General features: G+C 71.7%; 47 protein-coding genes (1 of these 47 only partly in view). 36 read left to right on the top strand and 11 right to left on the bottom strand.

The genetic code is table 11. From position 1 onward, the window contains the following. From BUB75_RS11370 to BUB75_RS11300, 15 genes are all read left to right on the top strand, one after another. A protein-coding gene (locus tag BUB75_RS11370) for a hypothetical protein (protein WP_073255593.1) crosses the window boundary here: on the top strand, nucleotides 1–52 show its final stretch. The gene continues 128 nt to the left of window position 1, outside the view; only the last 52 of its 180 coding nucleotides appear in the window; its start codon lies beyond the left edge, outside the window; the stop codon is at nucleotides 50–52. Between the two features lie 651 nt (nucleotides 53–703). Next, the gene (locus BUB75_RS46200) at nucleotides 704–1783 is read left to right on the top strand and encodes a hypothetical protein (RefSeq protein WP_178379831.1); all 1080 of its coding nucleotides are present in this window, start codon (nucleotides 704–706) and stop codon (nucleotides 1781–1783) included. 2 nt (nucleotides 1784–1785) lie between these two features. Then, nucleotides 1786–2955: a Pvc16 family protein gene (locus tag BUB75_RS11360; protein WP_178379830.1), complete on the top strand. Its 1170-nt coding sequence runs from the start codon at nucleotides 1786–1788 to the stop codon at nucleotides 2953–2955. Continuing rightward, nucleotides 2952–4991, top strand: a complete 2040-nt coding sequence (locus BUB75_RS47020; protein ID WP_073255584.1) for an ATP-binding protein — start codon at nucleotides 2952–2954, stop codon at nucleotides 4989–4991. The genes BUB75_RS11360 and BUB75_RS47020 overlap by 4 nt, the downstream gene beginning before the upstream one ends. Then, nucleotides 4988–5260: a hypothetical protein gene (locus BUB75_RS11350; RefSeq protein WP_073255581.1), complete on the top strand. Its 273-nt coding sequence runs from the start codon at nucleotides 4988–4990 to the stop codon at nucleotides 5258–5260. The genes BUB75_RS47020 and BUB75_RS11350 overlap by 4 nt, the downstream gene beginning before the upstream one ends. Next, nucleotides 5257–5931: a hypothetical protein gene (locus BUB75_RS11345; protein WP_073255578.1), complete on the top strand. Its 675-nt coding sequence runs from the start codon at nucleotides 5257–5259 to the stop codon at nucleotides 5929–5931. The genes BUB75_RS11350 and BUB75_RS11345 overlap by 4 nt, the downstream gene beginning before the upstream one ends. 23 nt (nucleotides 5932–5954) lie before the next feature. Beyond that, on the top strand, nucleotides 5955–6230 hold the full coding sequence (locus BUB75_RS11340; protein WP_073255575.1) for a hypothetical protein: 276 nt from the start codon (nucleotides 5955–5957) through the stop codon (nucleotides 6228–6230). Nucleotides 6231–6236: 6 nt separating this feature from the next. Continuing rightward, on the top strand, nucleotides 6237–7382 hold the full coding sequence (locus BUB75_RS11335) for a phage late control D family protein (RefSeq protein WP_073255572.1): 1146 nt from the start codon (nucleotides 6237–6239) through the stop codon (nucleotides 7380–7382). Then, nucleotides 7379–8056: a phage baseplate assembly protein V gene (locus BUB75_RS11330; protein ID WP_073255569.1), complete on the top strand. Its 678-nt coding sequence runs from the start codon at nucleotides 7379–7381 to the stop codon at nucleotides 8054–8056. The genes BUB75_RS11335 and BUB75_RS11330 overlap by 4 nt, the downstream gene beginning before the upstream one ends. A 2-nt stretch (nucleotides 8057–8058) precedes the next feature. Continuing rightward, on the top strand, nucleotides 8059–8535 hold the full coding sequence (locus tag BUB75_RS11325) for a hypothetical protein (protein ID WP_073255566.1): 477 nt from the start codon (nucleotides 8059–8061) through the stop codon (nucleotides 8533–8535). Further along, on the top strand, nucleotides 8535–8906 hold the full coding sequence (locus tag BUB75_RS11320) for a GPW/gp25 family protein (protein ID WP_073255563.1): 372 nt from the start codon (nucleotides 8535–8537) through the stop codon (nucleotides 8904–8906). Before BUB75_RS11325 ends, BUB75_RS11320 begins: the two co-directional genes overlap by 1 nt. Beyond that, entirely contained in the window at nucleotides 8903–11269 is a 2367-nt protein-coding gene (locus tag BUB75_RS11315) for a baseplate J/gp47 family protein (RefSeq protein ID WP_073255560.1), read from the top strand. The genes BUB75_RS11320 and BUB75_RS11315 overlap by 4 nt, the downstream gene beginning before the upstream one ends. Next, nucleotides 11266–13749 (top strand): baseplate J/gp47 family protein, encoded by a 2484-nt coding sequence (locus BUB75_RS11310; RefSeq protein ID WP_073255557.1) that lies wholly within the window; start codon nucleotides 11266–11268, stop codon nucleotides 13747–13749. Before BUB75_RS11315 ends, BUB75_RS11310 begins: the two co-directional genes overlap by 4 nt. Beyond that, entirely contained in the window at nucleotides 13746–17027 is a 3282-nt protein-coding gene (locus tag BUB75_RS11305) for a hypothetical protein (protein WP_143175146.1), read from the top strand. The genes BUB75_RS11310 and BUB75_RS11305 overlap by 4 nt, the downstream gene beginning before the upstream one ends. A 16-nt stretch (nucleotides 17028–17043) precedes the next feature. Then, a complete protein-coding gene (locus tag BUB75_RS11300) occupies nucleotides 17044–20415 on the top strand; it encodes a DUF6519 domain-containing protein (protein ID WP_073255550.1) in 3372 nt (1123 codons plus the stop codon). A 110-nt stretch (nucleotides 20416–20525) separates the two neighbouring features. Here BUB75_RS11300 and BUB75_RS11295 read toward each other — a convergent pair whose 3' ends face one another. After that, nucleotides 20526–24839, bottom strand: a complete 4314-nt coding sequence (locus tag BUB75_RS11295) for an eCIS core domain-containing protein (protein WP_178379829.1) — start codon at nucleotides 24837–24839, stop codon at nucleotides 20526–20528. A gap of 61 nt (nucleotides 24840–24900) precedes the next feature. After that, on the bottom strand, nucleotides 24901–25632 hold the full coding sequence (locus tag BUB75_RS11290; RefSeq protein ID WP_073255544.1) for an AfsR/SARP family transcriptional regulator: 732 nt from the start codon (nucleotides 25630–25632) through the stop codon (nucleotides 24901–24903). A gap of 131 nt (nucleotides 25633–25763) precedes the next feature. Here BUB75_RS11290 and BUB75_RS11285 point away from each other — a divergent pair, with 131 nt between their 5' ends. The 7 genes from BUB75_RS11285 (at nucleotide 25764) to BUB75_RS11255 (ending at nucleotide 33061) form a co-directional block, all read left to right on the top strand. Further along, entirely contained in the window at nucleotides 25764–25967 is a 204-nt protein-coding gene (locus tag BUB75_RS11285) for a hypothetical protein (RefSeq protein WP_073255541.1), read from the top strand. A gap of 65 nt (nucleotides 25968–26032) precedes the next feature. Next, nucleotides 26033–28192: a hypothetical protein gene (locus tag BUB75_RS11280; RefSeq protein WP_073255538.1), complete on the top strand. Its 2160-nt coding sequence runs from the start codon at nucleotides 26033–26035 to the stop codon at nucleotides 28190–28192. Continuing rightward, nucleotides 28185–29438 (top strand): hypothetical protein, encoded by a 1254-nt coding sequence (locus BUB75_RS11275; RefSeq protein ID WP_073255534.1) that lies wholly within the window; start codon nucleotides 28185–28187, stop codon nucleotides 29436–29438. Before BUB75_RS11280 ends, BUB75_RS11275 begins: the two co-directional genes overlap by 8 nt. A gap of 21 nt (nucleotides 29439–29459) precedes the next feature. After that, a complete protein-coding gene (locus tag BUB75_RS11270) occupies nucleotides 29460–29978 on the top strand; it encodes a hypothetical protein (RefSeq protein ID WP_073255531.1) in 519 nt (172 codons plus the stop codon). Between the two features lie 26 nt (nucleotides 29979–30004). Beyond that, a complete protein-coding gene (locus BUB75_RS11265) occupies nucleotides 30005–31270 on the top strand; it encodes a hypothetical protein (protein ID WP_073255528.1) in 1266 nt (421 codons plus the stop codon). Then, nucleotides 31267–32085 (top strand): trypsin-like serine peptidase, encoded by an 819-nt coding sequence (locus BUB75_RS11260; RefSeq protein WP_073255525.1) that lies wholly within the window; start codon nucleotides 31267–31269, stop codon nucleotides 32083–32085. Before BUB75_RS11265 ends, BUB75_RS11260 begins: the two co-directional genes overlap by 4 nt. Nucleotides 32086–32164: 79 nt before the next feature. Next, nucleotides 32165–33061 carry a hypothetical protein gene (locus tag BUB75_RS11255; RefSeq protein WP_143175145.1) on the top strand — a complete coding sequence of 299 codons (897 nt, stop codon included), beginning with the start codon at nucleotides 32165–32167 and terminating at the stop codon, nucleotides 33059–33061. Nucleotides 33062–33097: 36 nt separating this feature from the next. Here BUB75_RS11255 and BUB75_RS11250 read toward each other — a convergent pair whose 3' ends face one another. From BUB75_RS11250 to pdxR, 3 genes are all read right to left on the bottom strand, one after another. Then, nucleotides 33098–34009, bottom strand: coding sequence for an intradiol ring-cleavage dioxygenase (locus tag BUB75_RS11250; protein ID WP_218617434.1), 912 nt, complete (start codon nucleotides 34007–34009; stop codon nucleotides 33098–33100). Between the two features lie 40 nt (nucleotides 34010–34049). Continuing rightward, nucleotides 34050–36578 carry an Hsp70 family protein gene (locus tag BUB75_RS11245; protein ID WP_143175144.1) on the bottom strand — a complete coding sequence of 843 codons (2529 nt, stop codon included), beginning with the start codon at nucleotides 36576–36578 and terminating at the stop codon, nucleotides 34050–34052. An 85-nt stretch (nucleotides 36579–36663) separates the two neighbouring features. Continuing rightward, nucleotides 36664–38148, bottom strand: a complete 1485-nt coding sequence (gene pdxR / locus BUB75_RS11240; protein ID WP_073255513.1) for a MocR-like pyridoxine biosynthesis transcription factor PdxR — start codon at nucleotides 38146–38148, stop codon at nucleotides 36664–36666. A 281-nt stretch (nucleotides 38149–38429) separates the two neighbouring features. Between pdxR and BUB75_RS11235 the strand changes: the two genes are divergently transcribed. The 10 genes from BUB75_RS11235 to BUB75_RS11190 all read left to right on the top strand — a co-directional run bounded on the left by BUB75_RS11235 (nucleotide 38430) and on the right by BUB75_RS11190 (nucleotide 47886). Next, nucleotides 38430–39929, top strand: a complete 1500-nt coding sequence (locus BUB75_RS11235) for an anthranilate synthase component I family protein (protein ID WP_073255510.1) — start codon at nucleotides 38430–38432, stop codon at nucleotides 39927–39929. Beyond that, nucleotides 39926–40522 (top strand): anthranilate synthase component II, encoded by a 597-nt coding sequence (locus BUB75_RS11230; protein ID WP_073255507.1) that lies wholly within the window; start codon nucleotides 39926–39928, stop codon nucleotides 40520–40522. The genes BUB75_RS11235 and BUB75_RS11230 overlap by 4 nt, the downstream gene beginning before the upstream one ends. A 63-nt stretch (nucleotides 40523–40585) precedes the next feature. Further along, a complete protein-coding gene (locus BUB75_RS11225) occupies nucleotides 40586–41353 on the top strand; it encodes a B3/B4 domain-containing protein (RefSeq protein WP_073255504.1) in 768 nt (255 codons plus the stop codon). Further along, nucleotides 41350–42570, top strand: coding sequence for an ATP-grasp domain-containing protein (locus tag BUB75_RS11220; protein WP_073255502.1), 1221 nt, complete (start codon nucleotides 41350–41352; stop codon nucleotides 42568–42570). The genes BUB75_RS11225 and BUB75_RS11220 overlap by 4 nt, the downstream gene beginning before the upstream one ends. Continuing rightward, a complete protein-coding gene (locus tag BUB75_RS11215) occupies nucleotides 42570–43784 on the top strand; it encodes an MFS transporter (protein ID WP_073255500.1) in 1215 nt (404 codons plus the stop codon). The genes BUB75_RS11220 and BUB75_RS11215 overlap by 1 nt, the downstream gene beginning before the upstream one ends. Before the next feature lie 28 nt (nucleotides 43785–43812). Further along, nucleotides 43813–45117 (top strand): TrpB-like pyridoxal phosphate-dependent enzyme, encoded by a 1305-nt coding sequence (locus BUB75_RS11210; RefSeq protein ID WP_073255497.1) that lies wholly within the window; start codon nucleotides 43813–43815, stop codon nucleotides 45115–45117. Nucleotide 45118: 1 nt separating this feature from the next. Further along, nucleotides 45119–45805, top strand: coding sequence for a flavodoxin family protein (locus BUB75_RS11205; RefSeq protein WP_073255495.1), 687 nt, complete (start codon nucleotides 45119–45121; stop codon nucleotides 45803–45805). Next, nucleotides 45795–46142 carry a cupin domain-containing protein gene (locus tag BUB75_RS11200; protein WP_073255492.1) on the top strand — a complete coding sequence of 116 codons (348 nt, stop codon included), beginning with the start codon at nucleotides 45795–45797 and terminating at the stop codon, nucleotides 46140–46142. Before BUB75_RS11205 ends, BUB75_RS11200 begins: the two co-directional genes overlap by 11 nt. After that, nucleotides 46139–46483 (top strand): chorismate mutase, encoded by a 345-nt coding sequence (locus tag BUB75_RS11195; protein ID WP_218617432.1) that lies wholly within the window; start codon nucleotides 46139–46141, stop codon nucleotides 46481–46483. Before BUB75_RS11200 ends, BUB75_RS11195 begins: the two co-directional genes overlap by 4 nt. Further along, nucleotides 46480–47886, top strand: coding sequence for a UbiD family decarboxylase (locus tag BUB75_RS11190; protein WP_073255489.1), 1407 nt, complete (start codon nucleotides 46480–46482; stop codon nucleotides 47884–47886). The genes BUB75_RS11195 and BUB75_RS11190 overlap by 4 nt, the downstream gene beginning before the upstream one ends. Nucleotides 47887–48142: 256 nt before the next feature. Here the strand turns inward: BUB75_RS11190 and BUB75_RS11180 are convergent, their stop codons facing one another. After that, nucleotides 48143–48919, bottom strand: a complete 777-nt coding sequence (locus BUB75_RS11180; RefSeq protein ID WP_084740830.1) for a VanZ family protein — start codon at nucleotides 48917–48919, stop codon at nucleotides 48143–48145. Between the two features lie 218 nt (nucleotides 48920–49137). On the opposite strand from BUB75_RS11180, the gene BUB75_RS11175 reads away from it, so the two are divergent. Both BUB75_RS11175 and BUB75_RS11170 read left to right on the top strand, forming a co-directional pair. Next, complete coding sequence (locus tag BUB75_RS11175) at nucleotides 49138–49833, top strand: response regulator transcription factor (RefSeq protein WP_073255486.1); 696 nt, start codon at nucleotides 49138–49140, stop codon at nucleotides 49831–49833. Next, the gene (locus tag BUB75_RS11170) at nucleotides 49826–50914 is read left to right on the top strand and encodes a sensor histidine kinase (protein ID WP_073257079.1); all 1089 of its coding nucleotides are present in this window, start codon (nucleotides 49826–49828) and stop codon (nucleotides 50912–50914) included. Before BUB75_RS11175 ends, BUB75_RS11170 begins: the two co-directional genes overlap by 8 nt. Before the next feature lie 37 nt (nucleotides 50915–50951). Here the strand turns inward: BUB75_RS11170 and vanX are convergent, their stop codons facing one another. From vanX to BUB75_RS11150, 4 genes are all read right to left on the bottom strand, one after another. Next, entirely contained in the window at nucleotides 50952–51560 is a 609-nt protein-coding gene (vanX, locus tag BUB75_RS11165) for a D-Ala-D-Ala dipeptidase VanX (RefSeq protein WP_073255483.1), read from the bottom strand. Then, nucleotides 51557–52597: a D-alanine--(R)-lactate ligase gene (gene vanA / locus BUB75_RS11160; RefSeq protein WP_073255480.1), complete on the bottom strand. Its 1041-nt coding sequence runs from the start codon at nucleotides 52595–52597 to the stop codon at nucleotides 51557–51559. The genes vanX and vanA overlap by 4 nt, the downstream gene beginning before the upstream one ends. Then, on the bottom strand, nucleotides 52590–53624 hold the full coding sequence (locus tag BUB75_RS11155) for an NAD(P)-dependent oxidoreductase (protein ID WP_084740826.1): 1035 nt from the start codon (nucleotides 53622–53624) through the stop codon (nucleotides 52590–52592). Before BUB75_RS11155 ends, vanA begins: the two co-directional genes overlap by 8 nt. 111 nt (nucleotides 53625–53735) lie before the next feature. After that, nucleotides 53736–54431 carry an SDR family NAD(P)-dependent oxidoreductase gene (locus tag BUB75_RS11150; RefSeq protein ID WP_073255475.1) on the bottom strand — a complete coding sequence of 232 codons (696 nt, stop codon included), beginning with the start codon at nucleotides 54429–54431 and terminating at the stop codon, nucleotides 53736–53738. 101 nt (nucleotides 54432–54532) lie between these two features. On the opposite strand from BUB75_RS11150, the gene BUB75_RS11145 reads away from it, so the two are divergent. Then, entirely contained in the window at nucleotides 54533–55384 is an 852-nt protein-coding gene (locus tag BUB75_RS11145) for a helix-turn-helix domain-containing protein (RefSeq protein ID WP_073255473.1), read from the top strand. Nucleotides 55385–55483: 99 nt separating this feature from the next. Beyond that, nucleotides 55484–56434 carry an alpha/beta hydrolase gene (locus BUB75_RS11140; protein ID WP_073255471.1) on the top strand — a complete coding sequence of 317 codons (951 nt, stop codon included), beginning with the start codon at nucleotides 55484–55486 and terminating at the stop codon, nucleotides 56432–56434. On the opposite strand, the gene BUB75_RS11135 is transcribed toward BUB75_RS11140, so the two are convergent. Continuing rightward, entirely contained in the window at nucleotides 56431–57660 is a 1230-nt protein-coding gene (locus BUB75_RS11135) for a lipase family protein (protein WP_073255469.1), read from the bottom strand. The two genes, BUB75_RS11140 and BUB75_RS11135, sit on opposite strands and share 4 nt — an antisense overlap. Nucleotides 57661–57671: the final 11 nt, after the last annotated feature.

Below are 57671 nucleotides of genomic sequence, written 5' to 3'. Positions count from 1 at the left end.
CGACGCCGACGCCGCCCTGCTGGCCGGTCTGTCCGACGCGGGGCCGTCGTGACGGGCCCGGCTGAGGGGCGCTGCTGAGATGCCGAGCCTCGGACGCCTGCTGGCCGGTCCGCTGCGGGCCGGGCCGCCGGGTGCGCCTGGCCGGAGTGCGGTGTTGGGACCTCCGGCGGGTGGGCTGCCGGGGCCGTTGCGTGCCCTGTCGGCGGCCCGCGCCGGACCGGTGACCGGGCAGCACCTGCCCCTGCAGCCGACGCGCGGCGTCCGGGGAGGCCCGGGCGGGCCTTCGACGGTCGGAGGGGCGGCGAGCCGGGGCACGGCGGCGGGCCGGGATACGGCGGGGAACTGGGACGCGGCGGCGGGCCGGGGCGCGGCGGGGAACTGGGACGCGGCGGGGAGCCCAGACGCGGCGGGCCTGGGTGCGGCCGCGAGCCGGGGCGCGGCGGGGAGCCGGGGCGAGGGAACGAGCCGCGGTGCGGGAGTGGGCCTGTCCGCGGGGGGCGGCTCGTACGCGGCGGAGCGGAACGCCCCAGGGACCTGGGGAAGTGTGGGGGATCCGGCCGCCCCGGGCCGGTCGGATTCCATACGGTTCCGCGGGCAGGCAGGCGCCGGGGAGCCGTGGGCGACCGGCGGTGCCTCCTCGGGGAGACTTGCGGGCTGGGCGGACCCGGTCCCTCCGATGGGGACGGCTTACGAGCCGCTTCCGATGTCCGCGGGACGGGGCACCCCGGCAACGAGGGCACCGGTCCCACTCTCGCCACACGCCACCCCGCTGCCGCCCGCCACCGGCACGTCGACCGGTGGCGCGGGCACGTGGGCCTCCGACCCCGCCGCAGCGGCTGGTGGCGCGGCTACGTGGGCCTCCGGCGCCGCCGAATCGGCCAGTGGCGCGGTCGCATGGGCCCCCGGCGCCGCCATGTCGGCCGGTGGCGCGGCCGCGTGGGCCTCCGGCGCCGCCGCAGCGGCTGGTGGCGCGGCCACGTCGGCCCGCGGCGCCGCAGTGTCGGCCTCCGACTCCGCCGCCGGGGCCCGTGGCGCCGCCGCGCTGGCCGGTGGCGCGGCCGGGTCGGCCTCCAGTATCGCCACGTCGGCCCACGGCGCCGCCACATCGGCCCACGGCGCGGCCGCGGTGGCCGGTGGCGCAGCGGCGTCGGCTCGTGGCGCGGCCGTGTCGGCCGGTGGTGCGGCTGTGTCGGCCGGTGGTGCAACTGCGTCGGCTCGTGGCGCGGTTGTGTCGGCCGGTGGTGCGGCCGCGGCGGCCGGTGGCGCAACCGCGTCGGCTCGTGGCGCGGCGGTGATGGCTCGTGGTGCGGCTGTGTCGGCCCATGGCGCTGCCGTGGCGGCCGGTGGCGCGGCCGGGTCGGCCCGCGGTGCCGCAGCGGCGGCCTCCGACCTCGCCGCCTCGGCTCGTAGCGCGGCCGCGGCGGCCCATGGCGCCGCCGTGTCGGCCTCCGACACCGCTGCGGCCGTTTCCGGCGCGGCAATGCAAGGGTTCGGCGGCGGGGCATCGTCCGGTCGGAGCTTTCTCGCCCGCCCGTGGGGCGACACCCACCGGGCATCGTCGCTGCTGCCGGTACCGCCGGAAGACCGACGGCCCGGTCAGCCGCACCGGGGGGCACCCGGCGGAGTCACGATCGAGATCGGCCGCATCGAGATCCGCAGCGCCGCCCCGCCGCTGAAGCCGTCGGCCCGCTCGCAGAGCCCCATCACGCGGCAACCGACCCCGCCACGCAGCCACGGCATCGATCCCGGACTCCGGTTCGGCGGACGCCGCGGGGGGTGGTGACCGTGTGCGCCGCGTTCGCAAGCCTCTACGACGTCGCCCAGGTCCTCGCCGAGCACATCAAGGACGAGACCGGCGTCGTCGACGTCCAGCCCGGCCCACCGCGGAAAGCCGAGGCGAACACCGAGCCGGGCGTCCGGATCACGCTGCTCTACGCCACCCGGCAGCCCCAGCACGTCAACGACCTGCCCGAGATCCGCCCGGACGGCACCCGTCGCCCGCCGCCGCTCTCGCTCTCCTGCGCCTACCTCGTCACGGCGTCCGGCGCCGACGACGGGGATCCGGTCGCGGCGCACCACGTCCTCGGCCGGGTGATGACGCTCTACCACGACGTGCCGATGCTGAAGCTGCCACTCACGACCGGATCCGGAGCGTTCACCCAGCTGGGCGACGGTCCGCTCGCGGTCGTCCAGCGCGCGGTGACGCTCGAGCAGGTGGAGAAGGTGTGGTCGTCGCAGGAGCTCGCGCTGCAGCCCTGGGCGCTCTTCGACGTCGCTCCGGTCCAGCTCGTCTCGCAGCTCGGTGACGAGGAACCGGCGCTGGTCGTCCGCCCGGGCGGCCTGGCGCTGGAGATCCGCGCGGGTACGCGCCCGGTGCTGGTGCGCCTCGTGCCGGACATCGTCCGGCAGGGCGGACGCGTGCGCATCGAAGCGGATCCCGCCGTCCGCCCCGACCGGCTCACGATCGGCGGCGTCGCCGCCGAACTCCCGGAGAGCGGTGTGACGGCGGCCCGCCCGGAGGGCGGTGTGACGGCGGAACCCAGCGAGAACTTGCCGTTCCTGCTCGATCTGGACGCCGGCGGGCTCGAGACGCTGGGCCCGGGCACCTACCCGCTCACGCTCACCGGGCGCGGCATGGCCTCGCGTCCGGGCAGCCTGCGGATCGCCTCTCCGGAGGCGCCCAGCGTCGACGCTCCCGCCGGTCCGCACGATTCCTCCACCGACGTCGTTCTGACCGGCGCGAACCTCGACGGCGCGGAGGAAGCGGTGTTCTGGCCGGACGGCGGCGTCGCGGCGCCGTCGGAGGTGCGCACCGTCCCGGTGACCGCGGTCGCTGCGGGCACGGTCACCGTCCGGGCGGCCGGCCTGCCGGAGCGCTCCGGGCCATGGCGGCTGGCGCTGCGCGTGGGCATCCAGACCTACACGCCCTACGTCGTGCTGGACCTGGTCGCATGAACGGGGCTGCGCTGATGCGCGAGGCCGTCCTGCTGGGCGCGGCCTGCCATCTCGCCGGCCCGGCCGACCAGGTACCGGCCGCCGATGCCGGGTGGACCGCGCGTCCGGGCGACCGAGCCGAACTGCGTGACCGGATGCGCGACCACGAGCGCTCGGACGACCCGGCCCGGGTGCGCCTCTGCGACGAGCTCGGGTTGCCGCCGCAGAACTACTGGCTGGTGATGCTCTGCGCGGCCGTCGAGCGGTACCCGGAGGCCGCGGCTGCCGTGAGCCTGCTCGCCGAGGACTCGCGCCAGCAGCTCCCGACGCCGGTCGTCGTCGCTCGTCTGCTGCGTGGCCTGCTCGAAGTCCCGTTCGGGGAGGCGCTGGCAGGTGCGCTGAACGGTGGCCAGGCGCACTGGCTCGGGCTCGTCGAGGTCATCGAGAGCGCGCCGGGGACGCCTCACAGCCAGCACGCGCTCCGGCTGGTGCACACCGAACTCGTCGTCGCGCAGGACGACCCGTCGGCGCTGGGCGGGCACCCCGACCTGCTGGTCAGCACCGTGCGTCCGGCCGCGGCGACCGCGTTCGACGTCGTCCGTGTGCGCCACGGCGCCTACCTGCTCGAGCACCGCGGCCTGCTGGTGCTGCGCGGAGCCTCCCGGCGGGGTGGCCGCCAGTTCGGCTGTGACCTCGCCACCCACCTCGGTCTGCCGGCGAACCTCGTGACGGCCGACGAGCAGCTTCCCCCGATCGCCGGACTCGCCAGGCTCCGCGGTGGCCTGCTCGTGCTGGACCTGCATCGGCTGCCCACGGTTACCCAGTCGGCGCTGGCGCGGCTGGGCGCCGTCCGCGGCCGCCTGGTCGTCCTCGTCGACGAGGCCACCGACACCGGCGACCTGGCGACCTACGACGTCGGGTCGATCGGGTACCCGGAGGCGAGTCGCGTCTGGGCAGAACACTTCGGAGTGGACACCGCCCGGGCGCTCGCCGCGCGGTTCCGCGTCAACACCGAGGAAGCGCGGATAGCCGTCCGCGACGCGGACGACATGCGCCGTGCCACCGACCCCGACCCGGCAGACCCAGCCGCGGAAGGCTCGGCCGGTCCCGGCAACCCGACCGGTCCCGGCAACCCGACCGGTGCCGGCAACCCCGCCGCCGCGGACGACGTGTTGGCCGACCGGATTCGCGCACTCGGCGCCCGCCGGATGAGCCGGTACGTCAGCACGCTCCCGACCAGCGCCCGCCTGTCCGACCTGGTGGTTCCCGACGAGCTCCGCCGTCAGCTCGACGAGATCGTCTCCTGGCACCGCAGCAGTCATCGTGTCGCCTGGGCGATGGACCACGAGCGGACCGACCCGCTCGGGACGGGCCTGACGTGCCTGTTCGCCGGAAAATCCGGTACCGGCAAGACGTTCGCGGCGCGCTGTCTGGCGTCCGAACTCGGGTTGAACCTGTACCGGATCGACCTGAGCCAGGTCGTGTCGAAGTACATCGGCGAGACCGAGAAGGCCCTGGGCCAGGTCTTCGACGAGGTCGAGGCCGGTCACGGGCTGTTGCTGTTCGACGAGGCGGACGCGTTGTTCGGGCGCCGTTCGGAGGTGAAGGACGCGCACGACCGATACGCCAACATCGAAGCCGGGTACCTCCTCCAGCGCCTCGAGTCCTACGACGGCGTCGCGATCCTCACCACGAACCTGCAAGGCAACATCGACGGGGCGTTCGTCCGCCGGCTGCGGTTCGTCCTGCAGTTCCCGGCTCCCGACCGCGACCTGCGCCGCGCGCTCTGGGAACGCTCGCTGCCCGGCCCGCAGTGGCGGGACGACGACCTCGCGATCGAGGTGCTCGCCGACCGGTTCCAGCTCAGCGGCGGCGCGATCCACAACATCGGGCTGGCCGCCGTCCACCTCGCGGCCGCGACCGAATCCGGCCGCGTCACCGCCGCGCACGTCGTCCGTGCCACCGCGCGTGAGCTGCAGAAGGCCGGCCGACCGGCCGACGCGGCGGCGTTCGGCCCGCTGGCCGGGCTGGTCAACGGACACCGGAGGCCACGATGACCGATGTCCGGGTGCGGATCGACCGGATCGCGGTCGAGATCGGCCGGGAGGCCGCGGTCGGCGAGGCCGAGCAGACGCTCCGGCGGGCGCTCGCACTGCTGGCCGCCCGTCTGGCCACTGCGCCGATGGCGGCCGACCGGGAGGCGCCGCTCCGCGCGCTGGAGCTGGTCGAGGTGGAGCCGGTGGCTCCGGACTGGTTCGCCGGGCCCGGAGCAGCGGCGCGCCTCGCCGACGAGCTGTACCGCCGGATCACGGGGGAGGCACCATGACCCGAGAGGCCCGCTACCTGCGCGGCGCGTTCATCGCCTACGAGCCCGGCGGATATCCCGATCGCCGGCGGGTGATCCCGTTCCGCTTCAACCCGGAGTCGTTGAGCCGGACGGTGGCCGTGGAAGCCGGCCAGCAGGCGACCGGGGTGGAGGGTGCCGCGCCCGGGGCCTCGGCGCCGCCCGCGTCGGAGGCCGCCGCCGATACGGCGGGTGCGGTGAAGGAGAGCTTCAGCGTGCAGATCCGCCTCGATTTCGACGACCGTGACGCCGAGGTCAGCCGGTTCGATCCGGAGTTCGGCATCGCACCGGAGATCGCCGCGATCGAGGACCTGATGTATCCCGCCGAGTCGGACGCGGCGGCCACCTCGGACGGGACCGAGCCGGTGCGGGCGGCGAGCCCGCGCCCGACCGTGCTGCTGGTCTGGGGGCGCAAGCGAGTCCTTCCGGTGCGGATCAGCAGCTTGAAGATCGACGAGTCGGTCTACAACAGCCACCTCAACCCGGTGCGGGCCGAGATCGAGGCGTCGCTCGAGGTGCTCGGTGAGGCCGCGGCCCGCGACGACCCGGCAGTCCGGTCGGCGCTGGACCACACCGGGGCCGGGCGGCGCGAACTGGCCCGCCTCTACTACGACACCACGGCCGCCCAGGGATCCACGATCCTGCCGCTCTAGCACCGCGCAGAGGAGGTTCGTCCATGATCGACCGGCGAAGCCGGTACGCCACGACTCCGGTCGTTCCCGTCGACGACGAGTGGGCGGGCAGCCAGCCGCTGCTCGCGTTGCGTGCCACCCCGGCATCGAACGCCGTCCTGTCGATCCAGCCGACCGACACCGACCGGCTGGACCTGCTGGCCTGGCGGTTCTACCGCGACCCGACCCGCTTCTGGCGGATCTGTGACGCCGCCACCGAGCCGGATCCGTTCGACGTCGTCGTGCCGTCCGAGCCGATCAGCATTCCTCCGGACCGGTAGCCGCCGATGCCGTCCGCCCGGATCGGGGTTCTCGTCGCGGGACAGCCGCTGGACGCGGTCGTGCTCGCGCAGCTGACCCGTGCCGAGGTGCGCGAGAGCGACTGCGACCCGTCGGTGCTGGCGTTGCGCTTCAGCCTGGTGCAGCGCGCCGACGGTGAGTTCGGCCCGCTCGACGACGACCTCTTCGTGCCGGGCACCGCGTTGAGCTTCGAGGTCGCACCGCCCGGCGGGCTGACCCAGCGGCTGTTCGAAGGGGTGCTCACGCACGTGCGTCCGCACTTCGAGTCGGTCGCCGCCAACGCGTACCTCGAGGTGCTGGCGATGGACGCCGCGGTGCTCCTGGACGCCGAGGAACGCGTCGCCGCCTGGCGCAACGTCAAGGACAGCGACGTCGTCACGCAGGTACTCGCGGGCTACCAGCTCGGCGCCGAGGTCGCGGACACCGCGGTCTTCTACGACGAGGACCGGCAGCGGCTGACGCAGCGCGCCACCGACTGGCGCTTCCTGCAGCACCTCGCACGCCGGAACGGCGCGCGCTTCTACTTCGAGTACGACGACGCCCGCGGCCAGGTGGTCGGGCACTTCGGCCCACCGGACGTCACCGGCCCACCGCAGCCCGACCTCGTCATCCTGCAGGAGGGCGAGTGCCTCAACTGGGCCGACCTGCAGTTGCTGGCGACCGGCCCGATCACCGCGACCGCGTCGGCACTCGACCCGATCGCCAAACGCATCGTGCGGGGCGCCGGCACCCCGACGCTGGAGGCGATCGGCGGGGACGACGCCGCGGCCGCCGTCGAGGCGGGCCTGACCGGCGCGGGCGCGACGGCCGCACGGGCACTGGTCCGCGATCCGTTCCCGCTCGACGAGGCGATCGGGGCCGAGACGTCCGCCGCGACCGACGCGGCGCGGTTCGTCGTCGAGCTGCGCGCGGAACTGGACCCCGCGCTCTACCGGGGCATTCTCCGGGCCCGCAGGCCGGTGCTCGTCCGGGGGACGGGCCGGCGGTTCTCCGGGATCTACTACGTCCAGTCCGTGCGCACGACGCTGCAGGACGGGGCGTTGCTGCAGACGTTCACCGCCCTCCGCAACGCCACCGGCCAGTCCGGCAGCGAGGCCTACGGCCAGTCCGCCGAGGAGGTGCCGGCGACATGATCCGCGCTGACGACGAACCCGGCTGGCACGTCGACCGCTTCTACGGCAAGTACGAGGGCGTCGTCACCGACGTCACCGATCCGGAGAAGATCGGGCGCATCCGCGCCCGGGTGCCCGCGCTGCTGGGCGAGGACGTCGACACCGGCTGGGCGCTGCCCTGCGTGCCCGTCGGTGGCACCGCGAAGGTCGGCATGCTGTTCCTCCCGGCGATCGGCGCGACCGTCTGGATCGAGTTCGCGGGCGGCGACGTGAGCCGTCCGATCTGGTCGGGGACGTTCTGGAGCGCGCCGGAGAGCACCGGGGGAGCCGACGACCTCGGTACCGAGGCCGGGCCGGAAGCGCCGACCGCCGACGACGGCAAGGACGCCACCGCGACGCTCGCCGTGCTGCGGACCAGCAGCGGCCACGAGCTGACGTTCGACGACGACGGCCAGGTGGTGCTGCTGGCCAACGGCAACGGCACGTGCTCGGTCCGGTTCGAGAAGGACGGGTCGGTCGTCGTCACCGCCGAGAAGGTGAAGCTCGGCGCGGAGGCGTCCGAGAGCGTCGTCCTCGGCAACACGTTCCAGCAGTTCTTCAACGCGCACACGCACCCCACCGGAGTCGGCCCCTCCGGCCCGCCCACCCAGCCGATGAGCACGAGCCAGCTCTCGGCGAAAGTGACGACGGAGTAGCCGTGGTTCTCGTCCCCAGCGCCCTCGCCGCGTCGCTGCAGACCGGCTGGCTGCCGTCCGACGGCGGTTCGTTCCCGGCCAGCGCGGCGGAGTCCGGCGACACGTTCGCGGGCACGGTCGCGGACTGGTTCGCGGCCGCCACCGCCGGGGCGTTCCCGTGCACGACCGCGGCGGCACGGCGTCCGCAGCTGGCGGCGGCGGCCGGCGGGGCGCTCGCGGCAGGAAACCCGTCCGTGGCCGGCACCCAGCTCGCCCTGGCGCTGACCGGATACCTCACCGGCCAGGTCTTCGGCCCCGGCACCGCCTCACCCCCGGCCGCCACCAGCGCGGCGCAGACGGCGTTCGGCGCGGTGTTCGCCGACGTCGACTCCGGCGTCGTCCAGCGCGCGGACCGGATCGCGAGCGGGATCCACCTGCTCGCGCTCTCGACGATCGTCGTGTTCCCACCCGTCGTCGGACCCCCGGTACCGGTGACGTGATGGCCGGCCTGTTCCTCTACCAGCCGTTCGCGCTCCGCGACGAGCGTGGGGCGATCGCGGTCACCGACGACGCCGATCGCCACCTGCGGGACAAGATCCTCGCGGTGCTGTTCACCGCGCCGGGGGAACGCGTCAACCAGCCGCGCTTCGGGGTCGGGCTCACCCGCAGTGTGTTCGAGCAGCTCGACGACCTGACCGTGGCGGCGGTCGAGTTCCGGATCGCCGAGGGCATGCGCCGCGAACTCGGCGGCGAGGCCGTGATCGACGCGGTCACGGTGGACGCCGACCCGGCGGGCGGCCAGCTCCTGGTGACGATCAGCTACCGCCGCCGCGTCGATCGGTCGGCTCGCATCCTGGAGATCGAGCTGTGACCGGGGCGCCGCTGGTCTGGGACGGTGGCCGCCTCGACGGTACGGCCTGGCAGGGCATCCGGTTCCTGTCGATCGCGTTCCTGCCCGACGGGGCCGGTGCGACCGTGACCGCGCACCTCAACCAGCCGGCCGCCGGGCTGAGCGCGGACGACGTCGTGGTCGAGGGCGGTAGGCGCCTGCCTCCGCCGCCCCACACGGTGACCGTCGGCAGCCGCACCGTGGACGTCGAGTTCGACGGTCTGGGTGACCACTCGCCGTACACGATCGCGCTCACCGACGGTGGTGGAGCCCGGCTCCACCCGTTCTTCGCCGCCGCGCAGTTCCGGTTCACGATCGACTGCCCCTGCGGTGACTGCCGGGAGTCCCCGATCACCGCGACGTCCGCTCCGATGCGGCCGCCCGCGGTCGACCTGCTCTCCAAGGACTACCACCAGTTCGTCGCCCTGCTGTCGGACTGGGTCACGGTCACCAACCCGTCGATGACCGACCTCTCGTCGGCCGCGTTCGAACGCGTCCTGCTCGAACTCCTCGCCTGGGCCGGCGACATGACCAGCTACTACCAGGACCGCGTCGCCGGTGAGGCGTTCGTCGACACCGCCCGGCAGCGGTTCTCGCTCCGGCAGCACGCGGCACTGCTCGGGACCCGCCTCGACGACGGCCGGGCGCCGGTCACGGTGCTGTCGTTCAGCCCGGCGCAGACCGGGTTTGTGCCCGCCGGCCTGCCGGTGCGGATGCGGACGGCGCCCGACGAGGTCCCGGTGACGTTCACGGTGACGGCACGCACCCGGGTCGTCGCCGAGAACGCCACCGACCGGCTGCGCGTCGCCGCGTTCCCCGGCGCCCAGGACGCGCTGGTGCCGCGCGGCGCGCGCGAAGTGCTGCTCTGGGGTCACGACGCCCAGCTTCGGGACGGGGACCGGCTCGCGTTCGTGCAGGGGACGTTCGCCCAGGTCGTCACGGTCTCCGAGGCGCCGCAGCGGATCCTCGAACCGGGCTGGGTGGCGCGGCCGGAGGACTCGTTCGATCCGGACACGGATGCTCCGGCGGCGGTCACCCGGCTGCGGTGGGCCGAGCCTCTCGTCCAGGCCCTGCGCCCGTGGGGCCCCGAGCGGCTCGCGCTGCACGCGAACTGCGCCGACGCCCGCTTCGGGACGCCGCGGCGCGCGACGTTCTCGCCAGGGGTGGGGCGGCTGCCACCGGGGGAGATCGGGATCCCGATCAGCGGACACACGAGCATCGCGGCGCGCGGCCCCGCGGGGAGCCGGCTCCTGCGGGCGCTGCGCGTGCCGGAGTGGCCGGTGGTCCACGACGGCGAGGACGGAAGCCCCGCGGTGGACGTCCTGGTGAACGACGAGGTGTGGACCCGGGTCGAGCACCTGCACCGGTCCCGGTCGTACGACCTGCACTACACCGCGGCGGCGGACGAGGAGGGAGCGGTCTGGCTCCGCTTCGGCGACGGCGTCGACGGCCACGAGATCACTCTGGACGACGCCGGACAGCCCACCGTCCGCATCGAACTGCGTTATCGCCTGGGTGATCCGCTGGTCGGCAACGTCGGGATCGGCACGCTGGTGGACATCGTCGCCCCAGGATCCGGCGCCGACCGCTCGGCGCTCGACGCGCTCGGCGGCGTCACCGTGACCAACGTGCTGCCCGCGACGGCGGGCCGGGCACCGGCCACGCAGGACCGGATCCGGCAGGATCTGCCCGCCTCGCTGCGCCACGGGCCGCTGCAGCGCGCGGTCGCGCTCGCGGACTACGCGGCGGTCGCCGCGCAGGTCCCCGGCGTCGGCCGCGCGGCCGCCCGAGAGGCGGGCGGGCCGTTCAACACGGTGCTGGTGCTCGTCGATCCGGCCGGCGGCGCCGTCCTGGACGAGGAACTCCGGCTACGGGTCAGCGCGCACCTCGACGCTCTGCGGATGGCCGGTCGCGAGCACGTCGTGCTCAGTGCCGAGTACGTGCCGCTGGAGGTGGAGCTCCTGGTCTGCGCGCAGCCCGGCACCGACCAGCAGCGCGTCCGCGACCGGGTGCTGGCCGAACTCCGGCCGGGGTCCGCCGGGCACCCGGGTTGGTTCCATCCTGACCGGCTCAGCTTCGGGGACGCCGTCCGGCTCGGTGACCTGCTGGCGTTCGTCCAGAGCGTGCCGGGCGTCCGGTCGGTGAAGGCGACGACGTTCCGGCGGCTGGCCGACCGCACCGGGCCCGCGGTCTTGAACGTCATCGGCCTGGGGCTGACCAAGGTCGCCCGGCTGGACGCCGACCCCGACCTGCCCGAGAACGGCACGCTGGAGGTGCGGGTGGTGGGCCTGGACGCCGACGGCACCGCGTTCGTGATCGACGAGAACGCCGGGGTGGGTTCATGAGCCGCCCGCCGCGCCCGCATTCGTCCCGGTCGACCGGCGAAGCCCGGAGCGGCGATCCCGGCCGGGCCGACTACCTGCCGCTGGCCTACGCCGAGTTGCTCGGCCTCTCCGAACAAGCCGCCGCCACCCACCTGGGGCGTCCGGCGGACGGTCGGCCCGACGTGGCCCGGACGCTGATGGAGCTGTCCTCGCTGGTCGGGCACGTGCTGTCGGTCTACCAACGGCACTACGCCGCCGAGTCGTTCATCGGGACGGCGCAGACACCCGGAAGCCTGGTGCGGCACGCGCACCGGCTGGCCGCCGAACCGGACCCCGGCCTGGCCGCCTCCGGGCACGTCGTGCTGATCACCAAGCCGTCGGTGGACGGTACGGTCACCGCCGGGCTATCGCTCGCCAGCGTGCCGCAGGGTGAGGCCACGGCGCAGGACTACGAGACGCAGGACGACGTCCTCGTCGACGCGGCGCTGAACACGCTGACTCCCCGGCGCGCGCAGCGGCCGGTCGTGGTCGGCGCGGGCGCCCGCCAGGTGCGGCTCCAAGGCGTCGGGCACGGCCTGGCTCCGGGAGACGTCGTGGCGTTGACCGGCACCTCGTGGGCGGGGCTCGTCGTCACCGAGGTGACCGAGGAACTGGACGCCACCAGGGTGCGCTTCGACCGGCCGATCGGGTTCGCCATCGATCTGTCCACCGCTACGCCCCCGGTCGTGCTCGCCCACCCGGCACACGCACTCGCGTCGTTCGGCGCGACGGCCGACCCGGTCCTGTTCCCGCCGTCGGCGCTGCAAGCGGCGGGCGGCGTACCGCCCAAGGACAGTCCGAAGTTCTGGTACACGATCTCGCCGGGCGAGTACCGGGACACCGATATCTACCTGTCCGAGGAGCTCCGCCGCCCGCTCGGGCCGGGGCACGTGGTGCGGATGACCGCCGCCGGTCCGACGGTGCTGGCCGTCGACAGCGAGCGCGTCGCCACCGTGACGTTCCGCCGCGAGGTCACCGAGGAGTTCCCGAAGCAGATCGTCACGGTCACCCCGAAGGGCAACGGCTTCGAGACGACGGTCACGACGTCGGCCGACAAGGAGAAGGTGACGGTCGGCGGCCACGTGGCCGGCACGGTCACCGTGCTGACGCTGCGCACCGCGGCCGGCGACCTGATCAAGCGCACCGCGCAAACGCTGCCGGTCCGGTGGCTGGCCGGCTGGGAGACCCGGGTACCGCTGGCCGCGACCGAGCCGAACGACGGTCCGGTCACCGAGTCGGTCGAGCTCACCGGGCTGCTGCCCGCGCTCACTCCCGGCCGCCCGCTGGTGTTCAGCGATCCGGCGGGTGCCGTCACGCAGGTCGTCGCGGTTCGTACGGCCACACTCGACACCGATCGCGGCGTCACGCGTTTCACCTGGGATCCGGTGACCCCGACGCCGCCCGGCGGCTGGCGTCTCGACCGGCTCACGATCTTCGGGAACGTGGTGCGGGTGTCGCACGGCCGGACCGTGCGCGAGACGCTCGCCTCGGACGGCGTCACCCCGTTCCAGCGGTTGACGCTGCGCGAGTCGCCGATCACCGTGCTGTCCGACGTCAGCGGTGGCCGTCCGCAGGTCGAGATCCGGGTGAACGGCGTGCTCTGGGACCGGGTGGCCGACTTCGCGCTCAGCGGTCCGGACGACCGTCACTACCGGCTGGTGACCGACGAGACCCAGGCGTCGACCGTGGTGTTCGGCGACGGCCGGAGCGGCGCCGTGCCACCTGCGGGACGGCGCTCGATCGAGGCCGTGTACCGGGTCGGGCTGGGACGCGCGGGCGACGCTGCGCCCGGTGCGATCAGCCGGGTCACCCGCGCGCACCCGCTGCTCGACCGGGTCGTCAACCTCACCGCGGTGTCCGGCGGCGCGGAGCCGGCCGGTGCGTCCGCGATCCGGTCCCAGTCGACCCGCTGGATCCGGACGTTCGATCGCGCGGTGTCGATCGCGGATCTGGCGGATCTCGCGCTCACGATTCCCGGTATCGCCCGCGCCGCGGCCCGCTGGGACCAGGTGCGTGGTGCCGTGCTGGTCGTGGCCACCTCCAGCGGCGACACACCGCCCACCCTGGACAGCGTCCGGGCGTTCCTCGACGCCCGCCGCGACACCGGGATTCCGCTGGTCCTGCGTGGTCCGGCGGCCCGTGATCTGGTCCTCACCGTCGACGTCGAACCAGACCCGTCCCGGCTGCCCGAGGCCGTCCAGCAGTCGGTCCGGGACGCGTTGTGCGGCGAGGCCGGGCTGTTCACGTTCCCGGCGAGAGAGCTCGGCCAGCCGGCTTACCTCAGCGAGGTCTACGGGCGGCTGGAGGCCGTGGACGGGGTGGTCGGCGTGCGGATCCGCCGGTTCGACTCGAGGAACCCCGGACAGCTCGCCGACGTGGTGCCGGCCGACGTGGACGAGTGGCTCCGGCTGGAACCGCGCAACCTGACCGTGACGCTCGGAACCGCGCGGAGGGCGTCGTGAACGACTACCCGTTCGACCCGGAGCTCCTGGCCGAGCTCGCCGGCCGCCTCTACGACGCGCTGCCGGCCATGTACCGGATCGCGGACGAGCCGCCCACCGGACGTGGCGAGCTACGCGCGCTGCTGACGGTCCTCGCGGTGCCGCCGGCGGTGATCCGCCAGAGCATCGCGGAGCTGCACGCCGACCTGTTCATCGACACCGCCGACGATCGGATGATCCCGCAGCTGGCCGCGATGGTCGGTACCAGCCTGATCTTTCCGGACGCTCCGTCCAACCGGCGCGACGTCCGGGGCACGGTGGGCTGGCGGCGGCGGAAGGGCACACCGGCGGCGCTGGCCGAGATGGGCGTGGAGCTGACCGGAGCGCCGGTCGTGCTGCAGGAGGGCTGGAAACGGGTCCTGGTCACCCAGGACCTCGACCTGCTCCGGCCGGACCGGGTGATGCCCGACCTGCGGCCCCCGATCGTGGCCGAGCAGGCCACCGGGCCACTCGACGCGCTGGCGCACACCGTCGACGTGCGCGCGATATCGGCCACCACCGGACGGCGCCACCCCCGCCACCTCGCACACTGGCTGTTCCCGACCGTCACGTTCCCGCTGCGGGAGGGCACCGCGCACGAGCGGACGGGCGCCGGGACCGACGTGCGGTTCTCGGTCGACCCGCTCGGTGCCCGCCAGGCGATCCGGGCCGGGTGGACCGCCGAGTCGACCGACGCCTACGTCGACCGGATCCCGCCGCAGCACTTCGCCGCCGACCCCGGACGCTGGTTCGGGCGCCGGCCCGGCGGTTTCACGATCCGGATCTGCGGTGTGCCCGCCGCCCTCGCGTCCACCGGTGTGGTCGGCCGGGAGCCGTCCGTCCGCGTCGCCGGCCGGCAGCTGTGCCGGGGAACGGCGCGAGTCACGGTCCTGGAGCAGCCCTCGCGTGGGTGGCGCGGGCCGGTGCGGGTCGAGCTGGGGCTGGCCACCGTCGCGGGAGCGACCGCCGGGTCCTGGCAGGCCGGGTCGTTCGCCGCGGTCGCCGGCGTCGAGCTGGACGCCGCCGGGGCGACATCCACGACGACCGGCAACGATCCGGGTGGCCAGCGGACCCCGGCCGTCCGCCTCTCGCTGCCCGACGGCGCCTCCGGACGGCACTTTCCCGGCGCGGTGCTGGAGCTGTCCGCGGACGCGCCCGGTGGCGCTGCCGCCGTCGACGACTCGGCGCTGATCGCGGAGGGCTTCCTCCGGGGGGCGCTGCACGTCCGGATTCCGCCGCTGGAGGTGGGAGGGGAGCGGCTCCTGCTCGTCGCGCTCGACGGCAGCCTGTACGAGGGCGCGACGCCGATGCCCCGTGTCGCGGGTGCGTTGCGGCTGGCGCCCGACGCGCTGCTCAGCGTCGGGCCGGGTGCCGCCTGGCCGCCGTCGCCCGTGCGCGCCGAGCCGCGGTTGCTCAGCCGCGTCCCGTCCGCCTCCGGCCGCGGACCGGCGGTCCTGCACGGTGCCGCGCCGATCCGCCGGGTGGGCGACGACTTCGCCGACGTCGCCGGGTCCGCCCGCTGCGCGCTCGCGTTCGCGATGCAGATCGACGCGCCGGGGACGCCGGACTTCCGGCCGTTCCAGCGTCTGGCCTGGTCCGGCGGCGATCCACGGTCGGGCACCTGGACGGCCCTCGATCGGGCGGGTCGGCCGGTGGCCGCCGCGGACGAGTTCCCGCTGGTCGCCGCCGAACGGGACGCCAACCCCGGGCGGGTCGCGCTCGCCGTCCGATTCGAGTCGTCCGACCCGGCCGCGACGCTCTGTCCCGGTGAGGTCGCCTGGACCGGCGACGACGGGCAGACGGTCCTGATCCACCTACCCCAGCTGGACGCCGCACCCCGGCCACCGGACGACGGCTGGGCCACCGAAGCGGTGTTCGCGGCCGCCAGCGACGCCGTCCGGGTCGGCGTCGACGGCTCCACCTGGGCATCCCGGTCCACGGCCGACCGGCGCGCCTCGCTCGGCGATGTCGCACCGATCGCCGGCGCCGCCGCGCTGCGCCGCAGGCGGGTGCACGGGCGGCGGCTGTGCGCCTGGGACCGGGAGGACCCGTCGGCGACCCCGCCGCGGCTGCTGGCGCTCACCCCGCCCGGTCACCTGGACGTCGACGTCGAGCACGGGCTGTTCGCGTTCTGTGCCGACGAGCCGCCGCAGACCTGGCCCGACGGGGTGCCACCGGTGCCGCCGTCGGTCACCGTCGACCTCGAGCAGGGCGCCACCATGCACATCGGCGCGCTACCGGCCGCCCGCGAGCCCGTCCTCGACCGGCGGCTGGCACGTCCGACGCAGCTGGTCTCCCGGTCCGGGGTACTGCACCCGGACGCACCGGCCACCTGGCACACGATTCCCCGTCATGCGTCCCTCTCGGCCGCGCTCGCGGCGATCGCGGCGAAGTGGGCAGGAGCCCCGCCGGGTACGGCGCTGCACGAGGTCGTCCAGTTCGAGGACAGCGCGACCTACCCCGGTGAGGCACCGGTCTGGCCGCCCGGCCCGGCCGATGCGACGCTGTCGCTGACGATCCAAGCCGCTGAACGCGAGCGGCCGACGGTCCTGATCGACCCTCTGACCGGCTGGGGCGGGACGCCCGCCGTCTATACGCGCCTCGCGCTCTGCGGTCTGGCGCTCGGCGGGGCGGGGTGGGGCGGGACGACGCTGCCGCCGGCCCGCGAGGTCACGCTGGACCTGTGCACGGTGCTGCATGCCGAGAACCGGCTCGAGTTCGCGGGCCTGCCCGACGGCTCGGCGGTCACCGTGAATCGGTGCGCGACCGCGGGGCTCCGCCTCGCCGGCCCGGGCGTCCTGCGGATCGTCGACAGCATCGTCGACGCCGATTCCGGCCCGGCGCTGGAGGTTCCGGTCGGCCGGGCGGAGCTCGAGCGCGTCTCGGTGGGAGGCGAGGTCACGGCGCGCGTGCTCGAGGCGTCCGAAGTGATCTTCGACAGCAAGGTCACGGTCACGGATCGCTTCTCCGGCTGCGTCCGCTACAGCCGTGCCACGTCGACGTCGACGTCGACGCTGCCGCAGGTCCACCGGGTCACGGTCGACACGCCGGTGCGCGTGGTGTCCCGGAACCGGCGAGATCCCGCGTGGTGGCGGCTGCGCGCGGACTCCGATCCGGCGCTGACCCGCGGAGCGGAGAGCGGGACCGAGATCGGCGCGTTCGGGACCAACCAGCTCAGCGCCCGGCTGGCCGGCCTCGCCGGTCGGCTGGACGAGTTCACGCCCGCCGGGCTGGTCACCGGCATCATCCGGATCGACTGAAGGGGGCCGCGCGCACATGGTCAACGGCGACTTGTCTCGCGGGCACGAGCCGGACCGCAAACGGGGCCGCGAGTACCGCCGGGTGCTGCTCGAGATGGGCTCCCCGGTCCTGGACAGCGACGTCGCGTCGCTGGTGGACGCCGTCCTGGGCGAGACCCGCACGGTCGCCCGCGGGCTGGGCACCGCCGCAGGCAGCCCGGACCTGGGATTCCTGGTCACTCCCGGCCGCCTGCTGATCGTATTCGCGGAGGCTCTGGACGGCCTGCGGGTCGCTCAGGGCAACCCCAAGGTCTGTCTCGACTACCGGCATCGGTTCGCTGACCGGTACCCGGCGTTGCAGGTCACTTCGTCCGGCCAGGACGCGGTGGTCCAGATTCCGCTGCTGCAACCGGCCGACAACCGCCCGGGGTTCCGCCTCGCGCTGTGGGCGCGGGTCGAGGAGCCGGTCACGATCCGGGTCAACGGCGTCGCCGTGTCGCTGGCACCGGCGAGTCCGGACGCTCCCGTCCGGGTCGAGTTCGCCCCCGGCTCCGGCGGGTTCCAGGATCTCGACATCGGGTTGCCCGCGCGGAAGACCGTCTGGCTCTACCTGCTCGAACAAGACGAAGACGCGGAGACGCGGCCGACGTTCTGGGTGGCGCCCGGCAGCTATCAGGTCGACGGCCTGTTCGTCAGCGCGTCCGGCGGGGGACAGTTCCCGTTCGCGAGCTTTCCGGTCGGCGCCGGGTTCCGGTGGGACGGCGCCCCGGTGCTGGACGGTCTGGTCGCACCGTCCGGTCTCGCGGTCGGCGACCGGATCGCCGCCTACCTGGAGGTGTGGGAGCGACACGTCACCGCGGTGGAGGATCCGGGCCTGCGCGAGGAGGCGCTGGGCTCGGACACGGCGAGCCGCACCCAGCTCGTCGGCCAGGTCAAGATCGCACCGGTCGCGCCGGGGTTGACCCCGGCTGACGTCGGCGCCGCGTTCGGCGAGCCCGTCGCGTCCAACGGCACGGTGACGATCGACGTGCCGCCGGCGACGCAGGTCACCGACCCGTGCGCGCTGCCTGACCTGGCCGGGTACTCCGGGGCCGACAACCGGCTCTACCGGATCGAGGTACACCGCGGCGGGCCGCTCGCGTCGGCGCTGTTCAAATGGTCACGCGACAACGGCTCGGAACTCTTCGCCGCACGGCTGGACGACGACGGGAGTTTCCTCTTCGACGCCGGGGCGCCGCTGTCGGCCGGTGATGTGGTCGAGGTACTCAGCTCGGTCGTCGACCTCGGTGACAGCGCGCTCGGGTCGGTGAGCGTCGACGGCTTCGTGCCCGCGGAGCGGGCCGTGGGCCAGCTCGGGCAACTCGCCGCGATCCGCAGCGGTGCCGACGGTGGTGACGTCGCGTTCCGGCTCGCCGACCTGGACGATCCGGCCCGGACCGTCGCGCTCGACCGCCGCTACGGCGATCCGGATGTCGCGGTGCTGAAAGTGCGCCGCTGGCACGGCACGCTCGAACCGGATGGCGCCGGGCCTCACGTCCTCGAAGACGGTTTGACGGTGACGCTGTCCCACGGCGGGACGTATCGCTCGGGCCAATGGTGGCAGTACGAGGCGCGGGTGCGCGGCGAGAACGCCAACGGCCCGTGGCGGCCGGACCCGCACGGGCCGGAGCGGCGCTTCGCGCCGCTGGCCCTGCTCGAGTTCACCGGCCCCACTCAACCGCTGCGCCTGCTGTCCTGGCTGGACGAACGATTCCCACGCCCCGACGACGTGGACGCCGACGACGTCGACTTCGACGGTGGGCGGGTCGGCAGCGCGAGCGATACCGTGCAGGAGGCGCTCGACGAGCTGTTCGAGCGGCCGCCGCTGGTCGTCGACTCCAGCTGCGGCGAGATCATCATCCGGCCGGAACACGACCTGCAGGAGCGGTTCGACACGATTCCGGCCGGTGGTAGCGCCCGGCTGTGCATCCACCCCGGGACCTGGCAGCTCGACCGCACCGTCCAGGTCAGCGGCAAGGGCGACCTGATCCTCACCGGGGCGGGCTCGGCGACCCGGCTGGTCGCCGGCGATTTTGCCATCGCGTTGCAGTTCACCGGGTGCGGCACGGTCCGGCTGCAGGATCTGGCGATCGCCGGAGGCCCGGGCAACCTGGACGGCTCCGGGCGACCCGGAGCGCTGACCGTCACCAGCTGCGCGGGCCTGGACCTGGAGCGCGTCACGGTCTCCACCGCCCAGGCGCCGGCGCGGGTGACCACCGCGGTCTCGTTCCAGACCACGGCTGTCGCCCCCGCGGCGCCGGCCGTACGGGTCCGTGACTGCCGGATCGAGGTCGGCCACGCGGACACCGGGCTGCTCCTCGTCGGCGCGGCGACCGCCGACCTCACCGGCAACGACGTCGTCTGCCCGTCGGAGCCGTTCAAGCTGCTGGAGTCGCTGGCCGACCGGCCGCGCGGCCGGATCGCCCGGCTGCTCCTCGACGACATCGTGCTCGGCGAGACCGACGAGGCCAACGACAACCTGCTGGTCGGCGGCAACGAAGCCATCGGTGAGGTGGAGCCGGCCGGTGGGCGCCGCCGGTTCATCGCGCACCGCACCAGCTGGGGCAACAAATGGATCACGTTCTCCACCGCGCTGCCGCTGGATTCCGAGCACTGGCGTCGCGTCCTCGACACGAACCCCATGCCGGGGGATTGGTCGCAGTCCGAGGCGCCGGACGGCTTCCTGCGGGCGAACCTGCACCGGCTCCGCCGGAAGCTCGTGCCCGCGCTGTTCGACACGAGCAACCAGACGCTGCCGGGGGAGCTGAGGAACCAACTCGCGGTGCTGGCCGACCAAGTCGTCCGGCGGAACAGCAGAACCGCCGGTGCGCAGGGCATCGTGATCGGTGGTCTGGCCACCCGGATCGATCCACGGTTTCCGCAGCCGCGGGTGCTGCTCGGGGACGCCCGGCCGGAGCTGAGGATCGTGGGGAATCGGGTGACCGGGTTCGTCCAGGGCATCCATGTGGGTGCCAGCGGATCAGGCGGCCGCCGTGGGATCGCCCATCACGTCGTGATCTCCGGCAACGTCGTGCGGCTGCGGGTGCCGAGCCTGTCGCCGCAGCGGCACGGGATCTTCGTCGGCAGCGTCTTCCACGCCAACCTCAGCGACAACCTGGTCGAGCTGGTCTGGCCGGAGGCGCCGGAGTGGGGTGAACTGACCGGTCCGCTGGACGGCATCCGCGTGCACGGGACGTTCGGCCCGCTGGTTCGGCTCCGGGACAACGCGTGCATCGGCACTCGGCGAGGAGTCGTGGCGCACGCGACGAACTTCGGCGAGGCGAAGAACGCCGGCTGGCGGTGGACGGTCGCGGAGAACGCACACGTCTCGGTGGTCGGAGCGCCGACTCCGGAGACCGTCAACTGGTAGCGTCGTAAGCCTCGGTGTTCGGTCGTGTCTCTGAAAAAGGGGCACGTCGTACGGAGTTCGTGTCCCCAAGTACAGGCGTCGCGCCACGGTGCGGCGCCTGTACTCGTTCGTCACTTCATCGAGTCGATCTCGAAGTAGAACTTGAGGCCGGTGAACCTCTTGAAGTCCTGAACGATTCCGGGGCTCTTGCCGTCACGGAAGCGAGCGGGAGCATTCGCGAGCGCGGTACCCGCCCGCGTATTCGTTGCTGTGTCCAAAATCCACAGGTTCGCCAACTCGTCCTCGCCCCCCATTTGAATGTCCTGGACGTGGTCGCCCTGGAGCCCGTCCCGCGTCGAATTGAAGCCGTACGGGTCGAGGACACGGAGAAGCTTCCCCCCGCCGGGAGTGGTCCGGACGCTCAGCGGTCCCACGCGGTCATGAAGCTTCAGCCGGTACGGGTCCTTGATGCCGATGTCCGCGGCGCCGAGCGTTCCGCCCCCCGGGCCGAACTTCGTGACCGTGGGATCTTTCGCGGCGTGGCGGGCAGCCAGCGAACTTTGCGACACGTACGTCGAGCTGGGAGGACCCACGAAGAGTGGGGGATAGTTGTTCCACGCCGGTTTGGGCCAGGCGACGAGGAACGGGTTGTCTTTTCCTCCCGGCATGAGCGGCAGATCGCCGGTGACGCGTATCCACTCCTTGGGATCGGCGCCGTATCGGGAGTAGGGCAGCACGAAGGCGCCGGGGTCGTGCCTCCTTCCCGTCGCCCACCACGGCACTTGGTCCGCGGGCACGCGGTGGCCCCTCGGATTCTCGTACGCGGGCCGCGCCTGTATGCCCAGACCGAGTGGCCCATGGTCCATGATCTTCGTGACCGTCGCCAAGGTCCTGCCGCGCTCCGGATCCGGATCGGGGTATTCCACGATGTCGCCGAGCCGGACCGTGGCCCAGGGGCCGATGAACGTCTCGAGGTACTCGTCCAGGAACGTGAATTGATCATGGAAGCGGGCGAGGCCGTCCGTGACGATCTTCTCCCGTTTGTCGAGGTCTTGCTCCGCGTTGTACTGCGAACGCAGATCGCCCTTCTCTTTTTTCATGCCGTTCAGATGGCTGTCGAGGGTCTTCGCCTCGTCCGGTTGGTTCTTCAAGAAGTCGTCGACGAAGTGCTTGCGGATGACGTCCAGCTGCTGGTCGATGATGGCGAACCGGTCGCTGGACATCAGGATCTGGAGGTCGTTGCCCTCGCGGTGGGCGCGGATCACGTGGGCCTCGTGCGCCACCGTCACCGGGCGGTCCACATCGCCCGGTGCTGCCCCGGCGGCCTTCTTCTCGGTGCCGAGGCCGAGGGCGTTCAGGGCCGCCTGACCGAGCCGGATCGCCTGGGTGATCAGCCAATCGATGGCCTTGTCGACGACCGCCCGCACGTGCCCGATCAGCTCGACGATCTTGTCCGGGACGTTGCCCAGCCCGAGCTGCTTGGCGAGGAAGCCGATCGCGATCGGGACGATGCTCGCCAGCCCCCGCTCGAGCATCTGCGCGCCGGGAACCACGTTGCCCGCCGCCACCGCGGCCAGCGTCGACACGTACCGGTCGAGCACCTCGAGCAGATCGCGCAGATACTCGATCGCGGAGACCACCAGGTTGAAGAACGCCACGCAGCCGTTGATGATCGCCATGATCCCGGAGGGGTCGAGGAAGCTCAGCAGCTTCACCGTGGCGTTGACGATGATCGTCTTCATGATCCACTCGGTGGCCATCCCGAGCAGCGTGCTCCACAGCGTGCTGAGCTGATCGGCCGCGTATCGCCAGATCGCCGCCAGGCCGTCGCGCTGGACCTCCTGGATGAACGCCCAGACGCCGGTCAGCGTGTCCAGTGCCGTGCGGATCTGCTGCACTCGCTCCGGCCCGAGGTGCTGGCCGAGCTTGTCCCACAGGTGCTCCGCGGTCAGGCCGAGCACCGCCGCGATCAGCCCGAGGATCGAGCCCAGGCTCAGGTCGGTGGGGAGCGTGATCCCGAGCTGACCGAGGCCACGGAAGAGCCACGCGACCAGCCCGTCGATCAGGTAGCCGCCGATGTGGTCGAAGAAGCCGACGAAGCCGAGCTTGAGCGCCTCGACCATGCGGACCAGGAAGCCGACCGGGTCCCGGGTGATGTCGTCGATCGCTTGCAGGGTGTGGCTAAGGATGCTGCCCAGCAACTCCGACGGGAAGTTCATCAGCTTCAGGATCAGCGTCACGACGACCTCGACGACGACGCCGACGAACATCACCAGCCGGGACAGCGGCTCGCCGAACAGCGTCAGGATCCGGGCGAACGCGCCGAGCGGATCGAGGAGATCGTCCAAGCTCAGCGTGTCCCAGATGCCGCGGAACAGGCCGGTGACCATCTCGAGCGAGATCCCCAGCCGGACCATCTCGCTCTCGATCCGTTCCGCGGCGGCCGGGATCACGCCGGATTCGGAGAGCTGGTCGTAGGTTGCCTGGCCGCCGGGCAGCAGCGTGAAGAAACCCATGATGAGGTTCTGCGCGCTGCGTTCGACGGGTTCGCCGGTGAACGGGTCCTGCGCCAGGATCACGGTCAGCAGCGGGAAGCCCGGCATGCCCTTGGCGGTGTCGCTGAGCCAGCCGAGCAGCGCGTCCTTGACCAGCTCGAGGACCATTCCGATCACGGTTGCCGCGAACTCGCCGACGCGTCCGGCCAGCGCGACCGCCCGGCCGGCGAGCTCGCCGAGCACGGTGGGCAGTTCGGGCAGCGTGGCCGGGCCGATGGCCGCCCAGGCGTCGCTGAACAGCAGGCGCAGGTCGACGACGAGACCCGCGAACGTGGCGAGCTGGGTGTCCAGCCAGTCCGCGGTGGTCTGCAGCGTGCCGCGTTCCTCCATCTGCGCCAGCCGCTGCTCCTGGCCGATCAGGCGGAGGAAGTCGGCGAGGATCTCGGCGGTGGTGGCCGGTACCTCGACGCCCCGCAGCGGGTCGTAATGGAGCACCTTGCGGGTCAGGTTCCAGATCGGTCCGAACTCCGCCGACGCGAGCAGCGACTCGGCGAGGGCCACGGCGGCGTCCCGCACCAGCGCGAGCACGGAGTCCACGAGCGACTCGACGAAGCTGCGCACGTCGCGGAGGATCGCCGCGACGACCTGTTCGAGAATCGCGACGTTGCCGGCGACCCCGAGCCCGACGGACATCTGATCCCAGGCGCGGCTGAGGTCTCCGAGGACCCGCCCGAGCGTCAGGTTGTGGGCGGCGAGGCGGCTCTGGATGATGCCGACGACGTCGGTCAGGACCCCGACGGCCTGCAGCGCGGCGCCGACCGCGGCACCGAACGGACCGAACGTGAGCAGCGTCTCTACGAGGTCCTCGGGCCCGACCTGCACCGGTTCGCCGGTCAGCGGATCGCTGCCGGTGACGTAGCTGAGCAGCAGGTAGCCCGGGGTGACGCGGACCGCGCTCCGGACGGCGTCCAGGATCCAGTCGGGGATCAGGTCCTCGACCGAGATGTCCGGGAGAAGGTCCGTCACATCGCGCATGACCGTGCTGCGCGCGGCGACGGAGGCATCCTGCTGGGCGACGTGCGTCGCCTCGTGAGCCATCAGGCCGACGTCGGAGGCGGAGGACTCGGCGGCGAGATAAATGGTGGCGCCGGAGGTGAACGCACGCGCGTGCAGGTCCCGCGCGCCGGCTGCGGCGGCGGCGTCCTGGCGTACGCGGACGTGGCCGAGGTCGATGCCGACGTGCGGTTCGATCCGGGCCCGGAGCGCCGGGTCGAGCGGTCGTCCGCCGCCGGGCGAGCCGACGAGTGCGGAGACGGCCGCGGGCAGGCGTGACGAGGGGGAGGGCGCGGCGGCCCGGTGAAGGACGGACGAAGCCGTCCGGCCGACGGCGGCAGGAGCCGCGGCGCCCCGGACGACACGCGCCGCGACCGCGTCGGCGTGACGCTCACAGGGATCGGTCGGATGGCTCACGGTGAGCTTGGTTTGCACGACGCCGCTGACCCGGGCGTCATCGGCCGGAGTCGGTGGACCGCGGGCGGTGGCGCGCTCCGGGCGCCGTCGTTCGCCGACGACCGGCGCTTCAGCGGGAGCCGCGGCCTCGCGCGGCGGCCGCCGCTCCGGGGGTCTCGGGGCCGGAGCCGACCGGCGGCCGGTGCCCCGAGCCGGCGGTCGGCGTCCCGCCGCCCGGGCGGTCGTCGCCTGCCGGGACGCCGCGGCGACGATGCGCGCCCGGGTCGACCAGGACGGATCGCCGTTCGCGGGCTCCTTCGTCGCGAGCTGTTCGTCCTTGGCCGGTCGGGCAGGCGGGTTCAGAGCCGTGGCCAGGCGGTCCCGGGTGGTGCGCCGCTCTCCCGGGGTCCGTCGTGGAGCGGGGCTACGCCGCGGTCGAGGCGTGGACGGGCGGGCGGCAGGCGCGGACGTCGTCCGGTGCGCGCGCCCAGGCCCGTTCATGTACTGACGGTAGGACGCGCCACCACGGTGCGCCATCGGGTGAACCGGGGAGCGCTGCCGCTCAACCGGGCTTGGCGCCGGCGAGGGTTCCGCCCATGAGCTCCATCAGTTGCCGGGTGGGGTGTAGACCGGTCTCGTCGGCGAGCAGGTCGCGGAACCGGTGGAACTGCCGCAGCGCCTCGGCGCGGTTGCCCTCGGCCAGACAGGCCCGTAGCAGTGCCTTCGTCGCGGATTCGCAGAGCGGCTCGATGGCGATGGCAGCATAGGCACAGTCCACCGCAAGGCCGTACTCGCCGATGTCGGTCAGCTGGGTGCTTAGTGCCTCGAGGGCATGCATGCGAAGCTGGCGGTGCCGCTCGCGTTCGATGAGCAGCCAGTCCTCGTCCCATCCCGGGAGCAGATCGGCGGCGAGCAGTCCGAAGGGCACCTGCCGCAAATCGTCCTGTGCGAGTTTCCGGTGAAGCAACCGTTCGGCGAGTGCGGTCATCCCGCGGTAGTCCACCGTCACGGCGGGGTTGAGCCGCACGCTGTCCCGGGAGCAGTCGACGACACCCGGCAGCGTCTGCCGGACGCGCCAGATGGCCGTGCGCAGATTGGCCTGGGCACGTTCTTGGGAGGCGCTGGTCCAGAGTCGGCCGGCCAGGACGTGCCGCTGGTGGCCGGTGTCGTTGAGGGCCAGGAAGCCGAGGACGCGCCGGGCGTTCGACGGCAGGTTCACAGTTGCGCCGCCGGAGCTCAGCCGGAAGCCGCCCAGCACCGACAGCGTCGGGGTGCGCGTCGCGACAGCCGCCATGGCAGAGCCCCCTCGAATTGCCGTGCCCATCTCACGGTAGGTGTCCCGCGTCAACGCAGCGTCTATATTTCCGGACGCGTCAAAGACGGTGCGGTGACGTTCGGCGAGTGCTGTGATCCCATCATCGCCTCATGGCGGACGACCCCGTCGACCTGTGGGCCACCGTCGTGGTGCGGGCCTGGCCCCACGACGACCGATGGATCATCCGCATGACCTTCGTTGCTCCCGGCCGGGCTGCCGTCGTGTGTTACGAGCCGGACGGCTCGGCCGCCGGCCACCGCCTGGCCGGCTGGATCGACGAGCTGTCCGGAGACGAACCGGAGACGCCGCGGTGACGGACCGACGGAGCGACGTCTCCTAACGTCTCGGGCCGACCCCTGTGTCGGCCCGAGGAGAGCTGATGGACACCGTGGAGTCGCAGGAGCTGTGGATCTCCCCGTTCGCCGGCGGCGCCGTCGATTCGGCGCGCGAAGCGGAAATCGCGTCCGAGGGGTTCGGCGCCGTGGCGTCGCCCTTCGCCGAAGCGTCGGCCGACGCGGACAGCCAGGAAGCCGCCGAGGCCACCTGGCAGTCGCTGGCGGCTGACCTGGCCGACGAGTCCTTCGACGAGGCGTTGGAAGACCTCGTCGACGAGGCCGCGGCGCGCTACCTGCATGCGCGCGCCCGCGTGCCGCTGGCCGACGGCGCGGCGGACCCGGCCACGCAGGAGGTGGAGGCGTGGTTGACCGACCGTGCCGAAGCCGTCGACCAGGCGCTGGCGCGGCTCCAGGCAGAGTACGGTGACCGCCGCCTGTCCGAGGACGAGGCTGGGATGCTCGCCGACTCGGTGGGTTCCGCCGGGGAGTCACCGTCCGCGGCGACCGAGCAGTTCCTCGGTGGCCTGGTGCGCAAGGCGGTGAAGGTCGCCAAGGCCGGGATCAAAGTGCTCGGCAAAGTAATCCCGATGGGTCAGTTCTTCGGACTGATCCGCCGTATCGCCCCGCCCCTGCTCAAGGGTGTGCTGGACAAGGCTCTCGGCCGGCTGCCGGCGTCACAACAGGAGCCAGCCCGGCTCCTCGCCGCAAAGCTGGGTTTGCGTGAGGCCGAAACCGACGAAGCCTTCTCACTCGGGGAGACGTTCGATCAGGAACTGGCCCAGCTGCTTCTCGCGCCGACCGACGGGCGGGCCGACGAGCTGCTCGCTGAGTTCGAGCACGAGGAGTACGCGACCGGGCCGGATCCGCTGTCCGAGTTGGACCGGGCCCGCGCCACGCTGACCGAGCAGCTCGCCGCGGCCGAGCGGGGGCGGCCGCCGATCGAGGAGCTGGAGCAGTTCATCCCGGCCGTGATGGCGGCGATGCCCCTCCTCCGCGCCGGTTTCCGGTTCGTACCACGGGACCGGGTGGTGGGGTTCCTCGGCAAGCAGCTGGCCCCGCTGATCGAGCCGCACATCGGTCCGGTGGCTGCCAAGGCTCTTGCGCCGCGGATCGCCGACACCGGACTTCGGCTGCTGTCGCTGGAGGCGGAGGCACCCGAACGGCTCGGTGCGGAGGCGCTCGCCGACACCGTCGAGGAGACCGTGCGTACTGTCCTCGAGCTTCCGCCCGCGTCCCTGGCCGACCCGTTGCGTCTGCGAGCGGCGACCGACCTGGCTCTGGCTGAAGCCGCCGGGCGCCTGCTGCCGGCCTCGGTGCTGCGGTCGGACCTGGAGACCTTCGAGTCCGACGACCAGGAGGCCACCTGGGTGCTGATGCCCCGGCGCACCTCGCGCTGCCGTCGCTACCGGGCGTACGGGCGGGTCTTCGACGTCACGATCAGCCGCCCGCAGGCCCGCGCGATCGTGTTACGCGGTGAAGACACGCTGGAGGAGCGGCTGCAGGAGGCCGGCGTCGAGCGGTGGCCGGTCAACGGCGAGGTGCGCCTCTACGAAGCGATTCCCGGCACCCGCGAGGGTCATCTCTCCGCATTCGAGAGCGAGGCCGGTCTGCTCGAGGAGCTCACCCCGGAGACGGCCACGCTGCTGCTCGGCCGTCCCGGACTGGGTCGGCGTCTGCCGACCGGTGCTCCGCGGTTCGCGCCGGGCCGACGCCTGTTCCGGCTGGTCGTGCCCGGGCGCGCGCTGAAACGCCGTCGTCCTCGGCTGGTGGTGCGTTTCGCCGCCGCCAACCGGCCGGCCGTCCGGCTGCATCTGCGTCTCGGCGAGCGCAGCAGCGGGATTCTCGCCGGTCATCTGACCAAGCAGGCCTACCCGGAGGCGCTCGCCACGGTCACCCGGCTGGTCGGCCCGGTCACGCGCCGTCAGCTGGCCGGCAAGGTCGTGCTCCATCTGCGCCGCGCGCTGGGAGCGGCGGTGCCGCCGGCACGCGGCGAGACGCTGGCCGACCACCTGGTGGAAAGCGCGCTGCGGACACTGTCGGCGCAGCTACCGGGCTCGGCGGCCGCCATCCTGGCGGCCATCAGGGATCCGGCGCAGGGCATCACGCTGACGTTCACGTCGACGTTCACCGACCGCCAGGCGTTGCAGACCGGCGAGTCAGGCGAATCCACCCTGACCGTACGCGCGGGACGGCACCATGACTGACCGACCGGACGAGCGGGAGCTGCGCGCCGAACTGGCCCACTGGCGGGGCGCGGTCGCAGCGCTGTCCGATCTCGACACGGTGGCCGCGCCGGCTGCCTGGGCGATGCTGGAGGACTACCTGCGGTCGCGGGTGCGTGCCCGCCTGGAACGGTCGATTGCCGAGCTGGCCGCCCAGGGGAGTGCGATCGCCCTGGCCCTCGACCTGGGCGAGCCGCTCGGCCGGGTCCGTGCCCGGCTGCTCGGCCTGCGCCGCGACTACGTCCGGGTCGAGACGGTGGTCGACTTCTACGGCGACGCGGTGGGCTCGCGGACGAACGCGAGGCTCGGCCGGGTGCTCGGTGGCCTGGACACGCTCGCCTGCGACTCGATGGAGGTGATCCTGCGACCGCTCGGCCATGAGGTCCCGCCCGCGCTGGTCTACGTGGACAAGGGCATGGGCGCCGCCATCCTGCGGGCCGGCGTCCGGCTGTGGGGCCCCGGAGGGCCGTCGCCGGTGGCCGCGATCAAGCTGACCCGGCACAACCTCGGCCACCCCACCGCCCTGTTCCACGAGACCGGCCACCAGGTGGCGGCCCAGACGGGGTGGGTGCCGCAACTCGCGGACGCGCTCGATGCCGTTGCTGCTCGGCACGCCTCGGTCGGCGCGGATCTGTGGGGCGGCTGGGCCGGTGAGATCGCCGCCGACGTGCACGCGTTCGTGCTCGCCGGATGGTCACCGGTGCCCGCGCTCGCCCGCGTGGTCGACGGCAGCCCGTCCGTGGTGCACCGAATCCGGGTCGGTGATCCGCATCCGCCGGCCTGGCTGCGCGTGATGTTCAACGTGGCGCTGTGCCGGGCGGTGTACGGCGCCGGACCGTGGGACGACCTGTCTCGGACCTGGCTGGAGCGGCACGACCCCCGGCGGATGGACTCGGCCGGCGCCAGGGTGGCTGCGGCCGGTCTTCCGATGCTGCCCGCGCTGGCCGAAACCTGCCTGGTCCGGCGCTACCCGGCGTTCTGCGGCCGGGCGATCACGGCTCTGGCGGACCCGGAGCTGGTCTCTCCCGTGGCTCTGGACGCCCTCGAACACCGGATCGGGCCGGCGCTGCTCACCTCCGCCCACCTGGCGAGGCGTCGGCCGATGCAACTCGTCGCGTTGCTGACCAGGGACCAGCCGTCCGACCCGACCCACGCCGCAGCGGCCACCCGGCGCCTGCACGACTGGCTGGCGAGGCTGGCCCCGATCCCGCTGCCGAGCGCAGCCTGACCACCCGCGGAGGGATCCACGATGTCCACCACCACTCCACCGACCGACCCGACGCTGGCCCAGATTCTGGAGGCCTTGCAGTCGATCGCCGAGGCGGTCAACCGCGGGACCGACGCCGTCGCTGGCGGCACGGATGCGGGGCAGGCCAGCCAGGAGCAGTCCACCGCGATCGTGGACTACCTGGTGCTGCGTGAGCTCGTGGGTCGTCAGGCCGACGAGATCCGCCGCACGGTGGCTGCAACCCGGTTCGCCGGCGGGACCGTGGTGTTCGAGGGGGGCATCCCGGCGACCGCCGTCAAGGTCGCCGTCTTCACCCGTCGCAGCGCCGCCCCCGACGAGGTCGCCGACATCACGATCGACGACGGCTCGGTCGTCGACGTGGTCAAGAAACACCGGGGTGCGCGCCGCCGGGGCAGTGGTCCGGTGATCGGGTTCGCCCTCGCCTCCGTCACCGACGACCAGCCGGTGGCGCGGGTCGAGTTGCGCGATGCCGGGGACCTCGCCGTGGCGCTCGGGCCGCGCCTGGCACCCGTGAGCTGATCTCCCACCGACGAGACGAGGCATCCATGTTCCGCAACCTGGCACGGCTGATCACCGCCCCACCCGAGCTGGGCCCGGCCGGTCCGGCCACCCAGGTGTTCCGCGTGCACCCGTTCCAGCTCAGCCGGTGGCTGGACGAGGCGTGGGCGGCCGCGCGCACGGTGCCGGAGTTCGGCGTACGTACGGTCAACGCGCTGCCGTTCCTCGGCAGCGATCAGATCGTCGACGTCCTCGAACTGCCCGCGCCGTCGGCCGACGGCATCGCCCCGCCGTTCCCCTCCGGCATCAATGCGGCGGACGTCGGCACGTTCAACGGGCAGATCTTCAGCGGCACCGTGCCGCTGGTCTGGGACCACCTGAGTTATGCCTACCTGCTGGAGTGCACCGGGGTCGTCGAGGTGATGGCCGAGGTCGTGCGGCGGTTCGCCGTGGGGGAGACGCTCAATACGCTCAGCCCCGACGGTGCCCGGTGGGTACGCTCCACCGAGGAGCTCTTCTTCCGGGAACCTCCGCTCTTCGCGATCTCCGGGGTGGTCAGCGAGGTACGCCCGGACATCCGGGTGACCCGGCGCAACAACTACTGGCGGATGTTCGGCATGGAGCCGCCGCACCCGGTGCCCGCGCGGTACCGCAAGATCGGGCACGTCGACCAGGGCTGGCGCGCGGATACCGGCGAGGGCGTCAACGCGGGCTTCCGGGAGAAGTGGACCGAGCTTCTGCGTCAGGTCTGGCTGGGGTTCGAGAACGCCCGCAACGGGATCGGCGCGAACGCCACCGACCGGGAGTACATCGGGTTTCTCTGCCAGTCCCTGCGCGACATGATGACGATGCGCCGACGTGGCGGCCAGTTGGCCCGCGAGGAGTTCGTGCACGTCACGACGCTGAGCTGGTTCCACCTGACGCTGGAGACCGACACGCCGATCGTGGTGGACCTCAAGGCCGAGGCGACCAACCCGGCGGACCGGCTGGCACGGATCGCCGACCGGGTCGGCATGTCCGCTGCGCCGCGCTCCTATGAGTTGTTCGAACTGGCCGACCTGATGTCCGCGCTGCTGCGGGCGATCGAACTGGGCCTGTTCGACCGCGGCGAGGACGCCGAGACGCTGTTCCTGGAGCTCACCGGCAACGAGGGCGTGCGTCGCGACATGAACCGCATCATCGACCTCTGGCAGTCCGCCACCGGTGACCGGGTCAAGGACCGGCCCGCCCAACCGGCGCGCGTGCCGGGACTGCCCGCGACCCGTTTGCCCGCACCCGCGGTGGCGGCCTCGTCCAACGGGAAGCGCTCATGAGCACGCCTTTCGCGGCCGCCGTCGCGGCGACGGAGCAGGAACGGATCGGCTCCGACGATTCGCGGCAGCGCATCAGCGACATGTCGGCGGTGCCTTGGCGCTGGCTCTGCTCGCTAGACGTGACCTGGCCGGGCAGCGCCGCCGACCGGTTCGGCCGGGGCTCCGGAATGCTGATCGGCCCGCGGCACGTGCTGACGGCCGCGCACTGCATCTACCGGAAGCGGGACGCGGCCAGGCCGGTCTCGGTGTATGTGGCTCCTGCGCGCAGCGGCCGTTCCGACCCGATCGGCCGGTTCAAGGGGGTGGCGTACAGCGTGTCCAGTTGTTATCTCGAGGCCCTGGTCGTCGGCAAGGGGGTCCGCAAAACCAGACCGAACTCGCGGTACGACTTCGCGGTGGTCACGCTGGAGCGCGACGTCACCGGACACGGGTACTGGGGCCACCCGCACGAGGGCCGGGCGACCCACCTGAGGGGACTCGATGGCGCGTTCCTGACGGGGAAGCCGGTGACCGTCGCCGGCTATCCGGGTGACCGGGACGGGGGGACGGTGCCGTTCGCCAGCACCGGAACGATCACAGTGGACCCGCACCAGCCCGGAATTTTGCTGCACACCGCCGACACGCACGGGGGACAGAGCGGATCGCCGGTCTGGGTGCGATTCAGGAACGGCGCCCGCTACCTCGTCGGCATCCATACCGGCCCCGGGACCCTCGATGTCACGGCCGGCGCCTACGCGAACAACCGGTCGGTACACCTCAGCTCCGAGGTGGTGGCGCTGGTCAGGTCGTGGATGCCGGGAGTGAGAACGGTATGAGCCGGAACAGGAGACAGCGATGAGCCCGACTTTCCGACTGGTTCCCGACCCGGCCCCGCTGATCGAGCCGGAGGCCGACTTGACCGAGGCGGAGTGGGAGTACCTGGCCGACGGCAACGAGGACTTCGACCGCGAATTCGAGAGCGACGGCGAATTCGAGGGCGAATTCGACGACGAATTCGAGGAGGATCTCGAGGACGAAATCGACGAGTTCGAGAACGAGACCGACGAGGACGCGGAACGTGTGTCCGCCGCCCTGGGGACGCGGCCTACTGCCCAGGAGGACGAATACCAGACGTCCCGCCGGAGCCGTTGGACGCCGTGTTTCACTCCTGACGAGGTTGCGAAGACGGTCCGTCTGTACGAGGAGAACGACACGGCCGGCGCCGCGGACCCGAGTGACGTACGTGTGGACCGGGCGTCGTGCATCGTGATGCTCAATGTCGGGCTCGGCCGACTCTTGGCCCTGCCCACCGTCGACCACCCCGCGCGCACCTACCAACCCGATCGGATGCCGCGCAGACCCCGGATGGTGCGGATGGGCGCGCTGTCCACCCACACGGTGGACAGCGCCCTGAACCAGTTGGTGCGCCAGGGCCGCGCCACCGGCCCGCTCAGGTTCAACTTCGTCGACAGCCGCGGCGGCCGTGCTGGGACGCGAGCTCCGGTGGCGCTGCGGGGCAGCGTCCGAGCCGCGGTGATCCGCCGCTCGCCGACGCGAGGCTGCTGGTACGCCTTCGGGCTCTCCCTGGTGAACGCGACGCACAGTGTTCTCCTGCTCGTCGACTTCACTGGGCCGAGCCGCCGCATCTTCTGGCTGGACCAGAACCGCCGCGGTCTGAACCTGGACGTGACGTCGAATCTGGACGACGTCATCACGACCTTCACCAAGGACTTATGGCGGCAGAAGCAGGAGAAGAAGGGGATCGGCGTCAAGACCTCCATCCGGCTCTGGCGGCTTCGCAAGCCCGCCTAGCCGTCGCGGCCGTCGGCGGGCAGTGGCCGCCATGCTTCAACGCGAGGCTTCCGGTGGTGGTCGGTCAGCGCGGAGCAGGACGAGGTCGAAGGTCAGCGCGTGGAACGGGTTGGCCAGCCCGGCTTCGGCGGCGCGCGCCGGATCGTCGACCACGTGGACGTCGCGGACCAGGCTCTCCTTCACGCCGAAGACGGCGTCGGAGTCCAGGTAGGGGGAGTCGGCGACGAACACGTGGGTGGTCACCGGCCGGTAGCCGGGCGCGGAGGCGATGAAGTGCAGGTGGGCCGGGCGGTTGGGGTGGCGGTTCGTGGCGGCCAGCAACTGGCCGACCGGGCCGTCGTCGGGAATGGGGTAGTACCGGGGGACGACCGACCGGAACCGGAACCGACCGTGCTCGTCGGCGGTGAACAGGCCGCGCAGATTGCCCGGCGGCTGGACGTCCGGCTGCTGGACGTCGTAGAAGCCGTCCTCGTTGGTCTGCCAGACGTCGATCGTGGCGCCTGCGAGAGGTTCGCCGTCCGGCCCGGTGACCTGCCCGGACACCAGGCACGGTGTGCCCTTGCCGTCGAGGTTGATGTCGTCGCCCAGCGCCCGGGGCGGGGACTCCACCAGGTGGAACGGCCCGAGGACGGTGGATTCGGTCGAGGTGCCGCGGGTGCGGTGGTTGATCGTCTCGACCAGCATCGAGACGCCGAGGACGTCGGAGAGCAGGATGAACTCCTGCCGGACGTCGCTGCAGGTCTGACCGGTGCGGGTGAGGAAGTCGACCGCGGCGCTCCACTCGTCCTCGGTGAGTTCGACGTCCTTGACGAATGCGTGCAGGTGACTCACCAGCGAGGTCAGGACCTGCCGCAACCGCGGGTCCGGTGTATCGGCGAAGCTCGCGGCGACCACCTCGGCCGACCGCTCCTCGCTGAACAGCTCTCGTGTGCGCTCGGGGACATCCATGTCCGTTCCTCGCATCGTCGAAAGTGTGAAGAGAAGTCTGCTACGCCGTCGCTCGGAGCGCGCCCTCCCGGGTCGACGTGGTAACGGCCACGAACACGACGAGGATGCCCAGCGCCACGGCGAAGTACCCGACCGGCCCCAGCCAGCCGAGCGGCACGCGCCACAGCCAGGTCAACGCGGTGAGGACGAGGTCGTCCTCGATCGCGTCGGCGCTGTCGTAGTACCAGGAGCCGGCGTCCCCCTCGTTGACGGCCCCCGGGCGATAGGCGCCGAGGCTTCTTTCCTGCCAGAAGGACTGCTCCCGCCACCCGTGGTACGCGCCGAGCACCCCGCCGACGAGAAGCAGCGGGCCGGCCACCCACCGGCTCACGATCCGGCGGGCGGCCGTGCTCAGCCGAGGCGCCAGCACCCAGACGATCGCCACCGCGAGGCCGAACGTCACGAACGCACCGGCCAGTACCGCGGCGACGACGAGGACGCTGATCAGGGCCGACTCGTTCACGAACGTCGAGGCCAGAAGGTACGGCGGTGCCTCCTCGTTCGGATCGAAAGTCTCCGACTGCCACGCGCCGCGATACACCTGCGTCGAACCGAACGCTCCCAGCGCGACGCCGGCCACCGTGGCCAGCCCCGTGGCGGCGATCTTTCCCCGGGCATCAGCCGGGCTCAGGACCCACTCGGGTAGTCCGCGCCTGAGTAGCGCGATTCCGCCGGCCGCGACCAGCACCCCGCCCAAGGCGCCGATCAGGAAGAGCGTCCGCGCGGTCTCGATAGCCGTGGTGACGTACGTGACCTGGCTTCCGTCGTCCCAGGTCAGGTCGTCGGTCACGCCGCCGTTCGGGTAGCCGTCACCTGACCAGAGGAACGGAGCGCCGTCGTAGCCGCCGACCACCACGACGAGCGCCTCACCGACCAGCACCAGCGTCGTGCCCAGCGCCGCGGCTGCGGCCAGCGCCGCGAGCCACCGCAGCCGCAGCGGACCACCGATCGTCCGTGGGCCGGCCGCGAACAACGCGAGGGTCGCCGCGATCAGCGTCAGGTAGGCGGGAACGGCGACCGGGCTGCGCGCGCCGGTGAGTAGCGCCCGGGGGATTTCCGTGTCGTACGTGCTCAGCGTCACGGCGCTGAGCACGCCGACCAGGGCGCCGAGCGCCGCACCGATCAGCCACCGCCGCGGAATCGGCGCCGGTGGTGCGCCGGGCACCATCGCGGCGGCGGCCTCTGTCGAGGCGGCGGGCTCGGGCGCGGCGGCGGGTTCGGGCGCGGCGGCGGGTTCGGGCGCGGCGGCGGGTTCGGGCGCGGCGGCGGGTTCCGGCACTGCGGCGGGCTCCGGCGGGCTCGGCGTGGATGCGCGGGTGCTGGTCGAGCGGTCCGGACGCTGGTCCGGTGCCGGTGCCGGCGGGGCAGCCGGCGGCGAGTCGGCCTCCTGGGCGCTGGTCTTCGCGGGGGGAGCACCGACCAGAGCTGACGCGGGCTCCGGCGGAACAGCCGCGGACGCCGCTTTGACCGTTCCGAGCGCGACGACGAGTTCGGGCTGTTCGAGTGCGACCGGAGGAACGCCGAGGGCGCGGTGCAGCAGGGTGGCCACCAGCGGGACACGGGAGGATCCGCCGACCAGGAACACGCCGGCCAGGTTTCCGGCGCTGACCCCGGCGGTGAACAGCGTTGCGGTCGTCAGCGTGATTGTGCGGTCCAGCCAGGACCGGGCCATTTTTTCGAACTCGTCCCGGGTGATCGGCACGTCGATGTCCAGCACCGGTACCGGCACGAACGCCGTGCTCGTCCGGCTGAGTTGCTCCTTGGCCGCGCGCGCGTCCTCCCACAGCAGCCGCCGGTGCCTGCGGTCGGCGGTGGTCACCGGCGCAGCGATCCGCGCCCAGGCCTCGGCGTCCCGGGCCGCCGCGATCGCCCCGACGTGCTCGACCACGGCAGCGTCCAGATCGATGCCGCCGACGTCCTCCAGGCCGGCCGCAGCCACCACGTCCCAGCCGTATTCCGACCGGCGGCGCAGCACGCTGACGTCGAACGTGCCCCCACCGAAGTCGTAGACGACCACCGCGGCGCCGGACACCACCTGCTGGCCCAGCACCTCGGTGAAGTGCACCGCGGCGGCGACCGGCTCGGCCACCAGCAGCGGTTCCCCACCCGTCAGGCCCGCGTGACGCACCGCGTCGAGGAGCACGGCACGACGCTGGGCGCCCCACTCCGCCGGATGGCTGACGACCACCCGGCCCGGCGGACCGCCCATCACCCGGCCCGCCTCACCGGCGACACGCCCCAGAACCGCCCCGATCGCCGCGGGGACCGGCACTTCCACGGTGCCCAGCAGCAGCGCGCCGTCGGTGATTCGGCGCTTGGGATGCGGCTCGTACCGGCCCGGATCCACGCGGGCACCCCGCTCGGCGTCACGCCCGACCAGCAGCGCATCGCCCTCCGCGTACACCCCCGACGGCAGCAGAAGTGACGCGTCGAACAGCAGCGGCTCGGTCTTGCCGTCCGATGACTCGACCACGGCCACCGTGTGCGACGTGCCGAAATCGATCCCCAACCCGTATTTCGCAACCCCCACGGCGGTCACGGTAACGCCCGTCCGGGATCGACCGGCATCAGCCGGGCGGCCACCCCGTCTTCGCGTAGGGTGATCGCGTCGTCACTCAGGTCCGATGTCGAGGGCGGCGCCGGAAGTCGGCGCCGTTTCGCTGTCTGGCTGCGGTTGCCGGCGACACGCCGAGTCTCGGGTTCGAGCATCGTCGGCCGGTGACGTCCCGGTACGCGCTGCCGAGCGCCTCGATCGCCCTGGTCAGGCCCGTGCGGTGCAGGGTCGCAAAACACACCACGACGCTGGCGGGCAGGTCGGTGCGGTCGAGGCGGTAGTACTGGCCGCCGTGCACCAGGACGGAGCGCGCCTCGGCGGCCCTGACCAGCGCCGTTTCGTCGCACCCGCCGGGTAGTTGCAGGTAGGCCTGCAGCCCGCTGTCCGCGCCGAGCGCCCGTGCGCCGGGCAGCGCGCGGAGCGCGTCGTCGTGGACCTGCTCCCGCCGCTGGCGCATCTCGTCACGCATGCGGCGCAGGTGCCGGTCGAACGCGCCGGTCTCGAGGAACCGCGCGAAGGCGAGCTGGTCCAGTCCCGACGACCCGAAGTCGCGGCTGGACCGGACGTACTCGAGCCGCTCCATCAGCGGGGCGGGAACCACCAGCCAGCCGAGCCGCAGCGTCGGCGCCAGGACCTTGCTCGCGCTGCCCGCGTAGACGACCCGGTCGGGGGCCAGGCTCTGCAGGGCAGGTCCCCGGCCGGTGGCGCTCACGTAGGCGCTCTCGAAGTCGTCCTCGATGATGAAGCCGTCGACGCGGTGAGCCCACTCGACCAGTGCGGCCCTGCGCGCGGCGGACAGCGGCACACCGGTCGGGAAATGGCAGGCCGGGGTGGTCACGACCGCCCGCGCGCCGGTGCGGTACAGCTCGTCGACGACGATCCCCTCGGCATCGACCGGTACGCCCACCGCGCGCAGCCCGGCGCGGGACATGAACGGGCGCTCGCCGGGGTGGCCCGGATCCTCGACCGCCACCGTCTCGTGGCCTGCCTCCCGCAGCACCGCACAGACCAGCGCGAGACCCTGGGCGAACCCGGCCGTCATCATGAGCCTGTCGGCGCGGGCCCGCACGCCGCGCACCCTGCTGAGGTAGGCGGCGACGGCCTCCCGCGCCGACGGAACTCCGGCCGGGGCGGTGTAACCGAGCTCGTGCGGGCCGGCCGCGCTGATCACGGCCGTCATGCAGCGCAGCCATTCCTGCCTCGGAAACGCGGAGGCGTCGCAGCCGCCGGTGCGCAGGTCCCACCGGGCGGCGGCACGCTGTGGTGCGGCGAGCACCGACTCCTGCCGCGGGCGCAGCGAGGGCGCGACCGAGGTACCGGAACCGCGCTGGGCGACCAGATACCCCTCCGCGATCAATTGCTCGTACGCCTCCACGACCACACTGCGGGACACCCCGAGGTCAATGCCGAGGCGTCGGCTGGACGGCAACCGGGTCGCCGGTTGCAACACGTCCTCTTCGATCAAACGCCGGATGGCGTCGCGGGCCTGCTGGGCGATCGGAATTCGTGATTCGCGGTCTATCGAAACCTCGAGGTGCCTGCTCAAGTGGTCTCTTCCCCCGTTGGTGAAGTGGTATGGCCGAGACGCACGCCGCGTTGATCTGATGGTCCTCAGCGAGCCGACGAGCGGTCTCGCATCAGCCTCCGAACACGGTAACTGGCCGACGCCAGTCCGTAACGAAGGCGTCAATGTGACGCTCGCTTCAATCGATTGGGAAAGGGACACCCCGTTGCGGCCGTAGACCCCCAGAAATGTCGATGACGGACGACCGACCGTCGCGTAATGAGGCCGGAAAACTGCTGCAAACGGCAACAGGAGCACGCTGCATGTCAAATCCGAAACGAAATACCCCATTGGCAGGGACAGTTCCCATCGCGGTGCACGCGATACCTCTCTCGCCCGTCAATCCACTCGCGCTCTACCGTGCGCTCGCCGCGGAGCGGGCCTCCGGCGACCTCTATCTGCTGGAGAGTCTCGACGGCCCGGACCAGGATCGCCACGGCGCGGTGGTCGGCTGGGGACGCCTCGCTGAGCTGCGGTTCGTCGGCCACCGCCTGGAGCTGCACGGTTCCGGTGCGCTCGTCGACGCGCTGGCCGCCGTCGCCGACGCGGTTCTCGGTGGCATCCTCGGCCGGTCGAACGGGGTGACGACCTGGCGCGTGGACACACCGGACCAGGTGTGGTCGACGGTGCGCGCGCTGACCGCGGCGCTCGCCGTCGACACCGACGTGCCGTCGAGCACGTTCGCCTTCGGCTTCCTGACGACGTTCGCGTACGAAGCGGCCTGGGACATGGACGACTTGCCGCCCAACCCGGCCGCGGACCAGGGCACCCGGATCACGCTCACGTTGTTCCGCGACACGGTCTGGTGGGATCTGGACACCGGCACCGTCCATCGGCTCGTCAGCTCGGGCCCGCTGCTGGAGCCGATGCCGATGTCCCCGCTGCCGGACGTGGTCGAGCCCGGGGAAACGCCGATCGCCCCGGCGCCGCGCTCCGTGCGCGACAGCGTCGACCAGGAAACGTTCCAGGCCCGCGTCAAGGAGTGCCTCGGCTACATCGAGATCGGCGACAGCTACCAGATCCAGATCGGCCACCGCATCGACGTGGCCACCGACCTCGTGCCGCTGGACGTCTACCGGCGTCTGCGCGAGCGCAGCCCTTCGCCGTACATGTACCTGCTGCCGTGGGGCGGTCAGACCGTGATCGGTGCGAGCCCCGAGCTGTTCGTGAAGGTGCAGGACGGTTCCCTGGTCATGCGGCCGATCGCCGGCACCGCGGCACGCGCGGCCGACCCGGAGCTCGACCGGGAGCGCGTGGCCGATCTGGTCGGCAGCGCCAAGGAACGAGCCGAGCACGTCATGCTGGTCGACCTGTGCCGCAACGACATCGGGCGGGTCTGCGTACCGGGCACGTTGAGCGTCGATTCGATGATGAAGGCCGAGCCGTTCGCCTACGTGCACCATCTGGTGTCGACGGTGTCGGGTCGGCTGGAGGCCGACGTCGACGTCTGGGACGTGGTGTGCGCGGCGTTCCCGGCCGGCACCATGACCGGTGCTCCGAAGCTGCGCGCCATGGAGATCATCCAGTCCATCGAGGACACGCCGCGCGGTCCCTATGCCGGGGCGCTCGGCCTGCTCGACCCCCGCGGGTTCGCGATCCTGGCCCTCTGCATCCGCACCGCGATGCACGACGGGCAGGTGTACCGCACCCAGGCGTCCGCCGGTGTGGTCGCCGACTCGACACCCGCCGGCGAGTGGCGCGAGACGCTGGCCAAGATGAGCGCGACGTACTGGGCGCTGACCGGAAGCGAACTGCTGCCGTGAGGGTCCTGCTGGTCGACGCCTACGACAGCTTCACCCACATCATCTACCAGTACCTCCGGACGCTCGGCGCGGAGACCGTCGTCGTGCGCTCCCGGACGCTGACCCCGGACGAGATGGCCGCGTTCGCCCCGGACGCCGTCCTGCTCGGTCCGGGGCCCGGCCACCCCGCCGGCTCCGGTCACGTGGAGCTGGTGCACCGCTTCGCCGGTGAGGTTCCGATCCTCGGCGTCTGCCTCGGTCACCAGGCGATCGGCCTGGCGTTCGGCGGCGTCACCGCGGTCGCCTCGCACCTGATGCACGGCAAGACCAGCGTCGTCGACCACGACGGTCAGGGGGTCTTCGCGGGCGCGCCCGCGCCGGTGACCGTCACCCGCTACCACTCGCTGATCCTCACCCACGCGATGCCGCCGGACCTGGAGGTCACCGCCGTTGCGCGCGACGACGGGTACGTCATGGGCGTGCGTCACCGCACGCTCGACGTCGAAGGGGTGCAGTTTCATCCCGAAAGCATCATGACCCAGGACGGAACGCGGCTGTTCGGGAACTTCCTGCGCCGCGCCGCCCGCCGCCCAGCGATCGCGCCAGCGCGGTGACCAGCCCCATCGGACCACAGCGCCAGCCCCATCGGACCACAGAGCGAGACCTCAAGGAGTCCCATGCCAGAGCCAACCGACCCCGCCCGAGTCACGATCGACGAGCGCGTGCTGGCGCTCGTGCCGCACTACGTGCTCGGACTGATCGCCGTGCCCGAGCTCGACGTGCCGCCCGGTGATCCGGCGGTGGAGGCGCTCCTCGCCGCCGCCGAAGACGCCGTGCAGGCCGAGGACCTGGACAAGGCGGGTGTCGCGGCGCGGGCCGGGATCGCGGGGTGGCGGGACGCGTACCGGGCCGTCGGGTTGAACCCGAACCGGTTCCCGTGCGCCGCCGAGTCGATCGCCAGGCGGGTGGCCAAGGGCGACCGGCTACCCCGGATCAACGCGCTGGTGGACCTGTGCAACGCGGTCTCGCTGAACACCGGCCTGCCGGTCGCGAGCTGCGACCTCGGCGACATCGTGGGGGACCTGGACGTGCGCCCGGCCGACGGCTCGGAGACGTTTCTTCCGCTCGGCCGGCCGGACGCCCCCGAGCACCCGGAACTCGGCGAGGTGATCTACGCGGACGCGCACGGGCGGGCCCACTCCCGGCGGTGGAACTGGCGGCAGGGCGACGTGATGGCCACCGGCACGGGCCCGCACCGGCTGCTGCTCACCGTCGAGGCCGCGGACCCGGTCGGCGCTGCGGAGGTGGACGCGGCGCTGGATCAGCTGAGCGACGCCCTGGTGGCGCTGGGCGTCCGGCAGCCGCACCGCTCGCGGCTCGACCGGGCCGCACCCACCGGCGCTCCGTTCGCCACCGGCACGCGGACCCCGGCGGGACCGTCGTGAAGCGCGCGGTCGTCATCGTCTACCGGCCGGCCGCCGGCCGCTACGCGGCCCAGTTCGCCAGCGTCGTCGAGGCCGCGGAGGAGTACGGCGTCGAGCCGATCGCGCTGATTCCGACCGGTTGGCCGGTCGCGGACGTCGGTGAGGTCCGCTGCTACCACGCCGATCTGGACGACGCGGACGACGTCCGCCGCGTGCTCGGCACGATCTGTGCCGAGCACCGGGTGATCCGGATCTTCCCGCTCTTCGAAGGCGACGTGCTCGCCGCCGGCCGGTGCCGTCGCGACCAGGACATCCCCGGGCTGGACCCGGAACAGTCGCTCACCTTCCGCGACAAGAACGTCATGCATCGGCGGGCGGAGGAACTCGGGATCCAGGTGGCGCGCTCGTGCCGTCCGGACACGCTCGGCGCGGTGCGGGAGTTCGCGGCGGCGACGGGGTACCCCCTCGTCCTCAAGCCGTACGCGGGCTGGGCCTGTGGCCGCACGTTCCGGGTCGACTCCGACGACGACCTGGCGCGGGTGTGGCCCGAGATCGCCGACGACCGCCACGACTACCGGGTCGAAGAGTACGTCGAGGGCGTCGAGTACCACGTGGACTCGCTGGTCAGCGACGGCGAGATCGTGTTCGAGCAACTGTCCCGCTACACGTACTCCGTCCTGCAGTTCCGGGACGAGCCGGGCGGGACGATCTCGCGCAAGTACGACCTGTCCGCGGGTGAACGACGCATCCTGTCCCAGAACGCCCAGCTGCTGCGGGGCTTCGGCATGCGCACCGGCGTCGCCCACGTCGAGTTCTTCCTGCGCGACGACGGCGCGGTGATCTTCGGTGAGGCCGCGGCCAGGGCGGGCGGTGGTTCGATCGTGCCCGCGATCCAGGCCGGGCACGGCCTCAACCTCGCCGGCGAGTGGTGCCGGCTGGAGCTGGACCCGGCGCACCGGCCGGTGGCGCGGAGCGGTCCCGAGATCGGCACCGAGTACCTCTCCTCGTCGCGCGTCGGCCGGATCACCGAGATCACGACCGCGGATCAGCTCAAGACCGTGGAATCGGTGCTCGACGCGGACGTCTGGAAACACGTCGGCGACGTGCTGGAACCGCCGACCGCCTCCAACGACGTGCTCGGCTGGTACGTCTGCTCCGGCCGCAGCTACGAGGACGTGCTGGCGCGGTTCAAGGTCGTCCGGGACGCGTTCGTGGTGCGGACCGCGTCGGAGCAGTGATGATCGGTCAGACCCGGCTGCGGGAGTTCGCAGCGCTGCCCAGGCCGTTGCGGGTCCTGGTGCTGGCCTGTTTCGTCAACCGGGCGGGCATGTTCGTCTTTCCGCTCCTCGCGGTGTATCTCACCGAGGCCAAGCACCTGAGCACGGGTCATGCCGGTGTGTTGATGTCGGTGGGCAGCACCGGCCTGCTGGTCGGCAGCCTGCTCAGCGGCCCGGCCTGTGACCGGGCCGGCCGACGCGCGGCGCTGCTCGTCAGCCTCGTGCTCAACGCGGCGGGGTACGCGGGCCTGGCGCTGGTCCGGGACACACCCTGGCAGTACGCGGCGTTTCTGTTCCTCGCGCTGGTCGGCATGGGGATGTTCGCGCCCGCGGCCAACACCCTCATCGCCGACCTGGCCGCGCCGGAGCAGCGGCCGTTCGCGTACACGGTCAGCTACATCGCCAACAACCTGGGCATGGGCATCGGCCCACTGCTCGGCGGCGTGGCTGCGGCGTACTCGTACGGGCTGATGTTCGCGGGCAACATCGCGCTCGGGCTCGTCTGCGCCGCGCTGATCATGGTCTGGGTGCCCCGCGACACGATCCGGCGATCGCGCCGGCCGGAGGGGCGGAGCAGGCCCGCCGGGTGGCGTGCGGATCTCGACGTGGCGGTCGTGGTCGTCGCGTCGCTGTGTTTCGTGGTCCCGTTGATCGGCATCGAGTACGCGCTGCCGCTGGCGGTCACGACCGTGCTGAACACGTCCGCGGCGATGATCGGACTCGTTTACACGATCAACAGCGTCGTCGTGGTGTCCGCGGGGCTGTTCATCGAACGGAAGATCAAGGCCTATCCGACGCGGGTCCTGCTCATCGTGGCGGGAGCGCTGTGGACCGCGGGCACCGCGGTGATGGCCTTCGCGTTCTCACTGCCCGCGCTCCTGCTGTCCACCGTGGTGTGGACGGTCGGCGAGATCATCGTCTCGGTGGTCGTCCCGACCTACATCGCCGACCAGATCGACGGTCGGCGGGTCAGCCGGTTCATGGCGCTCAACGGCTTCGTCCTGAGCTTCGCCCGGCTCGTCGTCCCGATGGGCTTCGGCCTGTTGTGGCAGGAGCAGGGCCATGCACCGGTGTTTCTCGCGCTGTTCCTCGTACCCGCGGTCGGCGTTCTCGCCTACGCGGTGCTGCCGGTGCGCCGCGCACCGGTGACCGAACCCGATCCGCAATTCGTCTGACCACCTACCTCTCGGAGAAGTGCTACCGATGTCCGTCACCCGATTTCTGCTGTCCGAGAACGACCTTCCGACGACCTGGTACAACGTCGTCCCCGACCTGCCCAAGGGCCTGCCGCCGATGCTGCACCCCGGCACCAGGGAGCCGATCACCCCGGCCGACCTCGAGCCGCTGTTCCCGCAAGCGCTGATCGAACAGGAGTTCTCCACCGAGCGGGACATCGACATCCCCGGCGCGGTCCTCGACGTCTACCGGCAGTGGCGGCCGAGCCCGCTCGTCCGTGCGCACCGCCTGGAGAAGGCCCTGCAGACGCCCGCCCGGATCTACTTCAAGTACGAGGGCGTGAGCCCGGCGGGGAGCCACAAGCCCAATACGGCGGTGCCGCAGGCCTACTACAACAAGCGGGAAGGCGTACAGAAGCTCACCACCGAGACCGGCGCCGGGCAGTGGGGGAGCTCCCTCGCGCTGGCCTGCTCGTACTTCGGTCTGGAGTGCGCCGTTTACATGGTTCGGGTCAGCTACGACCAGAAGCCGTACCGGCGGGCGCTGATGGAGACGTTCGGCGCCGGTGTCACGGCCAGCCCCAGCCCGCTGACCGAGGCCGGCCGCGCGGCCCTGGCCGCCGACCCGAACTCCACCGGCAGCCTCGGCTTGGCCATCTCCGAGGCGGTCGAGGCGGCGCTGAACAGCGGCGGCACCGCCAAGTACGCGCTCGGTTCGGTGCTCAACCTCGTCCTCATGCATCAGACGATCGTCGGCCAGGAGGCGCTCCGTCAGCTGGAGCTGGCCGACGACTACCCCGACGTGGTCATCGGCGCGGCCGGGGGCGGTTCCAACTTCGCGGGTCTGGCGCTGCCGTTCCTGCGCAGGCAGTTCGACGGCGAGCCGGCGGTCCGGCTGATCGCGGTCGAACCGGCGTCCTGCCCGTCGCTGACCCAGGGCACCTACGAGTACGACTTCGGTGACACCGCCGGAATGACGCCGCTGACGAAGATGCACACGCTCGGGCACGACTTCCGGCCGCCTGCCATCCACGCCGGTGGGCTGCGCTACCACGGCATGGCGCCGATCGTCAGCGCGCTCAAGGACATCGACCTGCTGGAGGCGCGGGCCGTGCCACAGCTGGCCTGCTTCGAGGCCGGTGTGCAGTTCGCCAGGGCCGAGGGCATCGTGCCGGCGCCGGAGTCGACCCACGCGGTGCGGGTGGCGATCGACGAAGCGTTGGAATGCCGGGCCGCGGGCCGTTCCCGGACCATCGTGTTCTCGCTGTCCGGCCACGGTCACTTCGACATGCAGGCGTACCTGGACTACTTCGCCGGAGAACTGACCGATTGACATGGGAAGCACGATCCTGGCCATCAACGGCTCGGAACGAGCCGGAGGAAACACCGACCTGGCGGTGGCACACGCCGGCCGCCTGATCACCGAACGCGGCGGCGAGCTGCGGACGATTTCGCTACGGGATCACCGCATCGCGCCGTGTAGCCCGTGCGGCAACTGCAACAGCAGGCCGGTGCCGTGCGAGATCAACGACGACATGCCGGCGCTGATCGAGCAGATGCGCGCGGCGGACGGCATCCTGTACGCCGCTCCGGTGCACGGCTTCGGGCTGGCGCACCTGATGCAGATCTTCATCGAACGCGCCGGGGTCGGTTACCTGCGCTTCGCCCGACCGCTGACGAACAAGGTCGGCGGCGTGATCGTCACCGGCCGCCGGTACAGCGACTCGTCAGCGCACAACCAGATCATCAACAACCTGCTGCTCAACCGCATGATCCTGGTCGGCAGCGGATTCCCGGTGCTGCTGCGCAACACGCAGAGCACGCCGGGTCTGAACGACGTCGAGGGCCTCGACGCTCTCGATCGCATGCTGCACCGGATGCTCGACATGATCCAGCTGCTGCAACGGCACCAGCGCATCGTCGACGGCCCCGTGCTGCCGCCGCACGACCTCAACGAGCGCATTCCTCGTCCGCGTCGCGGCGAGCCCGCATCTACCCGAGGAGACGGCAATGTCCAATGACGCCGCCACGCTGCCCGTCGGCATCGACTTCCCGAACGCCGACTGGGAGAAGTGGCACAAGCCAGGAGCCGACGGGCGCGTCAAGCTCGCGTTCGTCGGGGGTCAGCGGCTGCGGTTACTCGAACTGCCCGCCGGCTTCGACGAGCACGAGTGGTGCGTGCGCGGCCACACCGGTTACGTGCTGCGCGGCGAGTTCACCGTCCACTTCAGGGATCGGTCGGTGCCGTGCCGGCCCGGCATGGGATTTGTGATCCCTGACGACGAGGAGCACCGCTCGCAGGGCTCCAGCGACGAGCCCACGGTCGTGTTCGTCGTGGACCGGGTCGGCGCGCCGTGACCGCCGGTTCCGAAGAGCGGTCGGTCTCGTCCGAGGAGCGCTCGGCGGCGCAGGCCGAGATCGGCCGGATGCGTCACCGCATCGACGAGATCGACGAGCAGATCGTCGGCCTGCTGGCCGAGCGGACCGCCGCGGTGCGGATCCTCACCGAGCACAAGACCGATGAGGACGCCGTCCGCTCCACCGACCGCGTCCGGCAGGTACTGGCCCGGGTCGAGATGCTCGCCGAGCGGCACGACATGCCCCCGCAGATCGCCCGGGAGACGTACCGGTCGCTCATCGACCAGCTGACCACCATGCAGCTGGAGCGGTTGGCGCAGCGGCGGGGAACACCGGCGTGATCACCGACCTGCGCTCGGCGGTCGCGGCGCTGGAGACGACGCCCGGCGAGCTGGTGCGGGTCGACGACGAGCTGCCGGCCCGCTTCGGGGCGAGCGCGCACTACGCCCGGTGGGCCGGCACGCCGGCGCCGCCGCCCACCGGGCCGGGCCCCGCCGTGCTGTACGAACGGGTGCGCCCGGTCACCGGCCCGCCGTCACGGGTCCTGATGGGCCTCTACGGCACCCGCCGCCGGGCCGCCGCGCTGCTCGGCCTGCGCCCCGAGCAGGTGCCGTTCCGGCTGCGGGAAGCCGTGGCCACGCCGCTGGCCCCGGTGCCGGCCACGGATCCGGGCCGATGGCCGCGGGACGTCGTCGCCACGGATCTGTCGACGCTGCCGATTCCGGTGCTCACCGACGAGGACGCCGGGCCTTACCTCACGCTCGGCGCGGTGCTGGCCACCGACCCGGAGACCGGCGTGCGGAATCTATCGGTGCACCGCATGTGCGTGCGCGGCGCCGACCGCCTGACGATCTGGATGGTGCCCGGCCGCGACCTCGGGCTGGCGTACGAACGCTCGCTGCAGCGCGGTCAGCCGCTGCCGGTCGCCATCCACCTCGGTCTCTCTCCGGCGGTTCTGCTCTCCTCGTGCTGCCCCACCTCGCTGGTGCCCACGGACCTGGACGAGCTGGCCGTGGCCGGCGCGCTCGCCGGTGCGCCGGTCGAGTTGCTGCCCTGTCGCAGCGTCCCGGCGGAGTTCATCGCGGACGCCGAGTACGTGCTCGAGGGTGAGATCACCGCGGAGCTGGCCGCGGAGAACCCGGACGGCCCGGCGGCCACGCCCGAGTTCCTCGGCTACCAGGGGAACGCCCACCCGGGACTGCCGGTCGTGCGGGTCAGCGCGATCACGGCGCGGCCCGACCCGATCCTGCAGGCGGTGTCCGGCCCCGGGTACGAGCAGTCACATCTGCTCGGCTTCGGTATGGAGGCCGCGGTGCTGGCCGAGTTGGTTCGCCGGGACGCCCCCGTGCGCGCCGTGCACTGCCACACCGCGGGCGGGGGACAGCTGATGATCGTGGTGCAGTGGCAGGCCAAGCGGAACGCGGGCGACGACGAGGCGGTCCGCGCCGCGTCGATCGGTGTCCTGGAGACGTTCCGCATGGTCAAGCTGGTGATCGGCGTCGACGAGGACGTCGACGTCGAGTCGGAACAGGATCTGTGGTGGGCGATGGTGACCCGCCTGCAGGGCGATCGGGACGTCGTCGTGCTGCCTGACCGCGAGGGGTTTCCGCTCGATCCCTCGCAGCACCTGGTCTACACGACGACGATCTCGGCCAACGGGCGGACCGCGAAGACGCTGTTCGACTGCACGGTGCCGTACGGACAGCACGACCGTTTCCGCCGCCCACCCTTCACCGCGCCGTGACTGGTTCTACGGGGTGGTCGGGTGCGCCAGAGTGGTCGGCATGACGACGATCACCCGCCTGTACACCGACGAGCAGGGCCACGCTCGATTCGAGGACGTCGACGTGTCGTTTCTCCCGGAGAACCCGCCGCCGGACGTGATGGGCTTCTCGCAACCGTTGGCGGCCTCCAGCGTGCTGTTCGGGCTCGGGCCTGCGGGTGGGAGCCATCCGGAGCAGCCGGAGTCCCGGCGTCAGCTGATCATCGGCCTGTCCGGCTCAGCCGAGGTCACCGCGACGGGGGAGACCCGCACGTTCGGGCCGGGGGACGTGCTGCTGGCCGAGGACACCACGGGCGTGGGCCACTCCAGCCGCTCGACCGTAGGTTTTGTCGCCGCCGTCGTACTGCTGGAGCCGCCGGGTGTCTAGCCGGTCCCTCCACCAGGGGCGGGACGCCAGCGCGGCCAGCGCCGCGCCGGCCGCGTTGACCAGCACGTCATCCACGGAGGACACCCGGTCCAGCCGCAGGACGTATTGCGTGATCTCGACGAGGGTGGAGCAGCTCGCCCCGAGTGCCAGTATCCGCGGCACCGACGCCAGCGCCGCGAACCGCATCGGGACGAAGAACCCCAGTGCGGCGAAGATCAGCAGGTTGCCACCGATCCCGATCGGCCCCATCGTGGCCAGGTCCTGCAGCGGAACCAGGCTCACCCGGCCGGGGACGAGGCCGGCTCCCGGGCCGGGCATGAGCGTCAACCAGACGAACGGCACGGTCCCGTAGACCATGCCCACCTCGGCCAGCGACGTCCGCCAGTCCGAGGCGACGCGCAGGCGCGTGAGAGCCCACACCACCAGAGCAGCCGGTGGCAGCCCGACCAGCGTCATGAGCAGGACGCCGTTCTCGGTGTCGTAACAGCCGTGCCATCGACCGGCCAGGCAGGTCGGAGCGGACATCAGAAGCAACCGCCGCCCGGCGAACAGCACGGCGGCCAAGCCGAGGATCGCGAGGCTGACGAGCACGATCCGGGCGGTGCGGTGCGCGGTGCTGTGGTTCACCGCCCTATTGGAGACGCACGGCTGTACCGCTGGCGTATCAAATTTTCGATACGCCGGCGATAACTGCGTGAGGTCGACCCGCGGGGAGGCGCTGCACACTTTGTGCCCCTCTGACGGCACAAAATGTGCAGCGCTTCGCCACCCGGGGCGACCGGGCGCCATCCGGACCCGGGTTTTGGATAGGGCGACGATATGCGCCTGCTTCTACCGTTGAGGGCATGCGTGTGTTGATCGTCGAGGACGAGCCCTACATGGCGGAGGCGATCCGCGACGGATTGCGCCTGGAAGCGATCGCGGCGGACATCGCCGGCGACGGCGACACCGCTCTGCAACTGCTGAGCGTCAACGCCTACGACATCGCCGTCCTCGACCGCGACATCCCCGGGCCGTCCGGGGACGAGGTCGCCAGACGCATCGTGACCTCGGGCACCGGCATGCCGATCCTGATGCTCACCGCCGCGGACCGGCTCGACGACAAGGCTTCCGGATTCGGGCTCGGAGCCGACGACTACCTCACCAAGCCGTTCGAGCTGCGCGAACTCGTGCTCAGGCTCCGAGCGCTCGACCGCAGGCGCGTGCACAGCCGACCGCCGGTGCGGGAGATCGGAGGCTTGCGGCTGGATCCGTTCCGCCGCGAGGTCTACCGGGACGGCCGGTACGTCGCGCTCACCCGGAAGCAGTTCGCCGTGCTCGAGGTGCTCGTCGCCGCCGAAGGCGGTGTCATCAGCGCCGAGGAGCTACTGGAGCGGGCCTGGGACGAGAACGCCGACCCGTTCACCAACGCCGTGCGCATCACGGTCTCGGCGCTGCGCAAGCGGCTGGGCGAACCCTGGCTGATCGCGACGGTGCCCGGCGTCGGCTACCGCATCCATGCCGCATCCGGCGGCGGCTGCGAAGGAGGAGCGCGTGGATAGGGCGCCCGGGTTGAGCGTTCGCCTCAAACTCACGCTCAGTTACGCGGGCTTCCTCATGGTCGCAGGCGCGTTGCTTCTCGCCGTGGTGTGGGTGTTCCTGCTGCGGTACGTCCCCGAGGGGTGGCACGAGCCCCGGTTCGGAAACGCGCCGAGCCTGCCCAACCCGGATCGCTCGGATCTGGTGCGTGCCTTCGTCCCGAAGGCGACGCTCGCGATGGTGTTCCTGCTGATGTTCGGCCTGGTGGGAGGGTGGATTCTCGCCGGCGGCATGCTCGCGCCGCTGACTCGCATCACCAACGCCACCCGCCTGGCCGCGGACGGATCGCTCTCTCACCGGATCCAGCTGGAAGGCCGCGAAGACGAGTTCCGCGAACTCGCCGACGGTTTCGACACCATGCTCGCGCGGCTGGAAGCACAGGTCGTCGAACAGCAGAGGTTCGCCGCCAACGCCTCCCACGAGCTGCGCACCCCGCTGGCGATCACCCAGGCACTGCTCGACGTGGCTCGCACCGATCCGAGCAGCGTCACCGGCGGGCTCGTCGAACGCCTGCATTTTGTCAACGCCCGCGCGATCGACCTCACCGAAGCGTTGCTCCTGCTCAGCCGCGCGGACCAGCGCTCGTTCGTCCGCGAACCCGTCGATCTGTCCCTCCTCGCGGAGGAAGCCGTCGAAACGCTTCTTCCGCTCGCGGAGAAGCGCGGCCTCACGATCGAGACCTCCGGCGAGGTCGCCCCCACCGTCGGCTCTCACGCGCTCCTGCTGCAGTTGACGACGAACCTCGTGCACAACGCGATCGTCCACAACTGCCCGGAACGGGGCGCGGTGTGGATCACGACCAGCGCGCAGCCGAAGAACGTGGTGCTCACCGTCGAGAACACCGGTGAGCACCTCTCCCCGCAGTTGGTGGCCACGATCGTCGAGCCGTTTCAGCGCGCGACCGGACGGATACGCGACGGCCACGCGGGTGTCGGACTCGGCCTGGCCATCGTCAAGAGCATCACCCAGGCGCACGGTGGAACCCTCACGCTTACCCCTCGCCCCGAGGGCGGACTCCGCGTGACCGTGCAGCTCTCGATCTAGGCGCCCATCGCGTCGAACATGTCGTTGACCAAACGCACTACGTGATCGGAAAGTCGAAATACGTGTCCGGATATGGTTCGTCTCTGAGCGTGTAGTGCCACCACTCGACGTCATAGCGACAAAAACCGCTGTTCTCCATGACCGAGCAGAGGTACTGGCGGTTCCTCGCCTCGACCGGTGTGACTCCGGCGGCACCGTGGCGTGAGATCGGATCCATCAGGTCATGGCCACCGCCCATCGGAACCAGTTCGCCGGTGGCCAGGTGATAGAGCGTCAAGTCGACGGTGCTGCCCCGGCTGTGACCTGATTTGGTGGCGACGTATCCCTGTTCGAACATCTCCGGTTTGTCGATGTTGGGGTAGTGCCGCCGTTTCGTCCGGCCGTCCTCCGGCTGTTTCGACCAACACCAAAAACAATCCACGGCCCGTTGCGGACGATATCCGTCCCACAGAAGGAGCCCGAATCCCAGGGATGCGGCCTCTTCCCGCGCACGCGCCAGGGCCGCGCACAGAGCGCTCGTGCCGACTATCCGGTTCGCCAGATACCCGTCCACGGGCTTGCCGGTAAAGTTGTCCCAGGTGGCATATTTGGCGTCCCAGCGTATTCCGGGAACCATCTCGTCGACAAAGGTAAAGTCTTTGATCATTCGAGTTTTCCTGTCAGCGTCAACGAGGCGAGCCGGTCGATCACCTCGGCGAGCGGCAGCCCCGCGGCCGCCATCATCCGCGGGTAGCGGCTGTACGACGTGAGTCCCGGCAACGTGTTGACCTCGTTGAGGACCACCGCTCCGTCCTCTTTCAGGAACATGTCCACCCGCGATAGCCCTCGGCAGCCCAGCGCGCGATAGACGGTTTTCGCGGTCTCCTGGACGAGCGCGCGAAGGTCCGCCGAGATGTCAGCGGGAACGATCGGCGTCGAGTTGGTGGAACCACTCTCCGGGTCGTCTTCCTGGTGGATCCGGAAGAACCCGTGCGAGAGATGGATGCGATCCACCTCGCCCACGATCAGGTCCGAATCGTTTCCCAGGACCGCGCATCCGACCTCGCTGCCGACCACCGCCTCCTCGATCAGCACCTTCGAGTCGTACTTCCTCGCGGCCTCCAGCGCGCTCGGCAGTTCCGCTTTGTGTGACACCTTGCTCACGCCGAACGACGAGCCCGAACGCGCCGGCTTGACGTAGACGGGATAGCGGATCCGGTCGGGGTCAAGATCCTCGTTCGCCGTCACCGCCCAGAACGTCGGTGTGGTGATTCCCGCGTGTCCGGCGACGAGGTACGTGAGGGACTTGTCCATGCACAGGGCGGAACTCTGCACATCACAGCCGACGTAGGGGATGCCGGAGAGTTCCAGCAAGCCCTGGATCACACCGTCCTCGCCGAACGTGCCGTGCAGAACCGGTAACACGAGGTCCAGGCTGAGCACCTCGTAGCGTCCCTGTTCCAGCACGAGCAGCCCGAGCATGCTTCGGTCCGGCGACAACACGGCCGGACGGCTACCGTTCGTCTCCCAGTCCGTGCCGGGGCCATCGCAGAGCTTCCACGCGCCGCGGTCCGTGATCCCGATCCAGAACGGTTCGTATTTTGTGGTATCGAGGCTTCGTGCGACCTCTTGCGCGGACTTGACCGAGACGGGGTGTTCTTCGGACGCGCCCCCGAAAAGAATGCCGACCTTCAACCTATCCACGCCGCGTACCGCCTTCGAAGTTCACACAGTTGAGGAGGCTGTTTTCGACCATGTCGTTGAGCGCGCGATCCGTGTAGTAAGCGGTGTGCGGGCTGATCAGCACGTTCGGCAGCTTCTGCAGACGTAACAGCGGCTCGCTCGGAACGGATGCGTTCCGGTGGTCGGCGGAGAAGATGCCCTCTTCGCCTTCGAGGACATCCAGCGCCGCGCCACCCAGCCGGCCGCTCTCCAGTGCCGGAATCAGAGCCTCGGTGTCGATCAGTGAACCGCGCCCGGTGTTGATCACGAACGCGCCCAGTTTCAGCTGCCCGATGCGCTGACGATTCAGGAGGTGGTGCGTACGCGCGTCGAGCGGGGTGTGGAGCGTGACGACGTCGCAGAGGCGCACCAATTCGTCCAGCGGAACGTAGTCGGCAGCGATCCTCGGGTCGCTGTCGTGGGCGAGTATCCGGCAGCCGAACCCGCGCAGCCTGTGGATGACTGCCGTGCCGATGCGCCCTGTTCCCACTACTCCGACGGTCAGGTCGCGCAGTTCGTGCCCCGGCGTATCGCTCAGCCGGTAATCATGATCGTCGGTACGGCGGACGGTGGATCGTGCGTCGCGCACCGCCATCAGGATGAGCATCAGCGTGTAGTCGGCAACGCTGTCCGGCGAGTAGACGACGTTCTCGACGGTGAGGCCGATGCTCTCCGCGTAACCCGTATCGATGTGGTCGTAGCCGATACTTCGGGTGGAAACGTACTCGACGCCGGCATCGCGCAGCGCGCCGAGAGTGGCGTTGGTGATCCGAGTCCTGTGGTCGACGCTGATGCACCGATTGCCGAGAGCCAAATCGATGTTGACGGCAGAAACCGGCGTCGCGGTGATGGTCGGCGCTACGCCCAAGCGAGGCGCCCACTGCCGGAACAAAGCCGCGTCGCCCTGCCCGCATCCGTACACCGTCACTCCCATTGTCGGGAGCGTGGAGGACGACACCGGCGATCGGGGGCGACCGGCCGCAGTTCGTGTTGGTCCGCTGAAGGTCATGCCCTCAGTCAAGGAATTGTGGCGTTGCCGTCCCGTATCTGGTTTTTGATACGCCGACAATAGGCCGAGCACGCCGACGTACGCGTGCTCGGCCCGGTGAACCGTGGCTGACTACCAGGGCATCACGCCGTGGCGGTCGCGGAACGTGCCGGTCGGGCCGTCGGGGCCGATCGTCGCCAGGGCCACGATCGCGTCGGTGCCCTCTTCGACGGTCTGCGGGCCGCTGTGGTTGTTGAAGTCGGTCGCGGTGTAACCGGGGTCGACGGCGTTGAACAAGACCTCCGGCACCCCCTTGGCGTACTGGGTGGTCAGCATCGTGACGGCCGCCTTCGACGACGCGTAGAGCGGCATCGCGATCCCCGACTCGATCCGCTCCGGGTCGTGCGTGACGCCGAACGAACCGAGGCCGCTGCTGACGTTGACGACGACCGGCGCCGCGGAGTTCTTCAGCAGCGGCAGGAACGCGTGGGTGACCCGGACGATGCCGATCACGTTCGTGTCGTAGACCGCGGCGGCGTGCTCGGCGGTGATCTCCGCCGCCGGTGCGAACGTGCCGGGGATTCCGGCGTTGTTGACCAGCACGTCGAGGTGGCCCTCGTGGGCGGCCACGTCCGCGGCCGCCGCAGCGACCGATGCGCCGTCCGTGACGTCGATCTGAACAAAGCGGGCGCCGAGCGCCTCGGCAGCAGCCCGTCCGCGCTCCGGGTCGCGAGCACCGACGAGGACCGTGTGGCCGAGGCCGATCAGACGGCGGGCGGTTTCGTATCCGAGGCTCTTGTTGGCTCCGGTGATGAACGTGATCGTCATGGCCCCACCGTGCGCCGCGGTGGCGTGCCCTACCAGGGAGCTCTCGACGGTAGGACCAGCAGTACCAGGGTGTTCTCCGCGGCGCGAGGAATCATGGAGGCATGGCACACGACACGCTCGGCGCGACGCTCCGAACCTGGCGCGATCGGCTCTCCCCGGCCGACGCCGGGCTCCGGGTCGCCAGCAAGCGCCGGACACCCGGGCTGCGCCGCGAGGAGCTGGCGAACCTGGCCGGGCTCTCGGTCGACTACGTGGTGCGCCTCGAGCAGGGCCGTGCCACCACGCCGTCGGCGCAGGTCCTGGCCGCGCTCGCGCGAGCGCTGCAGCTGGACTCCTGCGAGCGCGACCACCTGTATCTGCTGGCCGGGCTACAGCCGCCGGCCGCCGGGCTGGTGTCCGACCACGTCCCGCCCGGCGTGCAGCGAATTCTCACCCGGCTCGGCGAGATCCCGCTCGGCGTGTTCGCCGCGGATTGGCGGCTGATCCGCTGGAGCCCGCTCTGGGCCGCGCTGGTGGGTGACCCGGAAAGCGTCGCGCCCGCCGACCGGAACCTGGTCCGGGCCCGGTTCGGCCTGGCGACGGAAACCGTGCTGTCCCGCTGGCCGGTCCTCTCCGAGCTGGGTCCGGAGGTGCTCGACACGGCGGTGGTGTCCGACCTGCGGTCGGCTGAGGCCCGCTATCCGGACGATCCGCGAGTCACCGATTTGATCGCCGAGGCGCAGGCGGGCAGCGAGCGGTTCGCGCGGCTCTGGGCGTCGGGCGCGGTCGGCGTCCACATCGCAGACCGGAAGACGATCGCACATCCGGTCGTCGGGCCGGTGCGCGTGGACTGCGACGTGCTGACCGTGCCCTGCGCGGACCTGCGGATCGTCACGTACACCGCCCCGGCCGGGTCCGAGGACGCGGAGAAGCTCGACTTCCTCCGGGTGACCGCGCCCCTCGCGGCGGGCTAGCGCGGCACACGGGTGACTCGCCGGGAGTCCGCGCTCAGGACCCGGTGAGCGTCTAGCCTGGGTCAACGGGGTGCCGACCCCTACCGGCGAAGGAGCCGTATGTCAGCGTTTCATCCTGATCTGAAGGCCGGACGTTTCATCCCCCGCTTCTCGGTGGGGCCGCGCTCGGTCGCCCTGATCAACCGGATCCCGATGAAATCGGGGCCGCTACCGGACGACGTGGCCGTACAGGACGTGCAGGTACCGGGACCGCCGGGGGCTCCCGCGGTGCCGGTCCGGGTCTACCGGCCGCGGGCGGTCACCGGCGTCATGCCCGCGCTGATCTGGATCCACGGCGGCGGGATGGTCGGCGGGAGCCGAATCCAGGACGAGACGACGAACGTCGCGTTCGCGCGCGTGCTCGGCATCACGGTCGTGTCGGTGGAGTACCGTCTCGCCCCGCAGCACCCGGCGCCCGCGGCGGTCGAGGACGCCTACGCGGTGCTGTCGTGGTTGGCCGCCGAAGCGGTCGAACGCCGGATAGACCCGGGCCGGATCGCGATCGGTGGTGCCAGCGCAGGCGGCGGGATCACGGCCTCGCTCGCCCAGCTCGCGCACGACCGGGGTGAGATCCGACCGGCGTTCCAGCTGCTCGTGTACCCGATGCTGGACGACCGCACGGTCCTCCGGACGGACCTGGACACCACCAACGTCCGCGTGTGGACACCGGGAAGCAACCGCTACGGGTGGACCGCGTACCTCGGTGGCCAGGCACCGGGCGACCCCGGCGTCCCGCCGTACGCGGTCCCGGCGCGCCGTGAAGACCTCACCGGGCTACCGCCGGCGTGGATCGGTGTGGGCGACCTCGACCTGTTCCACGACGAAGACGTCGAGTACGCCGAGCGTCTCCGCCGCAGCGGCGTGGACTGCGAGCTCCTCATCGTCGACGGCGCGTTCCACGGCTTCGACGCGCTGTTCCGCCGGAAGGACGTGTCGAAGGAGTTCTGGCGGGCGCAGGCCCGTGCGCTGCGCGCCGCGCTGTTCCCGGCGGCACCGGCGGACGAGTCCTAGGTCTTCCGAGCGCAATCCGCCTGGACGGGACGACCGGCGAAACGGTCGGCGAGGAACGCCAGCGCGTCGACCGAGCCGATCGCCCCGGTCACGTGCTCGGCCACGAACGGCCGCCAGACGACCTGAGCCCCGAGGCCGCACCAGGCCCGGTGCAGCGCGACGGCCTGCGTGAACGGCAGGACCTGGTCGACCACCCCGTGCCAGAGGAACACCGGCGCGCCGGGCGCCTGCCGGCCGAGCGAGTTCTGCGCCAGCCGCCGCTGCCAGACCGCCGTGGTCAGCGGATCCGTCGTGACCAGCTGGCGCAGCTGCGTGAACGCGTACGGGGTCAGGCCGTCCGGCGTGCAACTCGTTCGGAGTGCGGTGATCACTTTCTTCCCGTACGGGCTGAGGTACGAGTCGAGTCGCAGGTCCGGATAGGACGCGTTCAGCCCGATCGCGGCGTACCCGAGCAGGGCGGCGGCCAGCGTCCCGTCCAGCGAACGCGCGATCACGTACAGGTCGGCCGGCACTCCACCGGCGGCGACGCCGACCACCGAAAGCTCAGGCGCATACCTGGGTTGTAACTGTGCTGCCCAGGCTGCGGCTCCGCCGCCTTCCGAATATCCGTAAAAACCCACTGCTGCGGACGCGGTGAGCCCGGCGGCCGGGAGGCGCTGCGCCGCCCGGACGGCGTCGATCAGGGAGCGACCGGTCGACTGGCCGACCACGTAGGTGTGATCGCCGGGCGTCCCGAGGCCTTCGTAGTCGGTCACCGCCACCGCCCACCCCCGCCGGAGCATCGCGTCGAGGTAGAACTCGGTGAACAGCAGCCCCTTGGCCAGCGACTTCGACGCCGCGCACTGGTCGCCCATGCCCAGCGTCCCCGGCGCGACGCCGACGATGGGCACCGTCGCGGGGTCGCGCCCGAGCGGGACGAGGATCGTGCCCGTGACGGCGTTCGGAGCGCCGGCGGCGTTCCGCGAGAGGTACATGACGAGGTAGCCACGGGCCGGCGGAGCGCTTGCCCCGAGTTGTTTCGGGGCGAGCGGCCGGAACCGGATGACGTCACCCGGGCGGCCGGCCGGGAGCGGCGAGGGCGGGGTGTAGAACGCGTCGCCGTCCGGGCCGAGTGCCGGGGCGACCGTCGTTCCGGCGCCCCTGGCGGCCTGCGCCGCAGGCGGAACGCCGACCGCGAGCACGACGACGAGCGCGAGAAGTAACCGAGTGGTGAACGAACGTCGCATTCGTCCCCACC

This window comes from Cryptosporangium aurantiacum (genome assembly GCF_900143005.1).
GTDB classification, from domain to species: Bacteria; Actinomycetota; Actinomycetes; order Mycobacteriales; family Cryptosporangiaceae; genus Cryptosporangium; species Cryptosporangium aurantiacum.
Note: the sequence above shows the minus strand (reverse complement) of the source record. Positions and strands in the feature narration are given on the sequence as shown.

What these genes read in the sequence shown, in the direction of transcription:
- BUB75_RS46200 (WP_178379831.1), top strand. Translation starts at nt 704, where the DNA reads ATGTCCGCGGGACGGGGCACCCCGGCAACGAGGGCACCGGTCCCACTC.
- BUB75_RS47020 (WP_073255584.1), top strand. Translation starts at nt 2,952, where the DNA reads ATGAACGGGGCTGCGCTGATGCGCGAGGCCGTCCTGCTGGGCGCGGCC.
- BUB75_RS11350 (WP_073255581.1), top strand. Translation starts at nt 4,988, where the DNA reads ATGACCGATGTCCGGGTGCGGATCGACCGGATCGCGGTCGAGATCGGC.
- BUB75_RS11345 (WP_073255578.1), top strand. Translation starts at nt 5,257, where the DNA reads ATGACCCGAGAGGCCCGCTACCTGCGCGGCGCGTTCATCGCCTACGAG.
- BUB75_RS11340 (WP_073255575.1), top strand. Translation starts at nt 5,955, where the DNA reads ATGATCGACCGGCGAAGCCGGTACGCCACGACTCCGGTCGTTCCCGTC.
- BUB75_RS11335 (WP_073255572.1), top strand. Translation starts at nt 6,237, where the DNA reads ATGCCGTCCGCCCGGATCGGGGTTCTCGTCGCGGGACAGCCGCTGGAC.
- BUB75_RS11330 (WP_073255569.1), top strand. Translation starts at nt 7,379, where the DNA reads ATGATCCGCGCTGACGACGAACCCGGCTGGCACGTCGACCGCTTCTAC.
- BUB75_RS11320 (WP_073255563.1), top strand. Translation starts at nt 8,535, where the DNA reads ATGGCCGGCCTGTTCCTCTACCAGCCGTTCGCGCTCCGCGACGAGCGT.
- BUB75_RS11310 (WP_073255557.1), top strand. Translation starts at nt 11,266, where the DNA reads ATGAGCCGCCCGCCGCGCCCGCATTCGTCCCGGTCGACCGGCGAAGCC.
- BUB75_RS11300 (WP_073255550.1), top strand. Translation starts at nt 17,044, where the DNA reads ATGGTCAACGGCGACTTGTCTCGCGGGCACGAGCCGGACCGCAAACGG.
- BUB75_RS11295 (WP_178379829.1), bottom strand. Translation starts at nt 24,839, where the DNA reads ATGAACGGGCCTGGGCGCGCGCACCGGACGACGTCCGCGCCTGCCGCC.
- BUB75_RS11290 (WP_073255544.1), bottom strand. Translation starts at nt 25,632, where the DNA reads ATGGCGGCTGTCGCGACGCGCACCCCGACGCTGTCGGTGCTGGGCGGC.
- BUB75_RS11285 (WP_073255541.1), top strand. Translation starts at nt 25,764, where the DNA reads ATGGCGGACGACCCCGTCGACCTGTGGGCCACCGTCGTGGTGCGGGCC.
- BUB75_RS11280 (WP_073255538.1), top strand. Translation starts at nt 26,033, where the DNA reads ATGGACACCGTGGAGTCGCAGGAGCTGTGGATCTCCCCGTTCGCCGGC.
- BUB75_RS11275 (WP_073255534.1), top strand. Translation starts at nt 28,185, where the DNA reads ATGACTGACCGACCGGACGAGCGGGAGCTGCGCGCCGAACTGGCCCAC.
- BUB75_RS11270 (WP_073255531.1), top strand. Translation starts at nt 29,460, where the DNA reads ATGTCCACCACCACTCCACCGACCGACCCGACGCTGGCCCAGATTCTG.
- BUB75_RS11265 (WP_073255528.1), top strand. Translation starts at nt 30,005, where the DNA reads ATGTTCCGCAACCTGGCACGGCTGATCACCGCCCCACCCGAGCTGGGC.
- BUB75_RS11260 (WP_073255525.1), top strand. Translation starts at nt 31,267, where the DNA reads ATGAGCACGCCTTTCGCGGCCGCCGTCGCGGCGACGGAGCAGGAACGG.
- BUB75_RS11250 (WP_218617434.1), bottom strand. Translation starts at nt 34,009, where the DNA reads ATGGATGTCCCCGAGCGCACACGAGAGCTGTTCAGCGAGGAGCGGTCG.
- BUB75_RS11235 (WP_073255510.1), top strand. Translation starts at nt 38,430, where the DNA reads ATGTCAAATCCGAAACGAAATACCCCATTGGCAGGGACAGTTCCCATC.
- BUB75_RS11225 (WP_073255504.1), top strand. Translation starts at nt 40,586, where the DNA reads ATGCCAGAGCCAACCGACCCCGCCCGAGTCACGATCGACGAGCGCGTG.
- BUB75_RS11215 (WP_073255500.1), top strand. Translation starts at nt 42,570, where the DNA reads ATGATCGGTCAGACCCGGCTGCGGGAGTTCGCAGCGCTGCCCAGGCCG.
- BUB75_RS11210 (WP_073255497.1), top strand. Translation starts at nt 43,813, where the DNA reads ATGTCCGTCACCCGATTTCTGCTGTCCGAGAACGACCTTCCGACGACC.
- BUB75_RS11205 (WP_073255495.1), top strand. Translation starts at nt 45,119, where the DNA reads ATGGGAAGCACGATCCTGGCCATCAACGGCTCGGAACGAGCCGGAGGA.
- BUB75_RS11200 (WP_073255492.1), top strand. Translation starts at nt 45,795, where the DNA reads ATGTCCAATGACGCCGCCACGCTGCCCGTCGGCATCGACTTCCCGAAC.
- BUB75_RS11175 (WP_073255486.1), top strand. Translation starts at nt 49,138, where the DNA reads ATGCGTGTGTTGATCGTCGAGGACGAGCCCTACATGGCGGAGGCGATC.
- vanX (WP_073255483.1), bottom strand. Translation starts at nt 51,560, where the DNA reads ATGATCAAAGACTTTACCTTTGTCGACGAGATGGTTCCCGGAATACGC.
- BUB75_RS11155 (WP_084740826.1), bottom strand. Translation starts at nt 53,624, where the DNA reads ATGACCTTCAGCGGACCAACACGAACTGCGGCCGGTCGCCCCCGATCG.
- BUB75_RS11150 (WP_073255475.1), bottom strand. Translation starts at nt 54,431, where the DNA reads ATGACGATCACGTTCATCACCGGAGCCAACAAGAGCCTCGGATACGAA.
- BUB75_RS11145 (WP_073255473.1), top strand. Translation starts at nt 54,533, where the DNA reads ATGGCACACGACACGCTCGGCGCGACGCTCCGAACCTGGCGCGATCGG.
- BUB75_RS11140 (WP_073255471.1), top strand. Translation starts at nt 55,484, where the DNA reads ATGTCAGCGTTTCATCCTGATCTGAAGGCCGGACGTTTCATCCCCCGC.
- BUB75_RS11135 (WP_073255469.1), bottom strand. Translation starts at nt 57,660, where the DNA reads ATGCGACGTTCGTTCACCACTCGGTTACTTCTCGCGCTCGTCGTCGTG.